Source organism: Paenibacillus sp. LX16, from assembly GCF_036252815.1.
GTDB lineage: Bacteria > Bacillota > Bacilli > Paenibacillales > Paenibacillaceae > Paenibacillus > Paenibacillus polymyxa_B.
The window spans coordinates 1,892,677-1,950,347 of the sequence record NZ_CP141152.1; the positions used below are offsets into that span (position 1 = coordinate 1,892,677).

Below are 57,671 nucleotides of genomic sequence, written 5' to 3' on the forward strand. Positions count from 1 at the left end.
TTATAATCATTTTGTTTGCAAGAATGATTAGCGATTAGCGTATGGAATAAGGAGGTTATTTATTTTGGGAAAAGCATTGATTATTGGCGCCGGTGGCGTGGCCAGCGTTGTGGTGCATAAATGTTGCCAAAACCCAGATGTATTTGAAGAAATTTGTATCGCAAGCAGAACTGTTGAGAAATGCGATGCGCTTAAAGAGAAGCTGGGTGGAGGTCGTACGAAGATCCAAACGGCTCAGCTTGATGCTGACAACACCGACATGGTCATTGACTTGATTCGAAGCTTTCAACCGGATGTAGTTATCAATGTGGCTCTCCCTTATCAGGATTTGACGATAATGGATGCTTGCCTTGAGACAGGTGTTCATTACGTTGATACGGCGAACTATGAACCGCCGGATACGCCGAAGTTTGAATACAGCTGGCAATGGGCCTACAAAGAAAGATTCGAAAAAGCAGGAATTACAGCTCTGCTGGGCAGCGGTTTTGATCCAGGCGTAACTGGAGTATTTACGGCTTATGCTCAAAAGCACTACTTTGATGAAATTCATACGATTGATATTGTGGATGCGAATGCAGGGGACCACGGATATCCTTTTGCAACTAACTTTAATCCGGAAATCAATATTCGTGAAATTACGGCGAAGGGCCGTTACTTTGAAAACGGAGAATGGATTGAAACTGAGCCACTTTCTGAGAAAAAGGTATACGACCTTCCTGAAATTGGACCGAAAAATATATATCTTTTGTACCATGAAGAACTGGAATCTCTTGCAGTGAATATTAAAGGCGTGAAAAAAATCCGCTTCTGGATGACGTTCTCGGACAATTATCTGAATCATTTGAATGTACTTCAAAACGTAGGCATGACTTCGATCGAGCCTATTGATTACGAAGGACAACAAATCATTCCACTGCAATTCCTGAAAGCTATTTTGCCAGACCCGGCTTCTCTGGGACCAAGAACAAAAGGCAAAACGAACATTGGTTGCATCATCCAAGGTGTGAAAGATGGAAAACCAAAAACGTATTATGTTTACAATGTTTGTGATCATGAGGAATGTTATGCAGAGGTTGGCTCCCAAGCCATTTCTTACACAACTGGTGTTCCTGCCATGATCGGTGCAATGCTTATCATCAAAGGTATCTGGAAAAAACCAGGCGTTTACAACGTTGAGGAATTTGATCCAGATCCATTTATGGAAGCACTAAATAAACACGGATTGCCATGGCAAGAGAACTTTACGCCAACGTTGCTTGATTGAGGTCTGCGATGAATATTGATATTACAGGACTTCCATCACCTTGTTATCTTGTTGACGAAAGACTTCTTGTCAAAAACCTTGAGGTCTTAAATTCCGTTCAAGAGCGGACAGGCTGCAGTATCTTGCTCGCTCTTAAGGGATTTTCGATGTTTTCGACCTTTCCTCTGGTTGGCAAATATTTAAAAGGCGTAACCTCCAGTTCGTTGTTCGAGGCCAGACTCGGTCGCGAAAAAATGGACAAGGAAGTTCACGTATACGCACCTGCTTATGTAGACAGTGAATTTGATGAGCTATTGGAATATGTTGACCATATTGTTTTCAACTCCTTTGATCAACTGAAACGCTACAAAAGCAGAGTGCAAAGCGTAACTTCCAAAAAAATCGACATCGGCATTCGGGTTAATCCGGAATATTCGGAAATCGAAACGCCGTTGTATGATCCTTGCTACAACAACTCCAGAATGGGTGTGACTCTGGCTAACTTTAGACCTGAGGATCTGGATGGCGTGGACGGTATTCATTTTCATACGATGTGTGAACAGAATTCAGATACGCTAGAGCGCACCATTAAAGTCGTGGATGAGAAATTCGGGCCATACATTAAGAACATGAAATGGCTTAATTTCGGCGGCGGTCACCATATTACCAGAGAAGACTATGATCTGGACACGCTGGTACGCTGTATTCAATATTTCCAGGATAAATATGGTGTGCAGGTTTATCTGGAGCCAGGCGAAGCAATTGCTTTGAATACTGGATATCTAGTGGCTACCGTATTGGATACGATGAAAAACGGAATGGATATTGCCATTCTGGATACTTCGGCTGAATGTCATATGCCTGACGTGCTGGCTATGCCATATCGCCCTAATATCATTGATGCAGGCAAACCTGGTGAGTATGCACATACTTACAGACTTGGTGGACTTACGTGCTTGGCTGGAGATGTAATTGGAGACTATTCCTTTAAAGAGCCATTGAAGCCGGGAGACAAGCTTGTATTCTGCGACATGGCCCATTACACGATGGTTAAAAATCATATGTTTAACGGAGTCAACCTGCCAGCCATCGCTAGCTACAACGACGAAGAAGGCATCAAGGTAATCCGTCAGTTCTCCTACGAGGACTTTAGCTCACGTTTGTCGTAAGACTTACACAGGGGTAAAAGAACTAAGTGCACCGAATAGAATGACTGAACTACAAAAGCCTCACCCCTTGAGAAAGGGGTGAGGCTTTTTGGCATAGTTATGTTTTATTAATTTTTTAAACTACTAAGTAAGTTACATAATTTTAAATAGCTTCAGAAGAAACTTTATAAAAGAATGTATTTCCTGTGTAAGGTTGAAGTCCTGGCGCATCGACGACTAGGTAGTATTCCTTACCTTTTTCAAGTTCTACATCTAAAAAATAGTTACCGTCTCTTGAACGTTTAATTTTATTACCAGTACTATCGTAAACAGTCATTTCCAACCAGGAATCAGAATATCTGTCTCCCTGAATTGTAAAATGAACTTTTTGAGCTTCAAAAGCCTTAAATTTAAATACGTCAATGGCTTCCCAGACTCCGGGTACCCCTTCTTTACCAAGGGTTCCAATGACAGCATCACCAATAAAATAATAGTTAGCTTGCTCAAACCAATCATTTGGCTCCTGTTCATTATATTCAAGTGTAGAGGCAAGTGTTGATTCCTTTGCTACGGGTACAGAATTTGCTTCTTCGGCTAAAGCAACACTGGCAGTAGTACTCAGCATAAGTGTAAGACCTAATGAAGCTAATAACGTTTTTTTCATGGATAAGAGTCCTCTCTTTTTTGGATTTATACTCATTAGTATAAACGAGCCATAAGCACGAAGAAGGTATAAACGTAATCCGTCGTTCTCCTACGAGGATATAGCTACGTTTGTCGTAAGACAAGTAGAGTTCAAAAAATATAAAAGAAGTGATCCCTGTAAAAAGGATCGCGTTTTTTATATGCTCAAGATTGGCTGTTTGATTTATTTAATCGAGGAAGTAACTCTATAGTCGAACAATTGACCAACATCAGCGTCGGTTGCTTCTACTAACAAGTAGTAAGTCTCTCCAGCTTTAAGATTTAAACCTAAACGGTATTGACGTTCTTCTGCACTTCTTTTGACGCTTCCTTTACTGTCAGCCACACTAAGCCTCATCCATGCTTTGGGATATATTTCTCCTTGAATATTAAATTCGTAGAATCCAGACTGAGAAGCTGTAAACTTATAATAATCGACAAAGTCATAATAGCCTGCATATCCTCCAGGAATTTTTCTTCCTAAGCTCCCATAGATATCGATTCCATCCCCTACTGTTATTTCACTGGTAATTTCATCAAACCAGTTATTAGGCTCTGTGTCGGCGTACCATGAATTAGAAGGCTGGATAGATTCCTTTTGTAATGCGGGCGCTGCTTCTTGAGCAGATGCAACGGCGGTGGATGTGCTTAATAGAAGTGCAAGACCTAGTGTGGAAAAAATCGCTTTTTTCATATTTATGAATTCTTCCCTTCTTTTTATTTTGGGATTTATATGAATATGTATAACCAATCCCATCCAATATTATATATTATATTCCAGTATATTGGAATATAATATAGGATAATAATCAAAAAAATATATTTTTTTGTTACAATTATGTGTTTTTACAAATATATTCACTAAACTTCGACATAGGAATCGACCAACTTACTGTATACTATAAAATCCCATCTTAATATGCTTTAGTGAAAAGGGGCATTTTATTTTGGGAGTAACAGGTGTTATGTTATACTCCATAATTGGAGGTGAAAAATATATATATGTTCGACCCGACGGTTTTTGATAATTTAAAAGTGGCCATGGAAAATACAGTATACGATCTGGATAATCTGGATTCACGTATTGACATTACGCAGCGAATCGACAGATTGGAAATGTCCGTGATGTCACGTGAATTTGCTGTCCAATTCAGACTGAGAGAACACCCGGGTGTGACAGCAGAGATTCAACTAAAGGCGGATTTAAACAACTTGGCTGCGGAAATTTTGGAAATCAAAGATCAAACTCCGGGATGTGTCTTGTTGTTGAGTTTTTACATGGAAATTCATGAGGTTGAGTCACAATGCAGCCGGATTGAAAATATACTGACCGAAATTTGGAAGCCCGATCTTCGACCGGTACAAACACTTAGTCAGATTTACGGAGAGAAGATGTCTACATACCAAAACAGGATTGAACTCCGATTTTCCAGACAAATTAACGAAGATCAGATGGAAGACATTCCAGAGCTGTTGGAACACATATTGCTGACGCTTATGGAATTAAACAAGGTATAAAGGGTTAGGGACTAATGTAAATGACATTAGTAGACCAACAAGTTAATGTTAGAGGAGTTGAAAGTATAATGAATGAACTTGAATTCTCTCAAGTGTATGCGATTATGGAAGCTTCTTTTCCTGAAACGGAATGCAGGACATTCGAGTCACAGAGGACTCTGCTTCATCATCCGTGTTATCGTTTACTTACCAAAATGGACGAACAAGGGCAAACAATTGCTTTTTTGGCGGGATGGGAGTTTACAGATTTTCGGTTTGTAGAGCATATTGCCGTAGATTCGGCTATACGAGGTGGCGGGTTAGGTAAAGAGCTTATGAGCAAGTTTATTTCACAGTCCGTTAAACCGGTAGTACTGGAGGTTGAGCCACCAGTGGATGAATGGACTCGGAGAAGAATTGGTTTTTATGAACGTTTGGGGTTTCATCTGAACCATTTTGACTATGTACAGCCCCCATTAAGAGAAGGACAGGCTGATCTGCAGCTTCAAATTATGAGCTATCCAGGTACGCTGGCTGAACAGGATTTTGCTCCGTTTAAAGAGATCTTATATACCGAGGTCTATGGGTTAAATAAGAAGACTGTATAGCTAAAGGTGCTTCATTATCGTTCATGTTTTGTCCATGCCATTACAAATTCTTTCTCGTCAGTTTCGCTATCAACAGATTCCGCTTGAATGGTAAATCCATTTTTAGTATAGAAGTTGAATGCTTTCGTGTTCGACTGGTATACCTTTAATTGAATCTCATTATGTTGCTTTTTGATCCAATCTAGTAGTAACTTGCCATAGCCTTTTCTTTGAGAATCAACACGTATAAACAAAGCCGCCAAGTATCCATCCAACATGGAAACGAAGCCGCCGATGCTATGATCATCTTGTATGATAACGTAGTTTTGAGCGAGGGGAAGGTACCTGTTCTCCATCTCAGTAGCTTGTGATGCCCAATACTGCGGAGCAATAAAATGGTGGGCTTCTACGGAAGCATCCAGCCAGATGGCTGCCAGTTCCTTGAACTCTTCTACATTCGCGGGTCTAATCGACATCTTAACGCCTCTTTTCACAGTATGTAATCATATTCCGATAGTCAAGTATGAGAAAGATGTTGTTGAAATAAAAAAGACCGTCCGAGGACGGTCTTTCTACCCGTGGCGCTTAATTAAAGCCTTGATCCGTATCCCACGCCTCCGTCAACTCTGTAAATTAGAGAATAACGGACCGGGTAAGGGATACGCTCAACATGTGATTATTGATGTTGACGCACCTCCTTTCCTGATGGACCCATTTTACCATATCTGGTTTGTGATATCCAGTGATTTTCTTATATTTACGGTAATGATTCATAGGAAATATATTATAAAAATAGCTTGATTTTATGTTCTATGGGAGATATAATCTTAATTACCGTGATTGAAAATATCGGTGTGAGTACATAATATGCGGTCGTGGCGGAATTGGCAGACGCGCACGGTTCAGGTCCGTGTGGGCTAACCCCCCGTGGAGGTTCGAGTCCTCTCGACCGCATCATTGCCTAACATTTACAGGTTCTTGGATTGGCGGATGCCACCAAGAGCCTGTTTTTATATGGTTAAGATGCGAGTACTATTATTGCTATTCTATTTATACTGAAATATATATTTAATATAGTCCTTTGCACTCTGATTAATGTCTTCGTCGCTTGCTTGAAACGAGGCTCCGAAGACAGCGAAATAGGGTAATGTTATGGCGCCAACGTGCACTGCGCTTGCTTTAAAAGGTGCTATAACTTCATCTACAGTAAAAGAAACGGAACCAGTAGGTAAGTAATTTTCTTTTTTGTCGCCGATGGACATGGCTATCCCTAGCTTCTTTCCTTTTAGCTTATCACCTTGCGAACCATAAGCCCATCCATGAGTAAAAACATCATCCAACCACTTTTTTAATAAAGGTGGGTAACTATACCAATATAAAGGGAATTGAAATATGATATTACTATGTGCTTCAAGTAACTTTTGCTCTTTCAAAACATCAATGCTCCAGTTTGGATACTCTTTATAAATTTCGTGAATTGTAATTTCATTGGTATATTGAAGTAATTCTCGTTTCCATCTGTTATTTACTCTAGAATCTTCGATATTGGGATGAGCTAAAATCACAAGAGTTTTCATCATAAATCACCTTTCTTACGTAACATATTTGCCTTTGTAGATGCTCTATTATTATTCTGTATGCTTCAAAAAAAGTAAATACACACAATAAAGTAAGATAGTTACTTGAAAGTGTGCATTGGACTTAGAGTGAAGATATGCAATTATAGATTTAATTAGATAAACTTGTTATTTTAGCGTTGAAGAGGTGGTACTATGAAACAATATAATTTAGGCATAGAAGCAACACTTGAGATCATCGGAGGTAAATGGAAATCATTAATCATATGTTTATTAATGTCTGGTAGAAAAAGGACAAGTGAATTACAGCATAGTATTCCGGGCATTTCTCAAAAGGTTCTTATACAGCAACTTCGCGAACTTGAAAAGGATGGTATCATAGGTAGACATGTGTATAATCAAATGCCTCCAAAAGTGGAGTATTATATAACGGAATATGGAATTACAGCAAATGAAATTATTGACTTAATGTGTTCTTGGGGGAGAGCTAATATCAAAATAAGACAACAGCAGGGTGAAGATGTGATGTTGTTAGAAAATGATTCAAAATGAATGTGGAGTAAAAAAGCGTTGTAGACTATGATGTTTACGGTAGTTTTCTTCGGCTGTCTTCAAGTGCTATGTTATATGTTGAGCCGCAAGCTGATTTGCTATATAGTTATGACTGGACAACCATTCCATCCATATTAAATGAATGCCAAAGTAGGGGGACCCTTGCAATGATTATTAAACCGAAAATTCGTGGTTTCATATGTACGACTGCACATCCTGCAGGATGCGCGGCTCATGTTAACCGTCAGATCAACTACATCAAAGACAGCACATCAATACAAGGAGCTAAAAAGGTACTTGTGATCGGAGCATCTACTGGATATGGGCTGGCTTCTCGTATTGCTGCAAGCTTCGGTCTGGGAGCGGACACCATAGGGGTATCCTATGAACGTCCCGCATCAGAGGGGCGCACGGCTTCAGCAGGCTGGTACAATACGGTAGCCTTTGAAAAAGCGGCCAGAGCAGCTGGCTACATAGCAGAAAGCATTAATGGAGATGCTTTTTCTCATGAAATTAAGCAGGAGACGTTGAAGCTGGTAAAGGAAAAGCTGGGCAAGGTAGACCTGATTGTGTATAGTGTCGCTTCACCGCGACGGACACATCCCGATACGGGTGAAACCTTTAATTCCGTTCTCAAGCCTATCGGACAGTCTTTTTCTAATAAAACAGTGAATACCAATACAGGTGTCGTATCAGAAATTACGCTAGAACCGGCTACGCAGGAGGAAATTGAGAACACCATCACGGTAATGGGTGGCGAAGATTGGTCCTTGTGGCTAAAAGCGTTGGAAGAAGCTGGTCTGCTGGCTGAAGGGGTAACCACACTGGCTTACTCTTATATTGGTCCCGAAATTACGGAGGCTATCTATCGTAAAGGAACCATTGGTCAAGCTAAAAATGATTTGGAAGCTACAGCACATACTCTAACAAAGCAACTGGAACGTTATCATGGAAAAGCCTACGTTTCTGTGAATAAAGCTTTGGTTACACAATCCAGTTCGGCTATTCCAGTCGTACCATTGTATATTTCTTTGCTGTTTAAGGTCATGAAGGAAAAGGGACTGCACGAGGGATGTATTGAGCAGGCACAACGTCTGTTCGAGACGCTATACAGTGGGTCCACTGTGGAAACGGATGAAGAAGGACGCATCCGTCTGGATAACTGGGAAATGAGAGACGATGTGCAGCAGGCTGTCAAAGCGGCTTGGTCCGAAATCACTACAGAAAACGTATCTGAATTGGGCGATCTCGAACAATACCGTCTGGATTTCCTCCAATTATTTGGATTCGGGTTTGATGAAATTGATTATGAATTAGACGTTAATCCATAGGTTGATACAATTTCGTAAGTAAATATTTGTAAAACAAAAACGGGTACTCTCAAGCGATGCAATTGCTTAAGAGACCCGTTTTTTATGTATATTGGCAAAAAAACAAGTTGCACTCGTTTTCACTAACAGCATTTATCGAGAATTAGACGTGGAAAGCGACTTACGGTGCAGCAAGCGAAAAACGGCAATGGTAATGATAATCCCCACAACGCCAAAGACTGCAACAGAAGTCAGAGCTCGATAGGCTTGCCAGCCGAACAAAAATGCAATACCACTGCCAAACGTTGTACCTGCCAGTAACCCAAGTGCGCAGGCAATATCCGTTCCAAATTTCATAAACATGTTCCTTTCGAATGTATAAATTAAAAAGCAACTTGTACTTTTTCGCTGGACTTGGACATACACTTGTGCGTACAATTAAATAGTAATCGTTTTCAAACGGAATCTATTAATCATTATGGATCATTCTTGTGCAAATTATTCCTTTTTCAGGAGGCTGATGAAATGAATATGAATGAGCAGATCAAGCTGTGGAACGAAGAGGCGCAGGCTAGTAACGCTGATCATCCTCACCGAAAGGTTGAATTGTTTATTGAGGTACGGGATGGAGCACTGGAGTCTGTTGTTCCTTATCTGAACCAACAGGATTATCGTCATGTAACTCTGGTAGAAGATGAGCATACTTCGGCGGCGGCTGGAAAAAAAGTAGCTGAGCTGATTCGTGAGGCAGGTTTGACAGTTGATGTAGTCCGCTTACCTCCGAATGCTGTAGGGGATGTCATTGCTGATGAAACCTACATTATGAAAGTGCTGCTGGGTGTGGCGGATAATAGTCAGGCTGTACTTGCTGTAGGCTCCGGCACGATACATGATCTGGTTCGCTTCGTATGTTATAAAATGAATCGTCCGTTCTTGTCAGTACCGACGGCTGCTTCGGTGGATGGTTTTACCTCCGCAGGCGCACCACTAATTGTGGACGGCAGCAAGCAGACATTCCAAGCAGTTCCGCCAGAGGCGATCTTTGCTGATTTGTCCGTGCTGGCAAATGCGCCACAGACGATGACTGCGGCCGGTTTTGGCGATATGCTCGGTAAGTTCACCTCACTAGCGGACTGGCATGTTTCCAGAGATTTGGGAAACGAGCCGTATTCACCTGTGGCTAATCGCATTACCGAGGAGGCTCTGCATGCCTGTGTAGAACATGTCGATGAGATTGCGGCAGGTAGCAAGGCTGGGGTCGAGGTATTAATGAATGCGCTGATTGCATCCGGTATTTCGATGCTGATGATAGATCATTCTCGTCCAGCGTCAGGGGGAGAGCACCATATTTCCCACCGAATTGAAATGGATTTTATTGCAGAGGGACGCAAGCAAGTTTTGCATGGTGCCAAAGTAGGCGTAGCATCCGCATTGCTGTCTGACCTGTACAGAGATTTAGCAGCCAGTCAGGATGTAGAGGCCTTTAAGGTGTATCGGGATTTGCCTACGTCGGAGCAGATGCGTGCATGGCTGGCTCAGGTCGGAGGCCCATCTACCATTGCCGAGCTGGGGGTTACGGAGGAACAGCTTGCTCGTGCATTGCGCACGGCTCATACCTTGCGTGATCGCTATACAGGACTTAAGTATATGAATGAACATCAATTACTTCGTTCGTAATGTGCAACATCTATACAAATTGTCCTTAGATATTCGGCCAGTTATGTGTGGCAAGGAGGGGATAAGTGAATGGGTTTACACTTCCGGCAGCAATACGACGATATCCTGTTCCTGTAACATTTGTATGTACAAATGAACGGTATGCTATAATCGTGGAATATGAACAGGTACACGATATTGCAAGTACGGAGGAAATTATGGCGCCCAAATATATACAAGTTAAACAGGAAATTTTGTCCTGGATTCATTCATCCAAACTGGAACCGCAAAGCCAGCTTCCATCTGAGCATGAAATGTCTGAACAATTTGCCGTTAGTCGGCAAACGGTGCGTCAGGCGCTAGGTGAGCTGGTGCAGGAAGGCTGGCTGTTGCGGATGCAGGGCAAGGGAACCTTTGTCGCGACACGGGACAGCAAGCAGCCCGAAGATCCAAAGACGATTGGAGTCGTTACAACCTATATATCGGATTATATTTTCCCATCCATTGTACAGGGGATTGAATCCAAATTGAGTCGCCAGGGCTACAAGATGCTGCTTTCAAGCACAGGTAATGACCCTGAGCAAGAAAGTCAGTGCCTGGAAATGCTGTTGAGTCAACCGCTGAGCGGAATTATTATCGAACCGACCAAAAGTGGAGAGCGTAACCCCAATCTGAACTATTATTTAACCGTGGAAAATCGCCAAATCCCTTATTTGATGATCAATGCGCGTTATGAGGAAATGGATGCGCCATGTCTGCGAGTAGATGATGAAAAGGGTGGTTTTTTGGCGGCAGAGCATCTGATTAAGCTGGGACACCGACGCTTGGCCGGATTTTTCAAAACCGATGATATGCAGGGGATTCTTCGTATGAAGGGATTTGTGGCCGCTCACCGCAAATATGGAGTGACATTACACCCGAACGCAGTAACGACTTACCGGACAGAAGAAAAAAATGAGATTCCGCTACAACGTGCGTCTAGGCTGCTGGCGATGGAGTCGGGAGAGCGTCCTACTGGATGGGTGACCTATAATGATGAGTTGGCTATTCGACTCCTAGATATTGTACGTTCGGCGGGCCTGAACATTCCCAATGATCTATCGCTGGTTGGGTTTGATGATTCATTTTTGGCGACAGCAACGGAAATCAAGCTAACGACAATTCGGCATCCAAAGGAAGAATTGGGGTTACGTGCTGCCGATACCATACTGTCAATGATTGAAGAGAAGGGCTACCATGAAGAAGATCGGCAGTTAATTCTACCGCCTGAGCTCATAGTTCGTGAATCTACGGGGCCTGTCCAGGTCATGCCTGGAGAACACTAGGCTGGGAGATGAGTAGCTTTTATTACTTAACATGTAAGGACAGATTAGTAAGTATACAGCTTTAACGCTTAATATTTGATGGCATGTTTTTCGTCATACCGAACAGTCTGTTTTCTGGATTGCAGAAATAGGCTGTTTTTTCTATATTTTTTCTGAAAATGAGTACATAAATCTATCGAAAAAATACATAAAAAAGACTAGCTAAGTTGTACGTACAAGCATATAATGAAAGCGGAACCAAAGATAAAAGGTCGTTAAGACCTTCCTGTAATTTTCCATTTGAGGTTGGTTTCAGTCACCTCCTCCATGCAGATTTCAGAAATGATAGTAAAAGGTGTGCCTTATACATATTAGAACAATTGAAATAGGAAGTATGGTAGGCCAATTTGGCTCTTCCAAGGCGTGGCCTATGAAGAACTGAAAGCGGAGTAACTGGTTGTACTGACTCAACAAGGCGATATTGTCGAGGATGATCCACGGTCTTCGTCAGATATGCCTACACAACTGGTATAGTGCTTTCCTTTCCTTCGGAATCCAGAATTCACCTCAGTGAATCAGTCGTTACTGGGTAAGCATTTTCTGCGCAAGCACGGGCGAACGCTTATTATGGTCAAACGAAAAAGGAGAAGGCACACAAATGAGTAAGTATACAATTGGTGTCGATTATGGAACGGAGTCCGGCCGTGCGGTCATTGTTGACCTGTCTGACGGAGCTGAAATTGCTACACATGTAACACCTTACCGTCATGGAGTTATGGACGAAGTGCTACCTGGTAGCGGACGCAAATTGGAAATGGATTGGGCGCTGGAACATCCGGCTGATTATATTGAAGTGCTGACTACCTCCGTACCTGCTGTTATGGAAGAGACAGGGATTTCTCCAGACGATATCATCGGGATCGGAATTGATTTTACAGCATGTACGATGCTGCCGATTGACGCGCAAGGTCACCCGTTGTGCTTTGACGAGAACCTGAAAGATAACCCGCATAGTTGGGTGAAACTGTGGAAGCATCATGCAGCACAGGATGAAGCGGACCGTTTAAATGCCATTGCCTCGCATCGAGGAGAGGCGTTTCTGCCCCGCTATGGAGGGAAAATTTCTTCCGAATGGATGATCGCAAAAATTTGGCAGATTCTGAACGAAGCACCGGACATTTATGATCAAACAGACCGTTTTGTAGAAGCGACCGACTGGGTAATTTCCCAGCTCAGCGGGGAACTGAAACGTAATCAGTGTACAGCTGGCTACAAGTCTATTTACCATCATCGCGATGGTTATCCGGATCGTGAATTTTTCAAAGCACTCGATCCGCGTCTAGAAAATTTGACGGATACGAAGCTGCGCGGTGAGATTTATGAACTGGGTGCCCGTGCGGGTGGATTAACAGAGGATATGGCTGCAAAACTCAGACTGAATCCGGGAACGGCAGTAGCGGTAGGCAATGTGGATGCTCATGCGGCTGTTCCGGCAGTAGGCGTCGTCACACCAGGCAAGCTGGTGATGGCGATGGGAACTTCCATTTGCCATATGCTCCTCGGTGAGGAAGAAAAAGAAGTAGAGGGTATGTGTGGCGTTGTAGAGAACGGAATTATTCCGGGCTATTACGGGTATGAGGCTGGACAATCGGCGGTAGGAGACATTTTCGCCTGGTTTGTGGATCATGCTGTTCCCGGCGAAGTGAAGGAGCAGGCAGCTACGGAAGGTGTGAACGTCCATGTATGGCTGGAGCGTAAAGCGGCTGAATATAAGCCGGGGGAAACCGGGTTGCTGGCGCTGGATTGGTGGAACGGTAACCGTTCTCTGTTGGTTGACACCAACCTGACGGGGCTGATTGTCGGGTATACGTTGCTGACGAAGCCAGAGGAAGTGTATCGTACATTGCTGGAAGCAACTGCGTTCGGAACGCGTAAAATTGTCGATGCGTTCCATCATAACGGCGTGCCAGTAGACGTATTGTATGCGTGCGGTGGATTGCCGCAGAAAAATCGTCTTTTGATGCAAATTTATGCAGATGTAACCGGACGTGAGATTAAGGTGGCGGCTTCTACTCAAACTCCTGCGCTGGGTGCGGCCATGTTCGCAGCAGTGGCTGCGGGAGCTGAAGCTGGAGGGTACAATGATATCGTCGAAGCAGCGCTTCATATGGCTCGTGTACGGGACGAGAGCTTCAAGCCGATCCCTGAGAACGCGGCCGTGTATGATAAGCTGTACGAGGAATACAGCCGTCTTCACGACTACTTTGGACGTGGAGGCAACCCGGTGATGAAAAAGCTAAAGTCCATCAAGGAAGAAGCCAAACGTTCAACTGAAACGGCAAGCATTCATTCTTAAGAAACTGACAAAATATAAGCAAGAAGTATTTAAAACTCTGTTATCTAAAAAGCACAGTACACCGAGGAATCGGCAGACTGTGCTTTTTTTGCATTTTATATTCTGTGAATTACATGATGTGAAAGTCTCAGTGAATGAAAGATGGTAATGCGTTCCTTTCAAAGACTTTCATGAAAATTACAATCGTTTCGTTTTTACGGACATTTTTACTTTTTCAGCATGGCATCAGCAAACAAAATGGATTTTGGAATACGGAAAAACTGTTCCGCCTGATCCTGGAAGGTTTGCGAAGGAACGGTACCCTGATGCAACCATTTCCGAAATGTACCGGGGTGAACGCCAATCCAATGACTCACATCGGTCACTGAAATATCATGTACCATGCATAGACCCGCCAAGATCCGATTTTTAACCGGAGAACGAGTCACAGTCCGTTTCATAAAACGGGACGGCGATGGCTGACAGATGAGTGGTGAACGCCGGACAACCTCTTCATTAAATAGAATATGGTGCGGATAACCAAGTGTATTACACGTCTTTTCCAGATTAGTGTTGCCGGGAATGCGACCTTCATATACCCACGCACTGACACTACGGGAGGAAATGGAAAGCTCCTCGGCAAGTTGGGACAGTTTAATGTCATTAGCCATCAAAACGGCAAGCAAAACGCGATTGCGCACTTGACAGCGTGTTGGTTTACGAAAACGTTTGACACGCACGCCTTTTCCCAAATATTTGCGATTGATCAGAGACCACGCCTGAATGGAATGTTTATCTTGTTGTTTAGGCATATACCCTCCGATTTTTTTAACCACATACTACTATACCCGAAGGGGGGTTTGCAAGTGACTCCTCTCCTGATTTTCTTTTAATCCCATGGGCTTAACCGGTTTATGGAAAATAAGGTCCATTTGGCCTATGAAAATGGAAGTTTAAGGTGCCGATATATTAAATTGTGACATTTTTATGGAAATGGAGGTAATATGTTCTTCTCTTATGATTGTAAGGATGTACAGAGAGAAAAGTGGGTTTTTGCAGCCCAACATGCAATTTTTTTGACGAGAGAAAGGGAGGTTATACAGCTAGATGATTTGTAAAAAGGTAATGGTATGGTTTCTGACGGCACTTTTGGCAACGAACACTTTGCTGTGCTTGCCTAGTGTGGCAGGAGCGGAAAAACAAGATTTAAGGGACGGAGTACAACAAGATCATGCAGGTTTGGTACAGGAGGAACAGCTTTCTGATGGAACGGTTTCTTTCAATCCGCCCACTTCTGCGACAAACAGCGTTTATGACGCACTTATGATGAGTTTAGCAGCGGTGGATAACACGACGCTCGTCATTGATCCTGGGGAGACCTATGAATTCGAGAATATGGATACTGCTGGAAGAGCAATAACGAGTAATGCATCAACAAAAAATGATATTTCTTATGACCTGGTCACTTATAAAGCAGATGGATCTATAAATGTAGCCTATCTGGATCACACTTCTACTTCAACTGTGGTTCCGGGAGGAGGTTCTTCTTTTATAACGGCTACAGGAGCAGGGCCCCTGGTCGTATCGGTTAAGCCTCAATTTACTTACAGTACCTCCGAGAATCCTGCATTGGAGCGCATTACTGTCTTTAAGGACGAGAGTTATCGCATTGTAAATGAGGGGGCGGGCAGCCGTACTATTTTGCATAATGCTTCGAGCACGGACAATCGCCGTTTTGACTATGCAAAATATAAGGAAGATGGAACTTTAGTTGCATCGGATCTTAATAGTATTGCTCACCCTACTTTTGCGGATGACGAAGAGATGATTATTACAGGCTCAACTGCAAACGCGGTTAGCTTCGGATTTCCATATGGAAAATACAGTATAGAAAACACCGGGGAGCCGGCTTATGCGCGGGTTACCTTAAATCAAGGGGAGAGCTACCAGTTTATCAATGTGGGAACCAGATTGGACACGATTGAGAGCGATGGGACAACCAAGGATAAGCTTGACTTCGTTGTTTACCTGGCAAATGGAACAGAGTCTTCACGCGGTAGTGGCACCTCGGGGAAGCCGCAGATTGGTGTGGACAGATACGCGGTAATTACTCAGGTCACTGCCAATCCGGTTACATACGGCGCTCCTTATCGTAACTTTATTGCCCGTCCTGTGGGTGGATATGCGATCAGTCGCGTCGAGTTTGAGGCAGGCAAAAGCTACATTTTCCATAATAACGGCACGCTTATGAATCCGATCTACAATAACTCCAGAAAGGCTGGGAATTTGTTCGATTATGTTATCTATAAGTCGGATGGAACGGTATACACTTACGGTTTTAACAGTCAAGCAGGTCCTATGATCCCGGCTTCGGGATATGCCATTGTGACTGTGATTGGCCCGAGTCCCATTATCTTTGACTATACGGACGATTTTTCCTGGGAACCGAGCAGTGACCCTGCATTTTTACGCGTAACACTGTCGAAAGGTGAAAGTTACACGTATACGAATATCAGTAATCGTTTAAGGAATCTGCACAGCACCGCCAAAACCGTTAAAGGTAAATTTGATGCGGTCCTGTATAAAGCGGATGGTACAGAGCAATCCAGACGCAGTGATACAAGTACAGCCCCTCAGGTTGGTGCTGGAAAGAAAGCTCTTATTACGGTAACAAGTGATACGCCGATTACATTTGGGGGTATCTATCGGAGCTTCCATGGTCAAGGAGCTGATGATGACCCACTTCATCAAACGACTTTGGAGCCGGGAGATTCGTATATTTTCCGCAATCATGATAGCAAATCGAATTCATTACGGCATGACAAAAGTAGTGGAAATGCACGCTTTGATTCGGCAAGCTATCAAGGGCTTCGTTTACTTACATCAGATCATTTCAACAATACAGTAGATCCGGAGATTGTTGCGGGCGGTGAAGCCATCGTCACCAATGTATCCGATCGGTCAATCACCTTTAGTTACAGCAGTAAGGTAGAAGCTATGCTTAACGCACAGGCTGCCTTCCATCGAATTACACTAAAACGCGGTGAAAGTCGGAAATTTATAAATGTAAGCACTTTGGACAAGGCCTTGGATGTAATTTCAGTCAGCGGTATGAAGTGGAATTACACGAATTACAAGGCAGACGGGACAGTCTACAGTGAGGCCAGTGATACGACTCAATTGCCGTTGGTACAGGCTGGAGGTTATGCCATTGTAACGACGGTTTCGGATGTGCCAGTGACTTATGGAGCTGTATTAGGAATATTCGACGTTGAGGATGCTCAGATACCGACAGGCAATCAAGTCACTGTCAAGCAGGGAGAAAGCTATGTATTCCATAATACTGGTTCACAGGCTTCCTCATTAACCACAGATGCTTCAAACGAAAGCCGCCTCTATGACTATGCCATATATGAAGAAGGTAGCGGTGTAAATTCCAAGGTGGATAGAGCAGGTATGGATGCTTCTCTACCTGAAATCTCACTTGGAGCCGGAGATACGCTTGTTGTGACTGTCACTTCGCCGCTAGCCGTGACCTTTCATTTCAAGAATGAAATTAAAGCGGAGCCAAGCACAGAACCGGCGTTGTTAAAAACATCTTTGTCTGGCGGAAAACAGGAGATATGGATCAACCGCGGAAGTCAGGAGGCCCCTGTCGTGACGAATGCGAAGGCGGCTGGTGGAACGTATCAATATACCGTTGCGGATCAGGCTGGAAAAGTGATTCGTGAACATAAAGAGGCTACAGATACTCAACAGCAAGTGCCAGCTAACGCAAATATTCATCTTGCCGTAGCTGCAGCTGTTCCTGCTGTTAACTTTGGAGCGCCTTATCGTGTGTTTGCTGTAAAAAATAACGATGACAGTAAGCTGGACGAGCTCATTGAACTTATAGATAAGGAAGCTGACTTTACGGCAGGTCAGCAAGGGAAATATCGTTTTACACCCAAAGAAGACGGAATTTACCGTTTTGCGGTGAAGGAGAAATCCAGCTTTGCTGCGCAGCAGCCCATTGTAGCCTTGTTTACAGACCCTGATTTTAGTAGCCAGCTTGTCTCCTCAACAGAGCAAGCACAAATATATGGTTGGGATTACACGGTCTTAGAGTATGAGATGAAGGCAGGTCAAACGGTTTATGTGAAGCTGTCAGAAATTAATAGCGGTGCATTACAAACCGTAATTAAGGCAGCCCATATGGCGCTTGGCAAGGATACTTCATATGAATACGGCAAAGGAAACCGACTGAATAAAGTTATTTTATTCACTGGTGATCAAATTCAATTGGATTATGATTTAAACGGAAACGTCATTAAACGGACGAAAAAGGTATTTCCTTTTACAGATTAAAAGAATGTCTTGGCTTCGAAAAAACATAACAGATCATTAGATGTATAGGCATTATTAATAGGGGTGAGCGAGTGTTTAAACGTTATATTTGTAGTCTACTATGTGTGCTGATGTTGCTGGGTCCATGGAGCACATGGGCATATGGAGAAGAAGGGCACCGAGAGGCAGCAGCTTCTCAGTCTTCTTCCTCCTCCACTCCACAGATTATTACCAGAGCATGGCTTGCACAGCAAACAGGTAAAGACCAAGCCTGGGTCAATGCACAGTTATCCAAAGGCTATACTTTATATGATATTTATAAAGCATGGCAAAAAGATGGTGGAGAAAATTCATTACCGGAACAAAGTCCAAGCTTGTGGGTACAGCAGAGTGGACTGACATTGAGCACAAATGCAAAGGTGGAACCGTCCGATGAGTCGACTGCACTGAAGGAAGGTGAAAAGCCCGCTCAGGCCGCCCAGAGTGAAGAAGCAACTCAACAGCCACTAGATAAGGATGCGGGTAAAGCGTCGGCTCCAGACACGGCTGAGATGAATATACCATCTATACCCCGAGTAAATGATTCCGTATATGCGCCGATTCCAAGAGAAAACAGTCTGATCGGGCAGGATTTACTTAAACAAAGTCTGTTGCAGGTATCTGCTACAACAGATGTGTATGCTCCTTTTGATCAGGCGGCGCTTGCACAAAGCAGGCTAAGTGATGATACATCGCGTTATGGGCTGGATTACGGTGACAACAGTGCGTCCACCGCTTCAGGACAGCTCGTTGTTCAAAATACGGATTTGGTACTGCCGGGGTCATTGCCTTTTGCACTGACTCGTGTGTATAACAGTTCATTGGCAAATAACCAGATTGGTGTGCAGCAAAATGAAGGGTTGTATACAAACACAAGTACCATCCGCGAGGAAGAAGCAGCTTCCGGTCTGGGGAAAGGCTGGAAATGGGATCTTCCTCATATGCAGAAACAGGATGGTAAGCAGTATTTGTATATTCCGGAAACAGGCTCATATGAGGTAAAAGATGATTTTCAGCTTGAAGGATATGCCTACAAAGATCTGAAGATCAGTGCAGATCAAAGCGCAAACGTGCAGGGAGTAAGCAGTGCGTACAAAATAGCAGTGCTAAATGGAAATAACTATTATCTAGATCAGGACGGTTATTTGATTTTAATCCAGGATGCGTATAAGAATCGGGTGGAATTTGATTATACAAGTTCTGGTGGAGCAAAGCTCATTCGTTCGATTCGAAATAATGATGGCAAAGAGCTTGACTTCACTTACAATGCTGGACAGCTTGTTGTTAAAGAACAGGGCACAGACCATCAGTACACCTATCGTCAAAGTGGCGAGGGAAGCAGCAAGGTGCTGTCAGAAGTGTTGGATTCTCTTTCCAGAAGCACAAGCTATGCGTATACATTCATGGACGCTCCTTTTAATGTGGTTGTAGATGGTGAAGGAAAGACTGGAGCCCTACAGCAAAATGCATCCGCGTTGCTTACACGAATTGTACGACCTACTTCATCGATCACAGACATTCGTTATGAAGCATTTAACAAGCAGATAGGCGTGTACGGTACACAAGGCGTGTTCAAGGTGGTTTCACGCGCTGATATGTACAGTACAACCGCAGGCAATCGTTTTTTAAGCAAAATTGATTTCACCTATTCCGGAGAAGATCTAGCCAACTATGGGAAAAACGCTGAATGGACGGTAGTTGCCAAAGGGACACGTACAGCGGAAACCTTCCATTTCGGTAAAGTCTTTAGAGGAGATAACGCACCGGACAAGCTTGTTCTAAACAGCTATGATCAAGAGGGAGATTCTACCGGCTATCATATAGATTACATGTATAATGATGCCATGGACTGGAATTTGCCTGTGCAAATGCTAGAGTCCTATACGGAGGGAGGTTCTTCATCAGAACCTGTAACGACCTCCTATGACTACAATGAATATGGTCTTCCACTAAAAGTATCCCAAAGTACCGGATTGGAGACTGTTCATACGTATAAAACCTCTAGTGAGCCTTTTTTCTGGGTTCAACCTACCCAGACGGTTACTAAAATAAGTGAAGGAAAAACTGGAACGACAGTTCGAACTTATAAAGCAGAGGGTACATTGTATGAACTGAAAAACTATGAAGGTACAGAGCAAGGGAAGCTTTTATCACATACCTATACTTTTTACAATGCAAAAGGGAATGTAAGTGGTCAGAAAGTTCTTATTGATGACAGAAACTATACGGATGTTTCTATTGATTATAAGTCTCCCTATGGTTCTCAGCTCCCAACAAGACAGCTTTTGCCTAAAGGTGTTGAGTATACGTATGATTACTATCCGACTGGAGAAATCAAGTCCCAAACCGATGCCAAGCGCAAAACAGAGTCCTACGTATATGACGCTTTGGGACGTGTAACGAAGGTTACTTATCCGAATGGAACTCAGACGGTTGTGGTGTATAAGGATGATACGAACGATGTCACCGTCACCGGACCAGATGGAGTAAGTGCTGAAAGAATGTATAATCCATTCGGACAGATGCTCCAGCAGCAGGTGGGTGATGCGATTTACGGATATGGTTATGATGATCATGGAGATATGGTAGAAAGCACGGATGCTGAACAAGCAACCACTCGCTATGCCTATGATGCCTTTGGACGACCTGTGAAGACGACCTATGCGGATGGAACCACAGATACCGTGACTTATAACGCAGTGGATCGTACTGTTACTCAGACGGATGCGTCCGGTTATGGTGTGCGTGAAGTATCGGATGCTTTAGGTCGTGTGACTTCCACACAAGAAGCTAAAAATGGATCATTTCAGCCGCTGGAGTTGTTAGCTTATAATTATGCGGGTATGGTCACTAGCCGGACAGACGGTAATGGTCAACGCACGCTCTATGATTACGATGCTCTAGGACAAATGACTTCGGTCACAGATCCATCCGGACAGCAGGTTAGCTACATGTATGATCTGGCTGGAAATTTGAAGACCGTTCAGTATCCTGATGGGCAAAAGAATGTGTATTCCTATGACGAGCTGGGCAGACGTACTTTACTTGAGAAATCAAGCGGAGGAACCACGTTAAATATTTACGATACGGATGGAAACATCACCCGTATGCTGACGGGGAAATCGGACGCAATCACCTTTCAATATAACGCTGACGGATTGGTTACCGAAGCGGCGGGTCCCGATTTTAAAACCAATTATACCTACGATAACGCAGGACGAAGAAAAAGCATGACAGATGGGCAGGGAACGACCTCCTATGCCTATGATTTAACAGATGGATCGTTGACCGGGCTGAAGTACCCGGACGGCACGCAAATAAACTATGAGTATAACAAGCAGTCTCGTACAGGGTATGTGCTGACAGATGCAACTGGCACGTCTATGCACGTTCAATCCAAGCTGGATAGCTTGGGCCGAGTTACTCAAATGGACGTTAGCAGTGGAGCCGGTACAGCAAACCTACAGAGCCTGGCAGGAGCTACGGCTGCTGCGGGTGGATCATTAGATCGCATGACGTTTGAGTATGCACCGAATGGTTTGCTGAAAAGTCAGGCTTCAAGCAGAGGGCTGAGTACGCGATTCAGCTATAACGGACTGGATTTGTCCGGGGTTACAGTGGAGCAAGGCGGTACAGCGCTACACCAATTTGGTTATGAACGGGATGGGAATAAAAACATCGTCGGACGTACACAAAACGGAACAACGGACCAATTTGGATATGATCCGTCAAACCGTATTGCCAGCGAAGCCGCAGGTGAGAAGAATAAGACCTATGGCTACGATCCGAATGGAAACCGAAGCGCCGAAGGCAGTGGCAAAGTGTTCGGCATGAGAAACGCTGAATATACGTATGATTCTGTCAGCCGTCTGACAAAGGTGAGCGGTGAAGGCAAAGAGGTCGGGTATAGCTATAACGGAGACGGTCTACTGTACGAGCGTACAGAGGGCGGCAAAACGACTCGGTATTACTATGACGAAGAAGCGAAGCTAATTGCGGAAGCTGAGGTCCAAGGTGGAACAGCGAAAATCACCTACGCTTATGTGTATGACTTGTCCGGTCAACTGTGGGCCAGACAAGACAAAGCAAGCGGACAGTTGCAATATTATCAGCTGAACGGTCACGGCGATGTGGTGGGCCTAAGTGATAGTTCGGGCAAGGAACTGAATAGCTACAGCTACGATATCTGGGGCGGTCCAGAGAAGGTCAAAGAAACCGTTCCGAACGTGCTGCGTTATGCTGGCGAGTATTGGGATGACACGACCGGGCTTCAGTACCTGCGGGCTCGCTGGTATGATCCGGGCACAGCACGTTTTATGGGCGAGGATACGTATCAGGGAGAGATCAGCAATCCGCAGAGCTTGAACTGGTATGCGTATGCAGCCAATAATCCGCTATTCTATGTGGACCCGAGTGGACATCTGTATTCAGTACCGGACATAGAAAATTTGTTGGGATATTCTAAGCAGTTTACTCCAAATGATGCGGCCTATTGGTTAGCGCGTGAAAAATTGGGAACGATCTTTGGACCTATATATGGAGAAGCGAATAACAATCGCTATAAGTATCTATTTGGAATGATGACCCGGACTGGATCATATGGGAATACATCAGGTAATGCAAGTTGGGCTCAAAGCCAGCTTCTTGCAGATTATACCAAATGGCGAAGGGACGTAGGAATATCCAATGGACTAGCCGCTCTGAGTCCGGGATCTAAAGGCGTGGCAGGGAAACTTAGCAAAACCATTGGGGCTGCTAAAGGTGCTAAAGGAGGTCTTGTCAAACCGGAAGCAGCCGTAAATGGGAGTAAAAAACACGGTGTGAATTGGAAAGAAGGTCCGGCTCGAGCCAAAAACGAAGGGAAACCTCAAGGTCAGTGGAATAAGGCTGATTTAGATTATGCTACAGAGAAGGCGAACACATTAAAACCTGGTGAAAATGGATATTTTGATTTGCCATCAGGTTCAAAATCCATTATACACTTGCCTGATGGAACAACAGTTCCAGCTACAAAAATGTGGGTTCGAAATAATGGCACGGGAACTTGGCATGGGTATCCTATGCCCTAAAAAATAAGAGGAGGTCAAGAATTGTGGATTTTTGGATTCAAGCAAGTTGTCCTAGATGGACAGGTTTCTTTGATGGAGAAGACCAAAATTTATCAAATGCAATTGAAACAATATTTCCAATGATGACTGAAAAGGCTGTCATGGTTTGGAAATCCATATATATACCGCTATGTTATAAATATGACATTAGTTATATGATAGATGATATTCTTTATATTCTTGAAAAATTAAGAAGTAATTCATCTGGTGAGATATCTTTGCATTGGGCATCTGATACATTTGCTAATGTATGGAATATAAGTTGGTCGGATGAGCAAATGGAAATAAACTCTCAATGGGGTTCTGTTTTGGGACATACTGAACAATTATTGACCACTAAAGGAGCTATTACTCTATCTAAAAAGTCTTTTAGATCAGAATGGAAAAGAGTTCTTTTCAATATTATATCGGGGCTAAGGGAATCAGGATATGAAGAGGGTAGCCTTTCGGGCATGTCGCGTTTAATTGCAGAGTATAACGCAATTGATGGTGAAGGAGTTCTCTACAATTGAAGAAGCAATGAGGAATGCTTTTGATAAGTATAGTTAAGATTATCCGAATGGATTTAAAAGCTATTTTGGCGATTTCCATAAACAAGATTAATTGGAATTATACTGGTTGTTATTTATTTTGGATGCAAAAATCGACGATATTTATATTACACTTGAAAAATGTATCAACAGGAGTAGAAATGGACATTCCCATCGTTATAAGAACAGAAAGAGATATCTACTCTACTGGAGGTAGCGAGGACTGGGCTTGGGGGATTTTAAAACCGATAAAAGTACCGAATCAATACGAGTTGTCTACATTGGATGAACATAACAACGGTAGGTATATGGATCTGATAGTTTTTTAATTGATGTAAAATCTAGAAAAGTTGGAAATGCACAAGTATTGAAGTAGAATTTGAATTATTTAACCACAATACGAGATAGTTTCGTATTGTGGTCTTTTTTCATTATTAGTTCTGAATTATTAATAAATCGCTAAATATTCTCAATACAAATGAAAGTATCAACTGCTTGTTACCCAGGGTTCGTTACTGAACCTACAGGACAAAGAATAAGATCTACGTCTACGATCAAAAAACGGCAACCTAAGTGTCGGGTCCGGTTAATTGTGGGCAAGAAAAGGCAAGCGGGCAATTGCAATATTATCATCTCAACGGTCGCGGTGGTGTGGTAGGCCTAGGTGATAGTTTGGGTAAGGAACTGAATAGCCACAGCTACGATATCTTGGGGAGGTACAAGAGACGGCCAAAGAGAACGATCCGAACGTGCTACATTATGCTGGCGCAATATTAGCGATCCGCAGAACTTGAACTAGTATGCGTATGTGAATAGCAACCCTTCGAGGTTTATTGATCTTAGTGGACATATCCTGCTGCGATGGGATATGCACTGGTTAACAAAGGCACTAGCGTATGAGAGGGGAGAGTGGGAATGATATCCAACAACCAGTAGGTTACTCAGATGTCATGATGATTCTGCAATGCAGTTGCAAATAATAAAAATACCATTACATTTAATCCTGCAGTACCTTCACTAGGTAAATATGGTTTAAGTGATAGGAACTATACTGCAAGAGCAACGAATTATGTAGTTACGGACGAAATTTTGAACAAGACTTTGGGTGAAGTAGGCACTGGAAAAACGGTTTACTTACCTACGCAGTATAAAATTAAGTGGTGGCACTCTAAAGCATATAAGGCTTGGCAAATGGTCAGAAACCATAAAATGGGCTCAGTAATAGAGGCTTTGCAGGAGAAGAGGTATAAATGAAAGTGAAGAAAACATTGTTATTACTAAGCATTCCGTTGTTGTTGGCATTTGCAATCATAGTGTTCATTGCTTTACCTTGGCTTCTAATATTCATAGGGAATCAATTAGAACCTAATCCTTCACACCCTGAAATCACATATGGGAAATTTCCATTTCGTTTGGAATATGAAATTAACGGGCAACGAAAGGTTATTCAAGATACTTTAATATGCGAATATGATGGCATTGGTTCAAATGAAGCTCGCGGCAAATATCGTAAGTGGAAGGAAAGATTAGCCGGTGGAGATAGATTACTACCGGTGCTAGAAGTCAATAGCAGAATAGAAATATCCTATTATCCAGGGATTGCAGAGTACTATATGGGTGATTTGGATAGCACCGACGAGTATCAGCAAACCGTTGCTGACTCTATATTTATTGAACAAGAAGGCATTATCATTAAAAAAGATGGAAGGGTTTTTGAAAATGATGGAAGGACTATTAACACTCAATTTTCCAATTCAAATGAATTACTTGATAAGTACCATATTAAACTGATAAGCTGGGACTCTACCCCACCAATCAAGGATAATTTTCCTGAAACCAAATAATAAAGAAGATGAAAAATTCCTTTTTTCGAGAAGGGGCTTTATTAAACCACAAACGAGACTAATTCTCGCTTGTTCAGCAATAACCAGTTTTCAACGCGTGTATATTATGTTATTATCAAAGCTGCAAAGGACGACTATACGAGTAACTTAAAACTAAATTATAAAGCACTTGAAATTCCTTATGGTGATTTCAGGTGCTTTTTTACGCCCCCGTATAATTCTATAAGTCTAGTAACATAACTATGACATTTGGCGAGATATAACTTCTTCACTGGAGAAGGTATCCAATCCATTTCATTACTCGGGTGAGCTATGGGACAGTACCACAGAACTTCAATATTTGCGAGCCATGTACTAAAATCACTAAATTTATTATTTTTTTTGAAACATTACTGGTAAAATCTATTCGATTAATCCGGTGATATTAATACAAGACTCAAACCAACTCTCGTAAAGACTAATGGATATTGTTTTACTATATGGTTTTATATTGTAATTTTATTCTTTTTATAAATAGTTTTTGGATAAGTTGGTGGCATAGTAGTTGCTTTATATTGTTAATAGCAGAATTGAATTGCACAGTTTGATTTTATTCAGGGAGAAAGACTGGAGTGAAGAAGATGAAAATGCCTATTTGGTTTAAAATCATATGGATAGTTCCTATTCTTATAAATATAGCTGCGTTAATATGGTTTATTGTAGGATCAACTGGCGGCTTTCAACGTGGTCATGACATAGTAGCAAGCGCTGTATTGAGCGTGTTTGGAATTCCTTCTATTATCATATTGTTAATATCAATGACCCACATACAACAAGGGTGGGCTCCGTTTAATGGAGTAAAATATCTAGTATCAACGATATTGATGGCATCTTTATTATTTTGTTCTTATTATTTGGTTGACGGGACTCCTACACGAGGATGGTTACATGATGATGTTAGAAGTGATCCTGTGCGATTAACATCAGATCATAAATATGAGTATCGTATTGATCTAATTAATCCTTTTCAAAGAAATAGTCGGGAGCAATTACACTTGAAAAATGTATCAACAGGAGTAGAAGTGGACATTCCTATCGTTATAAGATCAGAAAGGGATATCTACTCTACTGGAGGTAGCGAGGGCTGGGATTGGGGTATTTTAAAACCGACAAAAGTACCGAATCAATATGAGTTGTCTACATTGGATGAAAATAACAACGGTAGATATGGTATGGATCCTAGAGTTTTTTTAATTGATGTAGAGGCTGGAAATGCACAAGTATTGAAGTAGAATTTTGAATTATTTAACCACATAGGGAGTCTTTATAAACCTAAATTTGGAAGTAGTGACCAAAATGCGGTTACAATTATTTCATGAGGATTACAACAACCAATCCATAAAGAGTATGAGGATGCCATTTGAGTAAATATATTTGTGCAGTCTGTGGTTATAATGGATTGAATTATCCTCAATGGGATAAACATGGTTTTCCAACTCACGAAATATGTAATTGTTGTGGATTTGAGTCTGGATTTGATGATGATGCAAAGGACATTCCAGAGTCAATCGAAGAATATAGGATTAGGTGGCTAAGTGAGGGGGCTAACTGGTTTAGCTCATCAAAGACCAAACCTTTGAATTGGAACTTGGCGATACAGCTAAAAAGAATCAATGTGGATATTTCTAAATAGTATAATTTGACTTAGAACCCACTGTAGTTTACGGCCTTGAGAGGAGTAAATCCCCTCAAGGTCTTTCTTTTACCGCCACCCGGTGCCAAATGAATGGGGCGGCTAAGTCCAAACGAACTTAACCCTCTTTGCTCCCGTATAATATTCCTCTAGTATGCCTGTACACAATACCAAATAGTTTCGTGTTGTGGTCTTTGTTATTAAAACTTCTTGACTGATCATAAATCTATGATCCTAATCAATATGTTCCAATGCATTTTTAATTCATTGACCCGAAGACAGGTAGAACCACATTGGATTACTATTATTTCGAATGAATAGGATGATGAATTTGAAAATAAATTTTAAACAGCCTTATGGTGTGATTAAGCATAATATGTCAACAGAGAACATTGCTGACTTGATAAGCTTATTTATTGAACAGGATTCAATTATATTATTTTCCTTTTACGAAAGGAATATGGATTTATTTGATGTAAATACACAGGAATTCATCTTAGAGAGGTGTGTTTTTGTGAATTCTGAGTGGGTATTGCCATGGGGGGAATCTATACCTCATTGGGATGAACCGAATCAGACACCGCCGAAAATAATGTGGTTTTCGGCGATGAAAAAAGAAGAAATTATTAAAGCAATTGAAATTGATAATTTATTTAGATGTATTGTCATTAAGAAGGGTTCAGATTTTAAACAACATTTCAATGTTTTATTCCATCAGGAATATTATTCGTCTATTGATGAGGAAGACTACGAATATTATTTAGGATTTACAAATAAGGATTTGTTTCTTGCTAATTATCTGGATGAAGTTAAAAAGAGGTTCGAGGTATCATTAATAGAATAGGCAAACGGAAAGATCTTGGGGGCGGCAATCCTCAAGGTCGTTCTTTTATATCAACACCTAGTATCAAATAAATGGATTAAATAATACTCCTTTTTGACACTCCATTTTCTATTAGAAACCCAGAATATTCAGTCAGATACCACTGTATCTATCTCCAAGTACCTTACCTTCATTTTCTTCAGGTAGTCTCTAGTTCTATCAAAATTTATTCACAACTTTGTAACCTTCTCTGGCAGGGGGGTTGCGAGATTGTTTTCAAATTGTTTTACTATATTTACCTACTATAGTCTGGTAATCTATTAATATATATAGGGGGAACGAAAAGACGTCCGGTTCAGTCGGTTCATAAATGCGTTTATGTTCTATATGTTGAGTGAATGTCTATATTGCCATGTCTATATCGTCATGTCTGTATAACTTCATAGACAAGCTAGAGATAGCTCCCGCACATTATAAAATACAGCACAGGATGGTGTAATGAATGAAGCTTTTAAAAGTAAAATGGATGGCTGTATGCTTGATGGCAATCTGTTGTTTGGGGTTGCTAGGTATACATACGAATACAGCGAGTGCACAAGCGAAGGCTCCTTTACTTGGGGTCAATGATGTTTTGCTAGATTCGAATACGATTAAGCCTGTAATGGAAAATGATAAGTTGTATGTTCCTATCGTGACATTAGGGCAAAAGATGGGCATTTCTACTTCTGCCAATGGAAATACATTGGTGCTGACTGGACATAATCGCAGCTTTACGCTGGATTTGAACCAGGGGGATGTGTTCGAGCGTGGAGGACGTACGATGGTGCCTATCCGCACTTTGACAGATGCGTTCGGCTTCACTATTACGCTTCCAACAAGTAATCTATATCGAATTCAGAACGCAAATGCTAGCTTGTCTGATACACAATTTTTAAATACATTCGCGACACAAATTAAACAGTACGCAGCTGTCAAACCGGGCAAAGCCAGCAATTCAGGCAACAAGGGAACTGCCTCATCATCCAGCCGTACGATTTATTTGAGCTTCGATGATGGCCCAACGGCGCACACTTCGCAACTGTTGGATATTTTGGATAAATATAATGCGAAGGCTACTTTCTTCATGCTGGGACCTGAAATTCGTCAACATAGCGCAGTGATGAAAAAAATGGTAGAGGCAGGTCATGGTTTGGGCTTGCATGGGATGACGCATCAGGTGAAGAAAATCTATGCATCCCCGGCAGCAGCACTGGCAGAGATGAATCAGGATAACGAAATTTTATTTAAGGCTACAGGAAAACGCACTTCTTTGATTCGTACACCTTATGGCAGCAAACCATATTTGAAGAAAGCATACCGCGATCAACTGACGGGCGCAGGCTATCATATTTGGGACTGGAACATCGATTCCAATGATTGGCGTTATACCAAAAATCCAGAGCATTTTGTACAGACTGTCCTAAGTGATATTAAAAGATTGAAAAAGCAAGGCAGAACACCAGTCGTTCTTATGCATGATAAGCCATCTACGATCAAGGTTCTTCCACAAATCATGGCCGCTTTGCAGAAAGAAGGCTATTCGTTCGAGCCGTTGAATGATAACATGACTCCGCTTAATTTTTGGAATGATCATCGTTAATTGAATAGCATGAAAGAAAAGACACCTTTTCAACCATTTATATAGTGGTTGAAAAGGTGTCTTTTTGTTGTATTTGCTCAGAATTGTGAAGTTTGCAGCTTGTTTTATATGAATCTATGAATTCATGTCTATGCTCAGGTCATACGACTTTACGGGTTACCACGTCACTGCATATATTACAGTAACCGCCCCGAGAGGAGGAGAGGTATGAATATAAATCCGAGTATGTTTAGTATGATTTGTGCTACCGCAGGAGCCCTTATTACGTTTGCCTTTGGCGGCTGGAATCAGCTAATGGTGCTATTCACGGTTGCAATGGCTGTTGATTATGTGACTGGAGTCGCCGCAGCAATTAAGACTGGGCAAGGTTTAAGCAGTAAAGCCGGTTTTTGGGGGCTGGCGAGAAAGGCTTTAATGCTAATGGTGATTTCTTTGGCACATCACGTGGATCTCCTGATGGGTACCGAAATCATGAAAGGGGCGGCGACGTATTTTTATTTATCCAATGAATTAATCTCTATTACGGAAAACTGTTCACGAATGGGTCTGCCGCTCCCACCGAAGCTCAAGAATTTTTTTGCCCTATTAAAGGACAAGGAGTCTGATGGTAAAAATGGCGGAAAAGATCGCTAGAATTACAAAGTTTCTTTCCGTATGTGGGGCGTTATGATAAAATTTTCAAGAGAACATTTTAAGATAAGGAGCCTATACGCATGATTAAACATATTGTTTTGTTCAAATTGAAAGACCGTTCCCCTGAAAGCATTGAGCATACAGCATCCATTTTGCGCAGCATGAACGGCAAAATCAAAGAGCTGCTGTCACTCGAAGTAGGTACGGATGTGATTCGTTCGGAACGTTCTTATGATATTTCCCTTACCGCTGTTGTCGAAACACTGGAGGATTTGCAAACGTATCAGGTACACCCTGTGCACCAGGAAATTATTGTACACATGAATGAAGTGAAGGATGTATCTATCGCAGTTGATTATGAAATCTAAAGCGATTACTGGAGGTGCAGGACCTTGTATTATGTCAACCGGGAACAAATTGAGCTTCGACTAGGGGCTGTTCCCGACATTGTCGCCGGACTTCGCCAGACTTCTGCTGCTTGGAACGGTGATCTGTTGCAGGGGCTAGTGCAGGAGCGCTGTCTTCATCTGGCAATTGAGACGGTAACGGATGTAGGAAGCTACATCATCGACGGATTTATTATGCGTGACGCTAGTAGCTATGAGGATATTATCGGCATCATTCATGAGGAAGGTGTACTGGATGATTCCGTATTTCATTCGCTAGTAGAGCTGGTAGGCTTACGTAAACCCCTAGTACAGGAGTACTTCCATTGGGACCGGACAAGCCTTCACCCGCTTACACCAAAGCTGCCTGGGTTGCTGGAGCTTTTTGCATCTAACGTGCATGATTATTTAAATAAGGAATTGGGTCCCCAGCCCGAGGGAGTGTAAAGGCAAAAGTGACGGATAAGTATATCGTACCCGAAATGCCCACTAGGCGCATGATCATGACATTATTGAAAACCCAGGGACCTGTGGGCGTCGGAAGCTTGGCAGCTCAATTGGGCATTACCGAAATGGGAGTGCGCAGGCATCTCAAATTGATGGAGCAGGATGGTCTGATCGTGGCTACGATCGTGAGACAGGCGATGGGACGCCCGACGTTTTTATACAGCCTGAGCGAGCAGGGAAGCGAGCAGTTCCCTCGTAATTATGATCATCTGTTACTGGAACTGTTAGAGGAACTGGATGAAGAGCAGGGAATGGAAGCTGTTTACTCGCTGTTTGATGGTAGAAAACGTAAAATGATGAAGCGTTACGCCCCTCATATAGAGGGGGAGACTACACTGGCTTCACGTGTGGAAAAGCTTTCGGGCATCCAGAATGCTTCCGGATATATGGCAGAGTGGCGCGAGGAAGAGGATGGTAGCTACTCTATTGTGGAATACAATTGTCCTATCTCTCAAATTGCAGGCCGTTATCGCAAGGCTTGTGAATGCGAGCAGCAAATGTTTGAGGAGCTACTTGATGCCGAGGTTGTTCGTGAGGATTGTTTGGCGGATGGGGGCCGTTGCTGCCTGTATCGTATCAGCTCTAAAAAAAAGTAAAACTTTTCAGGCTTGTTTTCTGTATCATGACAAGCTCCCCATGCTTATAATGCACTAACAGATGGGCATTCGCCCGGGCACAAGGGAGAGATGATGATGAAGGAGAACTGCAAAAGTTTTATCCGAGGCGCGTTGGCAGGCAGCATTGTTGGTTCGGTTGCTGCTTTATTATTTGCCCCTAAGTCAGGTCGTGAGCTGCGTCAGAATATTACAGATCAGGCGCGCAACGTAAGTGATAAGGGACAGGAGCTAGCGGGGAAAATTTCAGACACCTCAATTGAGTATACTGACAAAATTAAGGAGACAGCCTCAGCCGTCATTCATGAAATTGGGCAATGGCGTAAAAAGAGTGAAATGATTCCTGAGGTTAGTATTTCATCAGCGACTGCTCAAGAAGATACGGAAAAAGATGCGCTGTAACGGTCTGTAAAACGTAGGTGAAACACTGAATACGGTTTGAATTCGTGGCTTCTCCCGTTGGGATGGAGCCTTTTTATTGATCACTTCCTCGTTTTAGGGTAATCTTTTGGGGTACCTTTTACACTGATACGACATAAGGTATGTAGCAACGGATAGCTTTCCGAGATGAAACAACTCATATTTGAACAAAAAAGGAAGCGGTGTGTACGTGCAGCAAGCGATTGCAATATTGGATTCCGGTGTAGGAGGTTTGACGGTTGTTAAAGAAGTCATGCGTCAGCTTCCACGGGAAAAAATCATTTATTTTGGAGACACTGCGCGCACTCCGTATGGCCCCCGACCATCGGAAGAGGTTAAAAAATTTACAGAGCAAATGGTTGACTTTCTGATTCAATTTGATCCGAAAGTCATTATTATTGCTTGTAACACGGCTACTGCCGCGGCATTGGACTATATAAGCCAAAAGGTATCCATTCCGGTGATCGGAGTCATTCACCCCGGGGCTCGTGCTGCGATTAGTGCGACTGCTACCGGGCATGTCGGGGTGATTGGGACTGTCGGTACGATTCGAAGCGGAGCGTATACAGCTGCGCTCAAGCAATTGTCTCCTTACGTAGACGTGGTGAGCCATGCTTGTCCTGCGCTTGTTCCATTGGTGGAACAAGGATTATTCCGCTCCAAGACGACATCGCAGGTTGTGGAGGAGACATTGAGACCTATTCAAACGTATCCGATTGATTGTCTGATTCTTGGTTGTACGCATTATCCTTTTTTGAAGGAAACGATTCAAGAAGTCATGGGGCCTGCAGTAAAGCTCATTAGCTCGGCAGATGAAACGGCGCGTGAGACGAGTACCATTTTGTATAACAAAGGCAAGTTGGAAGCTGGGGATGAAACGCCGGTACATCAGCTTTTTTGTTCCGGTGATCCTGAATTGTTCCAGCGCATTGCCGCACAGTGGCTCGGGGAGCAAATTCGCCAAACGCCTGTCGTCTGGCAAGTCACCAATTTGGATTAACGAGACAGCCGACTTTTTGTCATTGGACAAAAGAAGTCGGCTGTTTTGCTTTTCGCTACATCAAGACACGCCGCGTTTGCATAACATGCAGTAAGGCAGATGGAAGGGGCGTAGAAGATGAGGGAATATATCGTTCAAAAAGGAGATACATTGCACCGGGTCGCCTCGGCTTTTAAACTATCGGCGGATACTTTGATCGTAGATAATCCGTGGGCCGCCACGCAACCCTATCTGATTAGTGGTCAAGTGTTATATATTCGTCCGTCTACGGATCGTAAATACGTTATTCAGCCTGGTGAGTATGCAAGACAGATTGCCAAGCAGTTTGGTGTGGAGCTTGATGAGTTACGGCTAGCCAACCCCGGACTTGCGGAGCATGATTTTATGGAAGGAAAAACTATTGTTATTCCTGAAGACCATCAGGATCAGATTGTACGATTACGTGGAGAGTATGGATATGAAGATTTAAAGGAAGACCTAGCGGCCTTGGCCCGCAGATATCCGTTTATTGAAGTTGGCAGCATTGGCACCAGTGTCATGGGGAAGGATATTCCTTATGTACGTATTGGGCAGGGAACGCGTAAAATTCATGCCAATGCTTCTGTTCATGCTAATGAATGGCTGACGACGCCTTGTTTGCTGCGTTTTATAGAGCAATATGCACAAGGGATCGATGGGACTGGAGAACATATAGGGACCTCTCAATGGGTGTATGGAGGTTCTCCGCAGGATTTGCTGGAGCATACATCCCTATGGGTGGTTCCGATGGTCAACCCGGATGGAGTAGAGCTGGTGCAACAAGGTGTACTCCCCACTCATCCGTTGTATCATGACCTCGAAAAGTGGAATGAAGGACGTGCTGATTATCGCGGTTGGAAGGCCAATATTCGTGGTGTTGACCTCAACGATCAATTTCCGGCATATTGGGAAGAAGAGGTACGCAGACGCGGTAAAATAGGTCCGTCTCGACGAGACTATGCAGGACCTGCACCTTTGTCTGAACCAGAGTCCAAAGCGCTTGCCGATCTGACGGAGCGCGAACAGTTCGACATGGTGTTATCCATACACAGTCAGGGACAGGAGATCTATTGGAATTACCGGGATCTAGAGCCTAAGGAGAGCCGAGATTGGGCCTTACGGCTAGCTGCCGCAACAGGGTACCGGGCGGTAAAACTGGGTGGTAGCGATGCAGGGTACAAGGATTGGTTTATACAGCGGTTTGGTAAACCAGGGTTTACCGTTGAAGTCGGTCTAGGTGTAAATCCGCTGCCCATGCGTGATTACGATGATATTGCAGCAGAAGTGGGCATGTTAATGGCAACAGTGCTGTCAGGGTAAAAAATTCGGCCTACTGAAACGTATCGAACCATTTGCGCGTATTAGGAGGAACACGTTTTTTATAAGTGTTCCTCTTTACATGTCCCTTCAATGGGGTATATATACTTAGGAGCATTGGAAATGGAGTGAACAACCTATGAAGTGGAAAAGATTACTATCTCTCCGTCAATGGTCACATGTATTTCGTCGTATGCCCCGATTTATTACTTCATCAAGGATTCCGCTGGGGGAAAAATTACTCTTTGCGGTGCCTGTGTTGCTCTATTGGGTATTACCTGATGTCATGCCATTTATGCCCATCGACGATATTGGTGTGACGCTATTGCTTATGAATTGGTTTGTCACCCGTGCCGAACGAAAATATCCAGATGTGCTTGAAAAACAGCATGTACGTGTTCGGTAGATAAGCTTATGAATTTCGTGATTGCGATTTTTCACGATTTTCTTTACAATAGGAATATTGCCTTTTGCTATGCTGAACATAATTGTGATTTATCCAATAAACCACATTTCATTTAATGAATATGAAGGAGATGAAGTTTGATGAACTGCAAAATTACTCGTAACGCAGCTAAAGTATTGAAACTTGAACTGGATAAGGAAGAGAACCAAGGGAAGAGCCTGCGCGTTGTTATTACTCATGCTCATGGAGATCATGCTCATTACGGGCTGGATTTGGACACGCCTAAAGAAACAGATACTGTCGTATCTACAGATAAAGGCATCGACGTAATTTTGGAAAACGGCCAGCCGCTGCTGGATGGTGTAAAAATTGATTACTTGTACTTCCCCGAAGAAGGATTTGTCATTACTAACCCTTCCCAAGGTAATCACGGCGACCACTAAGCCGGAGCTCGGAGGGATGACAGATGGCCAATGATATTCGCGTATGTGATGAATGCAATCATATCCGCTTGAAAACGATCTTGCCCAAGTTGCAAAAGATGGCACCAGATGCCGAGATCAAAATCGGCTGCAAATCGTATTGCGGTCCTTGTGGGAAAAGAGCGTTTGTATATGTGAACGGACGTTATGTGAGTGCGGCCACAGAGGATGAAGTATTGGAGAAGGCTGCGCGCTTTATCAAATAGTTCCAGTACGCAGCATTCGCAATTTTTGAATAGTTCCCCTTCTTCTGATCCATGCTAATGGATGTAGACCACTGCCCAGAAGGAGGAGTGACACATGGCCCAATATGATTCTAATCTCGACAATCACAGTGTTGAGGCTCAAACACAAAACTCGGTGGACAGGCTTCACAATGCCGTCTCTCAGGCATTGTCACATCCGGCTGAGCAACTGATTGAGCAGGCGGAGCAATCTCGCACTCATGCTGAACATGCCATACAGCAGGCAAAGGATAGCCTTGGTGACGACTCAGTAGAAGTTGCGGAGGACATGCTTGGTGAAGAGGTACAACGGCTTGAACAGGCTAAAAAAACGTTGCGTTCCTAGCGCAGTCGAGTGACAATCCATATAAAAAAGCACGATCCACAGCACCTACAAGCTGATGGATCGTGCTTTTTTGTTATATACAGGGCAGTTATGCGATCAACATCCTTCAAGGAGTCCGGGGAGGATGCTATGTTAGCAACCTCCCACAGAAAGTCTATTAGATACAGAAGGAGTTACTTCTTTATTTGTGGTTCCCATTCGCGAATAAGATCGTAAGTGATAACCTGATCGGATATGTTCAATCGATTGAGAGCTTCGGTATAGCCCGGTCCGCAGGCGTTTACAACTGTAGGCTGGCCTGTATTTAGGTTGTAACAGGTCCCTTTGGAGAATGTACCGTCCTCAGATGGAATGTAGTACACTTTTCCATCTGTGAAAGCACCAGTACGCAGCACAACCATACGAGGCTTCCCGCTAAACAGATCGTTTCCCATAAAATGATATGGTTTTGTAGAAATCCCAAGTAGGTGCATTACGGAAGGCGTCAGATCCAACTGACCTGCCGGTTCCGTATACGTGCCCGCCTGGCTTCCATCGGGAAGATGCACAAGCAATGGTACCTGATTCATGATTTTCTGCATGTCGAGATCCGTAAGTGGCTTGTCTAAAAACTTCTCATACAGTGCTTTGTCTTTAATAGAATTGTCATGATCCCCATAAAACATCAGGATCGTATCATCCCACAATCCGTCTTTCTTCATTTGATCTACCAATTCACCCAGTGCTTCATCTACATAATGGACAGATTTCAGATAGTCTCCAAACATGGTACCTTCAAACTCACCAACGTCTAAATCTACCGCGTCAGGTGACAGGTTGTACGGATGATGGCTCGAGATACCGACCATATAGGCGTAGAACGGCTGCTTAACTTCGGTGGTGAGATCATTGAGCGTTTGACGGAAAAAGGATTTATCTCCCAGGGACCAACCCAGTGGCTCATCTATTTTAAAATCTTTTTTACTGTAGAACTTGTCATAGTTCATTGCCTTATACATGGTGTAACGGTTCCAGAAGCTGCTGTCGTACACGTGAAACGCATTAGGACTATACCCAGTATCCTTCAAAATGGAAGGTAACGTATCGAATTTATGGTCCGCATAACGGATAAATACTGAGCCTGTAGGGAGCGGATGCAGCGAAGCATGTGTAGAGAAGTCCGCGTCCGAAGTACGGCCTTGCGCAGTCTGGTGAAAATAATTGTTGAAATACATGCTTTCCTTCGTCAGTTTGTCAAAGTTAGGCGTAATCGCTTGACCGTTGATCTGTTTGCCGATAAAAAAGTTCATGAACGCTTCAGCTTGAATGACCATCACGTTTTTGTCCTTATACTTGCCAGATAGATCATTTTTAACCTGAAGCAACTTTTGGTGCTGATTAAACCATTCCTTATCCTTATCGGATTCTGCTTGAGCCAATGTAGGCTGGGGACCAAGGTGATCCTGACCATAGCGGTAGATGTCATATCCATGAAATCCGATCAATCCGGTTACGTTGTACAAGGCCATCGACCACCAGTTGCCGACAAATATGCCAGTTGCCCACGTGGAGGTATAATATTTGATCGGCCCAAATGTTAATACATAGCCAATCAAGAAGGCCAATGCTCCTTTGGAGAAGCGAAGCAGAAATCTCTTTGTGAACGAGTTTCGGGATGCTTCTAAATAAGTATCATTCGTTGTAAGTCGACGTCGTAAGGAAGCCACAAATATGACATACGGAATGAATAGAATCCAGTCTGCAAAAAAGAAAAGGTCCCACCAGTACATAAGGGATGCGATACTTCCGCCTAGAGAATCAACTTGTCCGGCTTGAAGTAAGACGGGAATCGTAATGAAATCCTGGAAATAACGATAATAAACCATGTCGGAATAAATGAGCGCGGTGAGCAACATATCGAGCACCACAAGAGCAATCAAACGTCCGCGACGTGGCAACCATAAGGTCCAGAAGCTCACAAGTAAAAGCGAACCAATAGCGATGACATAATCCAGCGGATTCATGTCAATATTTTGGGCATGCAGGTTATAGTGAATCAGTACGAGCTTGCCGATCATAAGTACAAAAAACAGACCTAATCCAAAATATCGAGACAGCAGCATTCTGCTGAACGTGTTACCAGTGCGACTTGCACTGGACGTGCGAATAACCAACACTTTACCCCCTCTGGCAGAAATGTTCGGTTAGTATAAACTACATATTAACGTAATGTTAAAACCGAAATGCCTTTAATTATTATAGCGCTCATCTCGCGCATTTCAATGATTAAGTAAAGAAAATACAGCACAAATCAGGCCAGAACAACGAACAGAGGGTTCGTTTTCTGGCCTAGGCTTCATCATATTTAAGGCTGCAACGGCGAAGTATCTTTGCGGCGCGGAGGCAGAGGGCCTAGATACTGATAGTATTGGCATTCGATCCGGCCGTTAAACAACTTCCGGCGTTTGTCTGCTTTACGGCCCCAATAATGCTCAAATTGCTTGGTGGAGCTGATGGCAAAGAAGGACCAAGTCTTCATTTCGGCTGCCGTGCGTGCGAGTGAACGGATCAGCTTTTCCACCTCGGATTGCTCGCTCAGTCTCTCGCCATAAGGTGGGTTTGTAATCATCACACCATACTGTCCTTCGAGTCTGACTTTGGTTACAGGCATCACCTTAAGAGGGATGTCTTTAGCAAAACCTGCTGCTTTTACAGCTGCCTCAGCAACTTGTATGGCATTTGGGTCGATATCGCTACCTGCAATCTCAAAAGGAATGTCGTCGCGGGTCAAATCCATCGCCTCGTCGCGAGCCTGATCCCATAATTCTCTGCCAATGACAGGCCAGTCTTCTGAGTTAAAGGTACGTCTCAGGCCTGGCGCAATGTTCCAGGCTTGCATAGCAGCTTCGACCAACAAAGTACCGGAACCGCAGCATGGGTCATAGAATGGTCGGTCAGGGCTCCAGCGACTAAGCTGAATAAGAGCAGAAGCCATCGTTTCTTTGAGAGGCGCCTCTGTAACGAGCTTACGGTAGCCGCGTTTGTGCAGTCCTGGACCGGTCGTATCAAGTGTCAGCAACGCACGATCATTCAATAGAATGACCTCAATGACGTAACGAGGGCCATCTTCAGCAAACCAATCTGTGTGGTAGGTTTCCTTGAGCTTCTCTACAATCGCCTTCTTGACGATTCCCTGACTGGCTGGTACGCTACTAAGCTGTGATTTATGCGAACGTCCCTCTACGGGAAATTCACCATCTACAGGAATCCAATCCTGCCAAGGCAATGCTTTGGTACCCTCGAACAGCTCGTCGAAGGTAGTTGCAGCAAATTCACCCATTTTTATAAGCACGCGGTCTGATGTGCGAAGCCACAGGTTACACCGGCATATATCCATATAATCTCCGGTAAAAACGACGCGGCCATTTTCAACGGTCAGATCTTCGTACCCGAGTTCTCTGAGTTCCCGGGCCACGACGGCTTCAAGTCCCATTGGCGCAGTTGCAATTAGTTGCAGTTGAGTCATTAAACGTATTCACTCCGTCCCCATAATCATGTAAGCTTGGTTCAATCCCTATAGTATAGGTCATTGTACTCGAAGAGACAAATTATTAAGGTGAAAAATTTACGAAGGACACTACGTCCAACCTGCGTTATGATTAAGCAAGAAGGAGAGATGAACCGTGGAAATTACACCAAATATGACGCCTGAACAATATGTAGACCAGCTGGTACAAGAGGATGAAGCACTGCGAAGTATCAGGGAGGCTATCGTTAAAGAAGGTATGCCGGAAGTATCCGTCGCCCATCCTTATGGAAAACTGTTGACCTTTCTAATTGAAGTATCTGGCGCACAGCATGTACTGGAAATCGGCGCATTAGGCGGCTACAGTGGATTATGTCTGGCCCGTGGGCTGAGAGAAAAGGGTCGCATTGTGTCACTGGAGCTGAAAGAAGCGTACGCAGCGCTGGCACATCGACATATGGAAAACAACGGCTACGGTGACCGTGTCGAATACCGTATCGGACCCGCAGCGGACAGCTTGAAGGAACTTCAGGAAGAGGGAAGAACTTTCGATTTTTTCTTCATAGATGCAGATAAGGAAAATTACCCGGTGTATCTGGAGTATGCGATTGCTCTGGCGAATCCGGGTGCCATTATTGCGGGAGACAACTGTTTCCTTCGCGGACGGACGCTGAATACGGATAAGAACGGCCCTGCCGTCCAAGCCGTGAGACGGTTTAACGAAACGATAGCAACAGATCCGCGGCTGGTCAGCACGCTATTGCCAGCTTACGATGGATTGGCGCTAGCTCGAGTTAAATAGCGTTCATTCCCCATGTATAGCCACATATAAAGCAAGAACCTCCTTGTCCACGGTAGCGTGGACAAGGAGGTTCTTGTCTTTAAGGCAGGCTTGTCTTACCCCAAGGTTATCTTACCTGAAATCAGGCGTAGCCTTACGATCAAAGAGCTTCATGCGTACCCAAAATATGTTGACGATTAACAGGACACCTGACATGATAAACAGTCCTTCGATGCCGATAAACCCGGATAGTACCCCGCCAATGACAGCACCCAGCATATTGCCGAGCGCCAGCGAACTGGTATTGAAGCCGAAAGAACGGCTTTCCATTCCTTCCGGTGTATACGTGCGAATCAGCGCATTTACGCTTGGTAGCAGACCGCCCATAAATACACCCATGAAAAAACGAATAATGACAAGTTGCCATACTTCATTGACAAAAGCTTGCGGAATGAGCATAACCGCCGTTCCGAGCAGTGCAATGGTCAAGATCTTGTGCGCTCCTATCTTGTCACTCAATCTTCCAAGGAGCGGTGCAGCAACCATATTGGATACACCTGTAATAGCCGTAACGAACCCGGCAATCAGCGCAATTCCTTCTGCCGATCCATACAGCTTTTGCACATACAACGGCAGTAGAGATACCGTACTGATCATGGCAAACTGGAGCAGAAACGTTACGGTGAACAAAGCCGGAAGCTGGGGCGTATGGCTTAACTCCTTTAATCCGGCAAGAACCGAAATTTGCGGTATGCGTGCAGCTTCCGTTTTGCTGAAATTTTCTTTAACCAGAAACATTGCGATAAGCGAGGCTATAAAAATTAGAGTGCCTGTAATATAAAAGATCGGTCTGAATCCGACCCAGTCAGCCAAAAATCCGCCTAGCAGAGGGCCGAGAATCGTGCCAGCCATCTGACCGGATTGCATAATTCCCATAGCGAATCCGGTTCGCTCTTTGGGAGTGGTACCCGACACTAGGGAAATCGATGCCGGATTGAAACCCGAAATCGTACCGTTCAGCAGGCGAAGCGCCAGCAGTTGCCACGGGTGGGTGACCAAACCCATACATCCGATGACTAAAGCCATACCAAAGCCTGAGCGAAGCAGCATGACTTTACGTCCATATCGGTCAGCCAACTTGCCCCACAGAGGCTGGAACATAAATGAGGTCAAAAAGTTAGCGGCAAAAATAACTCCGGCCCATAGACCAATATCGTGCTCTCCCTTCACATGAAGGTCCTGAGCCAGATACAGGGCGAGGAACGGAGTAATCATCGTAATACCCGCATTGACCAGAAACTGACCGAACCAAAGCACAATGAGATTGATTTTCCATGTCTCCCACGTTTTCAATGTGCTTTCACTTCCTTTCTGCCCATTCTCATCCTGTTGTAAGTCCTACTTATCAAAGCAGAACTTCTCCCGAGCTTTAAAAAAGCCATTTCTCTAGTATAGCACACTTCATTGAAACTTTATCCAAATGTCATGGGTTTGTCATGGTTTGTTCGAGAGCTGCGGTTGTTACGACTCTTGAAAAAGGGCATAATAAAATATAGTATTTATGATTCGAACTGGAGGCTGAAGTCATGACCTACAATGATACTTTTATCCGCGCTTGCCGCAAGCAAGCGGTGGATCATATTCCCGTATGGTACATGCGGCAGGCCGGAAGGTATGACCCTGAGTATCGCAAAATTAAAGAAAAATACACGTTACTTGAAATATGCCGCCAGCCCGAGCTGGCCGCAGAAGTGACTTTAATGCCCGTGCGCAAGCTTGGGGTAGACGCTGCAATTTTATATTCTGATATTATGAATCCGGTAGCCTCGCTAGGGGTTGATTTTGATATTGTCAAAAATATTGGTCCGGTTATTGATAATCCGATCCGGTCAGCTTCAGACGTAGACAAGTTGCGTCCGATTGATGTGGAACGCGATTTGGGTCATATTTTGGAAACGATTCGTATTTTGGACCGTGAACTGAACGTGCCATTGATTACGTTCGCTGGAGCGCCTTTTACCATTGCAAGCTATTTAATAGAAGGAAGGCCCTCCAAAGGATATATTCGCACCAAAGCGATGATGTATGGAGAGCCTGAGTTGTGGCATCGCCTGATGGATAAGCTAGGGAACATGGTTATTACATACGTGCGAGCCCATATCGCTAATGGCGGTAAGGCTTTTCAATTGTTTGATAGCTGGGTAGGTGCGCTCTCGCCTTATGATTTTCAAACTTTTGTGCTGCCGACTATCACACATATTTTCCATGAATTATCTGATCTGGATGTACCTAAAATTTATTTCCCGGGCGTAAGCTCTGGTGAATTGCTTCCACACTTGAATGGGTTAAAAGCCGATGTGATTGGACTGGACTGGCGGGTAAGTATACCTGAAGGACGTCGTCGCTTGGGCAACGGTTTTGGTGTACAGGGAAATCTTGATCCTTATGTGCTTACTGCACCAATCGATGTTATCAAGCAGTATGCAAAAAAAATTATAGATGAAGGAATACTGGAGCCAGGATATATTTTTAATCTGGGTCACGGTTTATTTCCTGAAGCCTCGCTAGATAAGCTAAGAGAGCTTACCGAATATGTACATGAGTATTCCCGCTCCGTTTTATCACAGAATTAATACATTAGAAATGTTAAGAGGTGATCTGCTAATGAAAACAAAAGTGGGTGTACTGGTTATGTCCTACGGGACGCCGGAGAGTCTGGATCAGGTGGAAGCCTATTATACACATATTCGTCGCGGTAATGCTCCCTCGCCGGAGCAGTTAAAGGAATTAAAGGATCGTTATGAAGCTATTGTGGGCGGTGTGTTTCCGCTGCGTCAGAATACGGATCGGCAGGTTCAAAACCTGCAGGAAACCTTAAATCGGGAAAATCGTAACCCGGACATTGAATTTGTCTGTTATCAGGGACTCAAACATGCCAAACCGTTTATTGAGGACGGTGTGGAAGCCATGGTGCAAGATGGCATTCGTGCAGCGGTGGGTGTCGTGCTGGCTCCACATTATTCCGTTATGAGTGTAGGAACTTATATTAAGCGCGCACAGGCTAAGGCACAGGAACTGGATCTGGCCATATCATTTGTGGAGAGCTATTATCTTCATCCTAAGCTGATTAAGACGCTGACTGAGCGTGTGAATACCAAACTGGAGCTTTTTGAAGAAGCTGGAGCCAAGCGGGATGAGGTTCGTGTTCTGTTTAGTGCGCACAGCTTGCCTGAACGGATTTTAGCTATGGGTGATCCTTATGTGGAGCAATTAATGGCTACTTCGCAGGCTGTAGCGGACAAGGCGGGAATTACCAACTGGCAGTTTACGTGGCAAAGCGCGGGTCGTACAGCAGAGCCATGGCTGGGGCCAGACATTTTGGATACCATGCACAGTCTTAAAGAGGAGCAAGTGGAGTATGTGCTGGCTGCGCCAGTTGGCTTTGTTTCTGATCACTTAGAGGTGTTATACGATCTGGATATTGAAGCACAGGCGTTGGCGAAGGAATTGGATATGCGTTTTCAGCGTATTGATTCACTCAACAGTGATCCACTGTATATGGAGACGCTTAGTGATGTCATCATAGATCAATGGAAAAAGGGATGAGGACATAATGGAGCAAAGGTTACGTAATATTGTGATTGTAGGCGGAGGCTTGACCGGGCTTAGCACTGCTTTTTATACACGAAAAATGTACAAAGAAGCTGGCTACACACCTCGAATTACGCTGGTGGAGAAAGCATCCGTGCTGGGCGGAAAAATTGAAACACTGCATAAAAATGGTTTTGTCATTGAAAAGGGGCCAGATTCCTTTCTGGCCCGTAAAACGGCCATGATAGACCTGGCAAAAGAGCTGGAGCTGGATCATGAGCTGGTAAGCACGAACCCTGAGGCTAAAAAGACATACATTTTGCATGAAGGACAGCTTCATCCGATGCCTCCAGGGCTGGTATTGGGGATTCCAACGGAGCTGAAACCCTTTTTGCGCAGCGGCTTGATCTCTTTAGGCGGGAAAATGCGGGCTATGATGGATTTTGTCATTCCGCCTCGCCGTGTACCGGGAGATGAGGCGTTGGGTGATTTTATTGAACGCCGACTGGGCAAAGAAGTGCTAGAGAATGTAACCGAGCCACTGTTGGCGGGGATTTATGCTGCCAACATGAAGACGCTAAGTTTGCAAGCGACCTTCCCACAATTTGCTGAGGTAGAGCAGCAATACGGAAGCCTCATTCACGGGATGATGACAGGTCGAAAACCAGCTGAAACACATACGGGTACGAAAAAAAGCGCCTTTTTGACCTTCCGTCAAGGCTTGCAAAGTTTGGTGCATGCGTTACTGAATGATTTGTATGACTGTGATTTACGCACCGGAATTGCTGTTACAGAATTCACAAAGACAACGGAAAGTGAAGGCAGCCCATATCGCGTTATGCTGGACAATGGAGAGAAGCTGGAGGCGGATGATATTTTTGTAACGACTCCCAATTTTGCTGCTGCGCCGCTATTGCGAGATCATGTCAATGTGGCTGCACTGGAAGCCGTTAATTACGTCTCCGTAGCAAACGTGGTTATGGCCTTCGATAAAACAGATATTGAGAACGTCTTTGACGGTTCTGGTTTTCTGGTCCCTCGCAAAGAAGGACGCAGCGTGACCGCTTGTACATGGACGTCTGCCAAGTGGCTTCATACTAGCCCGGACGATAAGGTGCTGTTGCGCTGTTATGTAGGGCGAGCAGGAGCTGAAGACACTGTAGAGTTACCGGATGATGAGCTGATTGCACTGGTACGTAAGGATTTGAAAGAGATGATGGGAGTTACAGCAACTCCGCTGTTCACGGAAATTACACGTCTTCGCAATTCCATGCCTCAATATCCGGTAGGGCACCCGCAGGCTATAGCTGATTTGCGGGAAGAGTTACGCACTGCCATGCCAGGAGTGTATGTTTTGGGCGCTGGCTATGATGCGATTGGTTTACCGGATTGCATCCGTCAGGCTAAGGAATGGGCCTCTAATGCCGTCCAAACGACACAGCAGGAAGCGGTTAAGGTACAGGTGTAAATGTTCGATGATGAACCCTTCGCGATCCAGGCGAGGGGTTCTATTTATATTGAAATTTGATATATAATGGAGAAGGTGTAAAATTCGCCAGCTAATAAAGAAGTTATGCAAATTGCAATAGCATAGAAGGAGTGAAGAATGTACCCTCCCAGATCACAGCGAAATGAAGGTCGCAAGAAAGCAAGAAAACCAAAAATAGGCAAGGCTTGGATCATTACGAATCTGGTCCTGCTGCTTATGATCGTAGGTCTTTTCGGTTATTATTACATATTTGAACACGACAACAGTGGCTCTCTTGCGGAAAATGCCGGGTATTCGCAAACGGAGAAGAAAATCCAAACGGAATCTGCTAGTGAAGAGCGGTCTACTCCCTCGGTCAGTGAAAATGTTACAGCCTTGTCAAATAAACAGCTGGACGAAGGCTCCAATGCAGAAAAGCAATTTTCTGACGATGAAACAAAGCAATCTGCTGCTTCAGACACAAGCCATCGTCCCGCGACAACGTCTGACACAAATGCTCCCGAAGGCAGCTCTTCAGGAGCAAAATTATCCTCGGGGAAAGACGGGCAGGCAGGTAACGATACGTCCAAGGATGTATACGACGGTACTCCATCCGCCGATAAGGAAGGAACGGAGGATGTGAAAAAATCAAAAACAGACGGTGCAGATTCTCCGACAGTCACGCTTCACTTTGTAGGGGATGTGCAATTTTCCGGTAAAGTTGAGCAGCGATTGGAACAGAATGGGTTTGATTTTCCGTATCAATATCTTGGAAACTTGTTTCATAAAGACGATCTGACGATGGCCAATCTGGAAACGCCCGTGACAACGAATGGTGTGGGTGCGTTAAATAAAACGTATGTGTATAAATCTTCGCCCAAGGCGTTAACTGCGTTGGCTGCGGCAGGGATAGATGCTGTCAATTTGGCCAACAATCACATTTTGGATCAGGGCACAGGCGGATTACTGGATACACTGAAATATCTGGATGAAAAAGGTATTGCCCATGCTGGAGCCGGGCGTAATGCAAAAGAAGCGTATGCGCCGCATTATTTTGAACGTAAAGGGATTAAAATTGCGTTGTTGGGGACTACACGTGTCATGCCTGAAGCCAACTGGAATGCGGGCGCCAAACTGCCCGGTGTAGCAGGAGCCTATGATTCGACCGCTATCGTAAAGTCCATCCGTGAGGCACGAATGCAGGCCGATCTGGTGATTGTCATTGCCCATTGGGGGAAGGAGCGCGCTACTGCACTTGAGCCCCATCAAACCGAGTTATCGCACGCTTTTATTGATGCTGGAGCTGATCTTGTCATTGGCGGTCATCCACATGTGCTTCAAGGGATGGAGCAATATAAAGGTAAATGGATCGCATACAGCACAGGCAATTTTATTTTTTCTAAATCAACGGTGCCAGCCACTTGGGATACAGCGATATTTCAGGCAACCTGTACCCGAAAAGGGGCTTGCGAAATGAAGTTGACCCCTTATCGGGCGGAGCTGGGTCAACCGATCCCATTGAAGGATACGGAGGCCAGCAAAATTTTGCAGAGAGTGGCGGCACTGTCACCGGGAAATGTCTCGATAGGGACGGATGGTACAGTAAGCACTCAATAGAAGTTTGAAAAGAAATTTTTTATATGGAATTTGACGGAACGATCGTATGAGGGACTCCTTTGTGGATGGAGGTCATAACAAGATGAATCATTTGTGCGTGGCTCACCGCGGTTTTTCGGGCATTGCTCCCGAGAACACGATGGCAGCCTTTAAGCTTGCGTTGGAGCAGCCGTTTGTACACTGGGTTGAGCTGGATGTACAGCTGTCAAAGGACGGTGTTCCGGTGGTAATTCATGATTTTACACTGGAGCGAACGACGAATGGTACAGGGCGAGTAAAGGATTCGGACTGGAAAGCATTGCAACAACTTGATGCTGGTAGCTGGAAAAGTGCAGAATACCGTGGAGAAAAGATCCCCTCCCTCGCACAGGTACTGGATTTATGTCGTGGCCGCGTATCGCTCAATATTGAGCTTAAAACCGCTGGTGACATGTATCCAGGATTGGAGAAAGCCGTACTCCGTGAAATTGTGATGAGAGGGATGGAGGGAGAGGTGGTATTAACCTCTTTTGAGCGTGCTGCATTACGCCGGGCTAAGGAGTTGTCTCCTGAAATCCGTACCGGATTGATTATCGATGCGCGTCCAGATGATTTGGCAACGCAACTGGAGCAGCTACAATGTACTTTTTTATCCATAGGCTATCCGCGTTTGGATCCAAACCTGATGAAAGATCTCACCGGACGCGGTATTGCTGTCATGGCGTGGACGGTGGATGACCGCCGTATAATGCGGAGATTGTCCTCATTGCATCCTGAATTGATGATTTGCACCAATTGGCCGGATCGCTGGGAACAGGTTTTTTTGCTTTCCAAGCATCGGATGTGGCACTATATACGTAAACTTATTCGTTAATCAATCGAACTACATACGCGGGAAGGGTGACGGATCGTGATGAACGTGGATATTCGTAATGTTTACTGTGTCGGACGCAATTATAAGCTGCATGCGGAGGAGCTGGGTAATGAGGTTCCCGCAGAGCCGATGATTTTTTTGAAGCCGTCTCATGCAGTCGTGCCGCTGGATGGCGCCACGCTGGAGCTTCCTCAGGGGCAAGGAGATATTCATTTTGAGACTGAGCTGGTTGTGGCTGTAGGACGTAAATACGAACCAGGCATGTCCGCAGATACATGTCTGAACGCATTTGCATTCGGGATTGATTTTACCCTGCGTGATGTACAGAGTGTTCTAAAGAAAAAAGGCCACCCATGGACCGCCGCCAAAGGCTTTAAATCGTCTGCACCTGTGACACCATTCCTGCCTTTAGAAAAATTGGACATGCTGGAGCAGCAGGATTTTTCCTTGCTCAAAAATGGACAGGAAGTGCAGCGTGGACGTGTCAAAAATATGATTTTTTCTATTCAGCATATCGTTGAATATATAGCAACTCATTATGGACTGGGCGAGGGAGATATTATTTTCACAGGTACTCCAGCAGGAGTAGGGCCTACAGCAAGTGGGGATCGCTTTGAGCTTTTCTGGGGGAGTGAGCGTCAGGGAGACTTCACCATCGCGTAAATCTGTGAACGGCATCCATACAAGAGGATTAAAAAAGGGAATGTTCTGAAGGCCGTGTCCTGTGCCAAAGCATGGGACACGGCTTTTATATAAGCGCAGAGCGTTGTACAATAATGTACAGAACGAAATAAGAAAAACGGAGATTCATTTCAAAAGCGGGGGTATATCATGGACTGGATCATCGGATTGCTTTGTGCTGCTGTGGTGGCGGGAGCTGCATTTTATAAAAAATCCTTAACCTTATCTGGCTTTGCCGCGGCTGTACTGATGGGGACCGTGTATTATGGGGCGGGTAACCTGTTCTGGTTCGGCACATTGCTCTTGTTCTTTATCACGTCAACCCTCCTGTCGAGGTTCAAAAAGGAGCGCAAGGCTGAACTGGAAAAATCGTATGCCAAAACTGGCAACCGGGATGCAGGCCAAGTATGGGCCAATGGGGGATTAGGTATGCTGTTATGCCTGGGTTATGCGATATGGCCCCATGTTACGTGGCAGCTGGCTTTTGTCGGTGTCATGGCTACGGTCACTTCCGATACGTGGGCAACGGAATTTGGCAGCCTGAGTCGTAGGCCACCCCGTTCGGTGCTGAACGGGAAGGTGCTGGCACCCGGAACCTCAGGAGGAGTATCTGTGTTGGGAACGGCTGCAGCCTTGGCTGGGGGTGTACTGATCGGCATAGGTGCATGGGGCTTTGGACACGCCATAGGAACCCCGAGCTTGCCGTTATGGCTGTGGGCACTGGTTGGAGGTATATCCGGCAGCGCCGGGGCCTTTGCTGATTCCTATCTTGGTGCTACGGTGCAAATGATGCGTTCCTGCACGGTTTGCGGACGGGAAGTAGAAGTAGACTCACATTGTGGACAAACGACGGTCTATGTACGAGGCTGGCGTTGGATGAGTAATGATCGAGTGAATAGCATTAGTTCTATTTTCGGGGGATTGGTCGCTCTGGCAGGTATTTTTTTTATACTCTGAACACGGGGCTGGAGATCGTTACAAGGAATTAACTGTTATAAGAATTGACCGTGTTCAATCCTTGTATAAGGAGGTGCTAAGATGGGCGATATACAAGGAGATAAATATGAAGCTATTTTGGACGCCGCTTACACCATCTTTGGCACCAAAGGCTTTTATGAAAGCAAAATTTCCGAGATTGCAGAACAAGCGGGAGTTGCCAAAGGCACAGTATACTTGTACTTTAAAAGCAAAGAGCAGCTTTTTACAGCAGTCACACGTAGAGATAGCGAACAATACCTAGCCGAAATGCAAAGTGCATTAATTAATCGTACTTTGGGAGAAGGACTGCTGCGGATGGCAAATTTGCATCTGCACTACTATTTCAAGCGCAAGCAGCATACTAAATTATTTTTTATGACCCCCAACAGTGACCCCGATCTAATGGAGTTTATGCGGGAATTTATTCAGGACTATACTGATTTGGTCAAAAATAAACTGGCGTCAGAGGGCGTGCAGCAGCCTGAGTTTCATGCGAAGGCATTCATCGGTATGATGGAACGCCTAAAAATGGATATTTTATTGAATAAAGATTTCCGCGAATGTGACGTGGATCAGACGGCTGAACTAGCAGCGAACTTATTTATGCATGGCTGTAAAGCCGGAATACAAAAATTTTGACATCTTATTGCTAAGAAACCGTACTGAATTCGTTCAGGTAACGGTTTTTTTAATCATTGGCTGTGTCTGTGTTAAAATAAACAGGATGCATCACAAAATTGGGGAAGAGTAGGGAATCCGTATGAATATTATGACCGTTGAACATATAACGAAAAGCTATGGCGAGAAAATGTTGTTTGAGGATGCTTCCTTTGGTATGGATGAACGTGACAAAATAGGGGTCGTTGGTGTAAATGGTACCGGTAAATCAACGTTTTTACGGGTAATTTCCGGATTAGAGCCGCCAGATGATGGCAATATTGCAGTGAATAACGATGTGCGAATTCAATATCTAGCACAAAATCCAGAGTTTGATCCCGAAATGAAGGTACTCCAGCATATTTTTCATGGCAACCAGCCTGAAATGAAAGCGGTCCGAGAATATACGGAAACCATGGAGTTATTGGAGTTAAATCCGGGTAGCGAGGAGCTTCAAAACCGTCTATTGCGAGCAAGTCAGCAAATGGATACATTCCAGGCATGGCAGCTGGAAAGTGAGGCCAAAAATATACTTACCCGACTGGGGATCACCCAGTTTGAGTCTCGTATGGGCGTTCTATCCGGCGGGCAGCGTAAGCGGGTGGCTTTGGCGGCGGCTTTGATCCAACCCTGCGAGTTGCTCATTCTGGACGAGCCTACAAACCATATTGATAATGAGTCCGTTGAATGGTTGGAGCAGTATTTGCAAAAAAGACGTGGTGCGTTGTTAATGATCACGCATGATCGCTATTTTCTGGATAGAGTTGCAAATGTCATGCTGGAGCTGGATCATGGCCGCCTTTTCCGTTATGAGGCTAACTATACCCGTTTTCTAGAGTTGAAGGCAGAACGCGAGGAGCGGGAAGCGTCTACGGAACAAAAAAGGAAGAACCTGCTGCGTAATGAGCTGGCCTGGATTCGCCGTGGAGCAAAGGCTCGTTCCACCAAGCAGAAAGCGCGTATTGACCGATATGAGCAACTTAAGGATCAGCAACCGGAAGCTCGTTCTGGATCTGTAGATATGTCCGTCGCCTCCACACGTCTGGGTAAAAAGATATTGGAGATCGAGCATCTGTCCAAATCGGTAGATTCTCGTAAGCTGATACAGGATTTGAGCTACATTGCGGTTCCTGGTGATCGTGTTGGTATCCTAGGTCCTAACGGTAGTGGGAAATCCACTCTGCTCCAAATGATTGCCCAGCATATAGAACCGGATTCCGGCAACGTTGTGCTGGGACCGACTGTGAAGCTTGGCTATTTTACTCAGGAACATCAGGAAATGAACGAAGCATTACGTGTCATTGAATATATTAAGGAAGAAGCCGAAGTGATTCGTACAGCAGACGGTTCGACGATTACAGCTGCACAAATGCTGGAGCGATTCTTGTTCGCACCAAGTGCGCAATGGACAGTTATTTCTAGGCTGTCCGGGGGTGAAAAACGGCGTTTGTATTTGCTTCGTGTTCTGATGTCGGCACCGAATGTGTTATTGCTGGATGAACCAACAAATGATCTGGATATTCAGACCCTTTCCGTTTTGGAAGATTATCTGGATGAATTCCCGGGCGTGGTGTTTATTGTTTCTCATGATCGCTATTTCCTGGATCGAACAGTGGACAAAATACTGGCATTTGAAGGGGATGGACAGGTACGTGTACATGTAGGCGATTATAGCGAGTATGCAGAATGGATCAGTAAAAATGCTCAATCTTCTGTGAATACGTCTGTCTCGACGAGTACGGCTTCCTCGAATCGCTCTTCCGCGCCTAAGTCTGCGGGTCCTTCTGATTCAGTCAAGGAGACAAGTAAAACCAAGCTTAAATTCACCTTCAAGGAACAGCGGGAATATGAGCAAATTGATGAGCTGATTGAACAAGCCGAACAGAAGTTGGCCGACATTCAGCGACAGATGGAAGAGTCTTTCAGTGATTCAGCACGACTACAGGAGCTCATGGCTGAGCAAGCGAAGGCCGAACAGCATCTGGAGCACCAAATGGAACGCTGGACCTACCTGAATGAGCTGGCCGAGCAGATTGAACAAAGTAAATCTTAAAAATACAGAAGCAAGTCACCATTCAGAGTGGAGGCTTGCTTTTTTTTATCGAATTATTAATACATTTTTCATATTAAAAGTGCGTGAATTATATATTTCTAATATCAAATTACAGTGGGTATAATGGATTGCATATGGAGGGGAGGAATTGAAAATGGAATATCGTAAACTTGGAAAAAGTGGTTTGATGGTAAGTGAGATCGCATTCGGAAACTGGATCACCCACGGTGCTCAAGTGGATGATACCATAGCGCAAGCCTGTGTAAAGGCTGCACTAGACTCAGGGATTACCACGTTTGATACCGCTGATGTGTATTCAAATACCATGGCGGAAACGGTTTTAGGTCATTCTTTAAAAGGAATACGCCGTGAAAGTATTGAACTATGTACTAAGGTTTTTCATCCCACAGGTACCGGACAGAATGATAAAGGGCTGTCTCGCAAACATATCATGGAGGCCTGCCATGCTTCTCTTCGACGCCTGCAAACGGATTATATTGATGTATATTATGCACACCGTTTTGATCCAACCGTTTCGCTTGAAGAAACTTTTTTGGCCTTATCTGATTTGGTGCGGCAAGGGAAGGTTTTGTATGTAGGAGTAAGCGAGTGGACAGCAGAGCAGATAAAGCAAGGAGCCGCTCTGGCTAGGGAGTTAAAGGTCCCATTCGTGGCAAGTCAGCCCCAATATTCCATGCTGTGGCGTGTCATTGAAGCTGAAGTGATTCCCGCTTGTGAGCAGGAAGGGATGGGGCAGGTGGTTTGGTCACCTCTGGCACAAGGTATTCTTTCTGGTAAATATGCAGCAGACAAGCCGTTACCCGAGGGTTCACGAGCTTCTACGACAGCAGGGTCACCATTTTTCAAACGTTTGGCTGGACAATGGTTACGTAAAGAAGTCCTTTTGGCAATAAAGAAAATTCAGCCGATTGCAGAAGAATGCGGACTGACGCTACCCCAGCTTGCAGTCGCATGGGTTTTACAAAACCCGCAAGTGTCCTCAGCTATTATCGGTGCTTCCAAGCCCGAGCAGGTTAAAGAAAACGTAAAAGCTGCGGGTGTCCGTCTAGATGGGCAGGTCATGAGACAATTGGATAGCATCTTAAATAGTATTGTTGAATGTGATCCGAGAAAAACAGGTTAAGATATACGATCAAAGAGCTTTACATATCTAACTCTTCGCTACAAGCTGTTTCTTCAACCACTTCCAGAAAATGAGTCAAAATAGCTTCATGTGCACCTGTTTTCCATGCAGCATAAAGTGGGATGGACGGAGACTCTTCTTGAAAGGAACGAAATACGACATCACTGCGTTGAAACACAGAAACGTAAGAGGGGACAATGGAGATCCCTATACCAGCCGCTACCAAGTTAACGATCGTATACATTTGAACGGCTTCCTGTACGATTTGAGGCTGAAATCCGTGTTGTCCGCAAAAGTCGAGTATGAGATTATGAAAAGAAGCTCCCATATGAGGCGGAGACAGGATAAAAGATTCGTCCGCTAAAGAACGTAAAGACAAGGTTGAATGGTGGGCTAACCGATGTGTTTGAGGAAGAACGGCCATGAGTGATTCGTTGGTGTAAAGACGAGAAGTGGTATGTATAGATGGATCTGCACTGCGCAGGAAGCCCACATGAACTTTGCCATCGTGTATGGCTTTCAGTTGTTGGACAGATGTCATTTCAAATAACGTAAGCTTCACATCTGGAAAACGATCTCGGAATTTCTTCAAGGCATTAACCATCAGACTGCCAGAGGCTGAATCTACAAAAGCGATAGATAATTGTCCGAATTTCCCCTGACTTGCAAGCTGTGTAATCTTAATGGATCTTTCCAATTGTGCAACCATGTTTCTGGATTCTTCTAAAAATATCGCTCCTGCTGACGTAAGTCGAACTTGTCTTTTGGTTCGTTCCAAAAGCTTCACGCCAAGCTCTTCCTCAAGGCTTTGAATTTGTTGGCTCAAGGGAGGTTGGGTGATATTCAGTTTTTTCGCAGCACGGTTAAAATGCAGTTCTTCCGCTACTGCGATAAAGTAACGTAGTTTTTTCAGATCCATAGCTGTGATTTCCTTTCGCTAAGCCTTCACCGACCTATTCTCCAGGGGAACAGGTCGGTTTTTATCGTTCGAATTAAATCGTCACATAAGCTGCAAGCAGACGTGCAGTGTTCACCACGGCCTGCTTGTGCGTGCGCTCCATGGCATGGGAGGCGTGTACGCCAGGGCCGATCAACGCAGCACGGATATTATTACCTGCTCTTAGCGCAGCCGAGGCGTCCGAACCGTAGTGCGGATAAATATCTACCGCATACGGAATATTCAGCTCTTTGGCCAGCTCAATTAGACGGGTTGTCATAGTATAGTCGTAAGGCCCGGAGGAATCTTTGGCACAGATAGAAACATCCGTTTCCTTGCAGCTCAGATCTTCACCCATACAGCCCATATCGACAGCTATCATCTCACTGATTCCTTCAGGTATGTAAGCCGCTCCGTGCCCCACTTCCTCGTAGTTAGAAATGAGCAATTTAACGGTATGTCGAGGCTTCCAGTTTCCATGTACAGCAGATTCCAGTAAACCAAACAGTGCAGCTACACTAGCTTTATCATCCAGATGGCGTGACTTGATAAATCCACTGGGTGTTACGACTGGACGCGCATCGAACGAAATAAAATCGCCCACTGCAATACCGAGCTGAAGCACGTCTTCTTTTGACTCGACAAGCTCGTCAATCCGTACCTCCATATGGCTCTCCTTGCGCTCAAAGCTCCGTGCATCATCATAGACGTGCACGGATGGATGGCTGGACAGAATAGTGCCTGTATACGTTTGTCCGCTTCTGGTATGAATAAGGCAGTATTCGTTCTCAATGCTGTTCATCATGAAGCCGCCGACGGATGTCAGACGTAGGGTGCCTTGTGCTGTAATGGAACGCACCATTGCGCCCAATGTATCCACATGTGCGCTCAGCGCCACCGTATGGTCCGTTTCCTGACCTTCCAGAGTCAAGATGGCACCGCCTTTTGCATTCCATTCGATTTGTACCCCGAGGCTTTCTGCTTCTTTACGAATCAGCTCCATCACATGGTGTGTATACCCACTGGGACTGGGTGTGTTCAGTAGCTGATTTAAAAAGCTCATCATATAATTCTCATTTAATTGAATCGTCATTTGTTGCTCCTCCTCATTTCGACAACCGATCAGATTTAGAGGACGGTTGCTCTATATCTTGGTCGAATGTAGACCCTGTGCTGGAAGAACCAGTTGTGTCATAGGTCACATCCGCGTTTGCTTCCACCGTGGATGTGTGCTCTTCTTGTAATGTATGAAGCTGAGTAGTCAGACGTTTAATCTCTCTCTGAAGCCTATATTGGCGGAAAATACCGAAAGAACCGACAATAAGTCCACCTAGAAGAGTGCAACCAAGAATAAGCAGAATCAAAGGAATGCTAACCCTACTGAATAGAAGGTTCACTTGAACCGAATTCACATTAATAACAGCAAATACAGCTGTTAACAAAGCAATAACAAGAGCTGCGATTAAAGACCATTGTGTTTTCAAAATGCCACCTCCTCCCGTTACATTATAAAATCCCTTGCCCGCCATGGACAAGGGATTTATCCGTGCATCATTTCAATGCTGGATTTTAAGTGCGCACGGTTTACTTTCCTTCAGTTAGCTTTTCCATTTCTGTAATAACTTCTTCGAATACGCTCATTGCTTCGCGGATCGGCTGCGGAGAGGACATGTCAACGCCAGCTTTTTTCAAAATATTGATTGAATAATCACTGCCACCGCTCTTCAAGAAGCCCAAGTAACGGTCAACGGCTGGCTGGCCTTCTTCCAGAATCTGCTTCGAAAAACTGGTTGCTGCCGAGAAGCCAGTAGCATACTTGTAGACGTAAAAACTGTTATAAAAATGAGGGATTCGTGCCCATTCCATTTCAATGTCTTTGTCTACCTTCATACCGGGCCCGTGATATTTCACATTCAGATCATAGTAAATCTCTGATAAAAGCTGCGGTGTAAGGGATTCCCCCTGTTCAGCGCGTTCATGTACAATTTTCTCAAATTCCGCAAACATGGTTTGACGGAATACCGTTGTGCGGAATTGATCTGCATAGTAGGTGAGAAGGTACATTTTCTCTTTCGGATCGGTTGATTTGTTCAGCAGGTAATCCATTAGCAACGCTTCATTGGTTGTGGATGCCACTTCAGCCAGGAAAATGGTGTACTGTGCATCTCTATACTTCAATGCGTTATCTGAATAGTACGAATGCAACGCATGCCCCATTTCATGAGCAAGCGTGAACATGCTGTTCAGGTTATCTTTATGGTTCAGCAGTACATATGGGTGGGTACCATAAGCTCCCCAACTGTATGCACCAGTACGTTTGTTTTCATTTTCGTATACATCAATCCAGCGCTCATCATAGCCTTTTTGCAACGAAGCCAGATAGTCCGCGCCCAGTGGCTTAAGGCCTTCCTTTGTTTGCTTTTTGGCGTCTTCATATGTAATGTCCATCTTGTATTCGTCTACAAGCGGAGCGAACAAATCATACATATGGAGCTCATCCACACCTAACAACTTTTTACGCAGCTTCATGTAACGATGGAGCAGGGGCAAACTTTCATGAATGGTGTCAATGAGATTCGTATATACTTCCTTCGGAATATTGTCACCATATAGTGACATTTCCAGTACAGATGGGTATTTGCGAACACGAGAATAAAAAATATTTTTGTTCACATTAGCACTTAGTGTAGAAGCAATTGTATTTTTATTTTTGGCATATGTGTCATATACCGCTTTAAAAGCACGTTCGCGTACTTCGCGGTGCGGACTTTCGAGAAATTGAATGTAGCTGCCATGAGTCAGCTCAACCTCTTTGCCGTTCTCATCCTTGATTTTTGGAAACTTCAGATCAGCGTTGTTGAGCATGCCGAAAATCGTTTGCGGGGCTTGAGCCAGATTGCCAACCTGAGCGAGCAACGCTTCTTCTGTCTTGCCCAGAATATGTGCTTTTTCCCGCTTCATTTCTTGAAGTGTAAACCGGTAATCTGCAAGCTTCGGATCTTCAATGAAGGCATCGAGCTGATGATCCGGCAGTGCCAAAATTTCAGGCGTCACGAAAGAAAGAGACTCGCTAACCTCAACGCCTAATTTTTTGGCTTTTTGCGAAAGACCCTGGTATGTAGGTTCAGCTGTATCCTCATCATGATGCAGATGTGCGTACACATATACACGCTCGGTTT

The 57,671-nt window shown here is 44.2% G+C and carries 53 protein-coding genes and 1 tRNA gene (1 of these 54 running past the window's edge); 41 read left to right on the top strand and 13 right to left on the bottom strand.

Features of this window, described 5'->3' with window-relative positions; all coding sequences use genetic code 11:
- Positions 1-64 precede the first annotated feature (64 nt).
- Both T3H97_RS08685 and nspC read left to right on the top strand, forming a co-directional pair.
- Complete coding sequence (locus T3H97_RS08685; RefSeq protein ID WP_013309649.1) at positions 65-1,264, top strand: saccharopine dehydrogenase family protein; 1,200 nt, start codon at positions 65-67, stop codon at positions 1,262-1,264.
- Positions 1,265-1,272: 8 nt separating this feature from the next.
- The gene (gene nspC / locus T3H97_RS08690) at positions 1,273-2,412 is read left to right on the top strand and encodes a carboxynorspermidine decarboxylase (protein WP_328802284.1); all 1,140 of its coding nucleotides are present in this window, start codon (positions 1,273-1,275) and stop codon (positions 2,410-2,412) included.
- Between the two features lie 142 nt (positions 2,413-2,554).
- Here nspC and T3H97_RS08695 read toward each other — a convergent pair whose 3' ends face one another.
- A complete protein-coding gene (locus T3H97_RS08695; protein ID WP_328802285.1) occupies positions 2,555-3,055 on the bottom strand; it encodes a hypothetical protein in 501 nt (166 codons plus the stop codon).
- A 204-nt stretch (positions 3,056-3,259) separates the two neighbouring features.
- Positions 3,260-3,769 carry a hypothetical protein gene (locus T3H97_RS08700; protein ID WP_328802286.1) on the bottom strand — a complete coding sequence of 170 codons (510 nt, stop codon included), beginning with the start codon at positions 3,767-3,769 and terminating at the stop codon, positions 3,260-3,262.
- Positions 3,770-4,077: 308 nt separating this feature from the next.
- Between T3H97_RS08700 and T3H97_RS08705 the strand changes: the two genes are divergently transcribed.
- The gene (locus T3H97_RS08705; RefSeq protein WP_328802287.1) at positions 4,078-4,593 is read left to right on the top strand and encodes a hypothetical protein; all 516 of its coding nucleotides are present in this window, start codon (positions 4,078-4,080) and stop codon (positions 4,591-4,593) included.
- Positions 4,594-4,661: 68 nt separating this feature from the next.
- Complete coding sequence (locus T3H97_RS08710) at positions 4,662-5,180, top strand: GNAT family N-acetyltransferase (RefSeq protein ID WP_328802288.1); 519 nt, start codon at positions 4,662-4,664, stop codon at positions 5,178-5,180.
- Between the two features lie 14 nt (positions 5,181-5,194).
- Here the strand turns inward: T3H97_RS08710 and T3H97_RS08715 are convergent, their stop codons facing one another.
- Complete coding sequence (locus T3H97_RS08715) at positions 5,195-5,635, bottom strand: N-acetyltransferase (RefSeq protein WP_328802289.1); 441 nt, start codon at positions 5,633-5,635, stop codon at positions 5,195-5,197.
- A gap of 393 nt (positions 5,636-6,028) precedes the next feature.
- On the opposite strand from T3H97_RS08715, the gene T3H97_RS08720 reads away from it, so the two are divergent.
- Positions 6,029-6,113 (top strand) — tRNA-Leu (locus T3H97_RS08720).
- 92 nt (positions 6,114-6,205) lie between these two features.
- On the opposite strand, the gene T3H97_RS08725 is transcribed toward T3H97_RS08720, so the two are convergent.
- Entirely contained in the window at positions 6,206-6,736 is a 531-nt protein-coding gene (locus T3H97_RS08725; RefSeq protein ID WP_328802806.1) for an NAD(P)H-dependent oxidoreductase, read from the bottom strand.
- Positions 6,737-6,931: 195 nt separating this feature from the next.
- Between T3H97_RS08725 and T3H97_RS08730 the strand changes: the two genes are divergently transcribed.
- Entirely contained in the window at positions 6,932-7,288 is a 357-nt protein-coding gene (locus tag T3H97_RS08730; protein ID WP_328802290.1) for a winged helix-turn-helix transcriptional regulator, read from the top strand.
- A gap of 167 nt (positions 7,289-7,455) precedes the next feature.
- The gene (gene fabV, locus T3H97_RS08735; protein ID WP_328802291.1) at positions 7,456-8,619 is read left to right on the top strand and encodes an enoyl-ACP reductase FabV; all 1,164 of its coding nucleotides are present in this window, start codon (positions 7,456-7,458) and stop codon (positions 8,617-8,619) included.
- Positions 8,620-8,751: 132 nt separating this feature from the next.
- On the opposite strand, the gene T3H97_RS08740 is transcribed toward fabV, so the two are convergent.
- Entirely contained in the window at positions 8,752-8,955 is a 204-nt protein-coding gene (locus tag T3H97_RS08740) for a hypothetical protein (protein WP_103048050.1), read from the bottom strand.
- Positions 8,956-9,123: 168 nt separating this feature from the next.
- On the opposite strand from T3H97_RS08740, the gene T3H97_RS08745 reads away from it, so the two are divergent.
- The 3 genes from T3H97_RS08745 (at position 9,124) to T3H97_RS08755 (ending at position 13,914) form a co-directional block, all read left to right on the top strand.
- The gene (locus tag T3H97_RS08745) at positions 9,124-10,275 is read left to right on the top strand and encodes a sn-glycerol-1-phosphate dehydrogenase (protein ID WP_328802292.1); all 1,152 of its coding nucleotides are present in this window, start codon (positions 9,124-9,126) and stop codon (positions 10,273-10,275) included.
- 197 nt (positions 10,276-10,472) lie between these two features.
- Complete coding sequence (locus tag T3H97_RS08750; protein ID WP_328802807.1) at positions 10,473-11,579, top strand: GntR family transcriptional regulator; 1,107 nt, start codon at positions 10,473-10,475, stop codon at positions 11,577-11,579.
- 637 nt (positions 11,580-12,216) lie between these two features.
- Positions 12,217-13,914 carry a ribulokinase gene (locus tag T3H97_RS08755; protein ID WP_328802293.1) on the top strand — a complete coding sequence of 566 codons (1,698 nt, stop codon included), beginning with the start codon at positions 12,217-12,219 and terminating at the stop codon, positions 13,912-13,914.
- Positions 13,915-14,120: 206 nt separating this feature from the next.
- On the opposite strand, the gene T3H97_RS08760 is transcribed toward T3H97_RS08755, so the two are convergent.
- Complete coding sequence (locus T3H97_RS08760) at positions 14,121-14,705, bottom strand: helix-turn-helix domain-containing protein (RefSeq protein ID WP_013370447.1); 585 nt, start codon at positions 14,703-14,705, stop codon at positions 14,121-14,123.
- A 295-nt stretch (positions 14,706-15,000) separates the two neighbouring features.
- Here T3H97_RS08760 and T3H97_RS08765 point away from each other — a divergent pair, with 295 nt between their 5' ends.
- The 20 genes from T3H97_RS08765 (at position 15,001) to T3H97_RS08860 (ending at position 36,227) form a co-directional block, all read left to right on the top strand.
- Positions 15,001-18,240 (top strand): hypothetical protein, encoded by a 3,240-nt coding sequence (locus T3H97_RS08765; RefSeq protein WP_328802294.1) that lies wholly within the window; start codon positions 15,001-15,003, stop codon positions 18,238-18,240.
- Between the two features lie 71 nt (positions 18,241-18,311).
- Positions 18,312-23,327: an RHS repeat-associated core domain-containing protein gene (locus T3H97_RS08770; RefSeq protein WP_328802295.1), complete on the top strand. Its 5,016-nt coding sequence runs from the start codon at positions 18,312-18,314 to the stop codon at positions 23,325-23,327.
- Positions 23,328-23,350: 23 nt separating this feature from the next.
- Positions 23,351-23,878, top strand: coding sequence for a hypothetical protein (locus T3H97_RS08775; protein WP_025722993.1), 528 nt, complete (start codon positions 23,351-23,353; stop codon positions 23,876-23,878).
- A gap of 20 nt (positions 23,879-23,898) precedes the next feature.
- On the top strand, positions 23,899-24,225 hold the full coding sequence (locus tag T3H97_RS08780) for a hypothetical protein (protein WP_155252423.1): 327 nt from the start codon (positions 23,899-23,901) through the stop codon (positions 24,223-24,225).
- Between the two features lie 921 nt (positions 24,226-25,146).
- Positions 25,147-25,740, top strand: a complete 594-nt coding sequence (locus tag T3H97_RS08785; protein WP_025722991.1) for a hypothetical protein — start codon at positions 25,147-25,149, stop codon at positions 25,738-25,740.
- A gap of 611 nt (positions 25,741-26,351) precedes the next feature.
- Positions 26,352-27,011 carry a hypothetical protein gene (locus T3H97_RS08790; protein WP_328802296.1) on the top strand — a complete coding sequence of 220 codons (660 nt, stop codon included), beginning with the start codon at positions 26,352-26,354 and terminating at the stop codon, positions 27,009-27,011.
- A 128-nt stretch (positions 27,012-27,139) separates the two neighbouring features.
- Positions 27,140-27,412, top strand: a complete 273-nt coding sequence (locus tag T3H97_RS08795) for a hypothetical protein (protein WP_328802297.1) — start codon at positions 27,140-27,142, stop codon at positions 27,410-27,412.
- A gap of 325 nt (positions 27,413-27,737) precedes the next feature.
- Entirely contained in the window at positions 27,738-28,256 is a 519-nt protein-coding gene (locus T3H97_RS08800; RefSeq protein WP_328802808.1) for a hypothetical protein, read from the top strand.
- A 481-nt stretch (positions 28,257-28,737) separates the two neighbouring features.
- Positions 28,738-29,874 carry a polysaccharide deacetylase family protein gene (locus T3H97_RS08805; RefSeq protein ID WP_328802298.1) on the top strand — a complete coding sequence of 379 codons (1,137 nt, stop codon included), beginning with the start codon at positions 28,738-28,740 and terminating at the stop codon, positions 29,872-29,874.
- A 207-nt stretch (positions 29,875-30,081) separates the two neighbouring features.
- Positions 30,082-30,507 (top strand): phage holin family protein, encoded by a 426-nt coding sequence (locus T3H97_RS08810; protein WP_013309678.1) that lies wholly within the window; start codon positions 30,082-30,084, stop codon positions 30,505-30,507.
- Between the two features lie 80 nt (positions 30,508-30,587).
- Positions 30,588-30,875: a Dabb family protein gene (locus tag T3H97_RS08815; RefSeq protein WP_013309679.1), complete on the top strand. Its 288-nt coding sequence runs from the start codon at positions 30,588-30,590 to the stop codon at positions 30,873-30,875.
- A 24-nt stretch (positions 30,876-30,899) separates the two neighbouring features.
- A complete protein-coding gene (locus T3H97_RS08820) occupies positions 30,900-31,340 on the top strand; it encodes a DUF86 domain-containing protein (protein ID WP_328802299.1) in 441 nt (146 codons plus the stop codon).
- 8 nt (positions 31,341-31,348) lie between these two features.
- Positions 31,349-31,996, top strand: coding sequence for a helix-turn-helix transcriptional regulator (locus tag T3H97_RS08825; protein ID WP_328802300.1), 648 nt, complete (start codon positions 31,349-31,351; stop codon positions 31,994-31,996).
- Between the two features lie 96 nt (positions 31,997-32,092).
- Positions 32,093-32,416: a YtxH domain-containing protein gene (locus T3H97_RS08830; RefSeq protein ID WP_069011067.1), complete on the top strand. Its 324-nt coding sequence runs from the start codon at positions 32,093-32,095 to the stop codon at positions 32,414-32,416.
- A gap of 208 nt (positions 32,417-32,624) precedes the next feature.
- On the top strand, positions 32,625-33,434 hold the full coding sequence (racE, locus tag T3H97_RS08835; protein WP_023987989.1) for a glutamate racemase: 810 nt from the start codon (positions 32,625-32,627) through the stop codon (positions 33,432-33,434).
- Positions 33,435-33,551: 117 nt separating this feature from the next.
- Complete coding sequence (locus T3H97_RS08840; RefSeq protein WP_328802301.1) at positions 33,552-34,772, top strand: M14 family zinc carboxypeptidase; 1,221 nt, start codon at positions 33,552-33,554, stop codon at positions 34,770-34,772.
- A 136-nt stretch (positions 34,773-34,908) separates the two neighbouring features.
- Entirely contained in the window at positions 34,909-35,175 is a 267-nt protein-coding gene (locus tag T3H97_RS08845) for a hypothetical protein (RefSeq protein ID WP_023987991.1), read from the top strand.
- 140 nt (positions 35,176-35,315) lie between these two features.
- Entirely contained in the window at positions 35,316-35,618 is a 303-nt protein-coding gene (locus T3H97_RS08850) for an iron-sulfur cluster assembly accessory protein (protein ID WP_013309686.1), read from the top strand.
- Between the two features lie 23 nt (positions 35,619-35,641).
- Complete coding sequence (locus T3H97_RS08855; RefSeq protein ID WP_007429791.1) at positions 35,642-35,863, top strand: YuzB family protein; 222 nt, start codon at positions 35,642-35,644, stop codon at positions 35,861-35,863.
- A gap of 94 nt (positions 35,864-35,957) precedes the next feature.
- Positions 35,958-36,227: a hypothetical protein gene (locus tag T3H97_RS08860; RefSeq protein WP_023987992.1), complete on the top strand. Its 270-nt coding sequence runs from the start codon at positions 35,958-35,960 to the stop codon at positions 36,225-36,227.
- 173 nt (positions 36,228-36,400) lie between these two features.
- Here the strand turns inward: T3H97_RS08860 and T3H97_RS08865 are convergent, their stop codons facing one another.
- Complete coding sequence (locus T3H97_RS08865; protein WP_328802302.1) at positions 36,401-38,383, bottom strand: LTA synthase family protein; 1,983 nt, start codon at positions 38,381-38,383, stop codon at positions 36,401-36,403.
- Positions 38,384-38,571: 188 nt separating this feature from the next.
- Positions 38,572-39,732 (bottom strand): THUMP domain-containing class I SAM-dependent RNA methyltransferase, encoded by a 1,161-nt coding sequence (locus tag T3H97_RS08870; RefSeq protein ID WP_023987994.1) that lies wholly within the window; start codon positions 39,730-39,732, stop codon positions 38,572-38,574.
- A gap of 157 nt (positions 39,733-39,889) precedes the next feature.
- On the opposite strand from T3H97_RS08870, the gene T3H97_RS08875 reads away from it, so the two are divergent.
- The gene (locus T3H97_RS08875; protein ID WP_328802303.1) at positions 39,890-40,534 is read left to right on the top strand and encodes an O-methyltransferase; all 645 of its coding nucleotides are present in this window, start codon (positions 39,890-39,892) and stop codon (positions 40,532-40,534) included.
- Between the two features lie 111 nt (positions 40,535-40,645).
- On the opposite strand, the gene T3H97_RS08880 is transcribed toward T3H97_RS08875, so the two are convergent.
- Complete coding sequence (locus T3H97_RS08880; protein ID WP_025722314.1) at positions 40,646-41,866, bottom strand: MFS transporter; 1,221 nt, start codon at positions 41,864-41,866, stop codon at positions 40,646-40,648.
- A 233-nt stretch (positions 41,867-42,099) separates the two neighbouring features.
- On the opposite strand from T3H97_RS08880, the gene hemE reads away from it, so the two are divergent.
- The 10 genes from hemE (at position 42,100) to T3H97_RS08930 (ending at position 53,555) form a co-directional block, all read left to right on the top strand.
- A complete protein-coding gene (gene hemE / locus T3H97_RS08885) occupies positions 42,100-43,146 on the top strand; it encodes a uroporphyrinogen decarboxylase (protein WP_328802304.1) in 1,047 nt (348 codons plus the stop codon).
- Positions 43,147-43,177: 31 nt separating this feature from the next.
- Positions 43,178-44,119 carry a ferrochelatase gene (gene hemH, locus T3H97_RS08890; protein ID WP_328802305.1) on the top strand — a complete coding sequence of 314 codons (942 nt, stop codon included), beginning with the start codon at positions 43,178-43,180 and terminating at the stop codon, positions 44,117-44,119.
- Between the two features lie 7 nt (positions 44,120-44,126).
- Positions 44,127-45,572, top strand: coding sequence for a protoporphyrinogen oxidase (gene hemG / locus T3H97_RS08895; RefSeq protein WP_328802306.1), 1,446 nt, complete (start codon positions 44,127-44,129; stop codon positions 45,570-45,572).
- Positions 45,573-45,710: 138 nt separating this feature from the next.
- On the top strand, positions 45,711-47,189 hold the full coding sequence (locus tag T3H97_RS08900) for a CapA family protein (protein ID WP_328802307.1): 1,479 nt from the start codon (positions 45,711-45,713) through the stop codon (positions 47,187-47,189).
- 82 nt (positions 47,190-47,271) lie between these two features.
- Positions 47,272-48,042 (top strand): glycerophosphodiester phosphodiesterase, encoded by a 771-nt coding sequence (locus tag T3H97_RS08905; RefSeq protein ID WP_328802308.1) that lies wholly within the window; start codon positions 47,272-47,274, stop codon positions 48,040-48,042.
- Positions 48,043-48,081: 39 nt separating this feature from the next.
- Positions 48,082-48,705, top strand: coding sequence for a fumarylacetoacetate hydrolase family protein (locus T3H97_RS08910; protein WP_328802809.1), 624 nt, complete (start codon positions 48,082-48,084; stop codon positions 48,703-48,705).
- Between the two features lie 168 nt (positions 48,706-48,873).
- Positions 48,874-49,680, top strand: coding sequence for a DUF92 domain-containing protein (locus T3H97_RS08915; protein ID WP_023988003.1), 807 nt, complete (start codon positions 48,874-48,876; stop codon positions 49,678-49,680).
- Positions 49,681-49,761: 81 nt separating this feature from the next.
- The gene (locus T3H97_RS08920) at positions 49,762-50,340 is read left to right on the top strand and encodes a TetR/AcrR family transcriptional regulator (RefSeq protein ID WP_328802309.1); all 579 of its coding nucleotides are present in this window, start codon (positions 49,762-49,764) and stop codon (positions 50,338-50,340) included.
- A 121-nt stretch (positions 50,341-50,461) separates the two neighbouring features.
- On the top strand, positions 50,462-52,411 hold the full coding sequence (locus tag T3H97_RS08925; protein ID WP_328802310.1) for an ABC-F family ATP-binding cassette domain-containing protein: 1,950 nt from the start codon (positions 50,462-50,464) through the stop codon (positions 52,409-52,411).
- Positions 52,412-52,565: 154 nt separating this feature from the next.
- On the top strand, positions 52,566-53,555 hold the full coding sequence (locus T3H97_RS08930) for an aldo/keto reductase family protein (RefSeq protein ID WP_134902884.1): 990 nt from the start codon (positions 52,566-52,568) through the stop codon (positions 53,553-53,555).
- A 19-nt stretch (positions 53,556-53,574) separates the two neighbouring features.
- Here the strand turns inward: T3H97_RS08930 and T3H97_RS08935 are convergent, their stop codons facing one another.
- From T3H97_RS08935 to pepF, 4 genes are all read right to left on the bottom strand, one after another.
- The gene (locus T3H97_RS08935; protein ID WP_328802311.1) at positions 53,575-54,474 is read right to left on the bottom strand and encodes a LysR substrate-binding domain-containing protein; all 900 of its coding nucleotides are present in this window, start codon (positions 54,472-54,474) and stop codon (positions 53,575-53,577) included.
- Between the two features lie 73 nt (positions 54,475-54,547).
- A complete protein-coding gene (locus tag T3H97_RS08940) occupies positions 54,548-55,585 on the bottom strand; it encodes a M42 family metallopeptidase (RefSeq protein WP_328802312.1) in 1,038 nt (345 codons plus the stop codon).
- 13 nt (positions 55,586-55,598) lie between these two features.
- Entirely contained in the window at positions 55,599-56,021 is a 423-nt protein-coding gene (locus T3H97_RS08945; RefSeq protein ID WP_190299032.1) for a LapA family protein, read from the bottom strand.
- A 55-nt stretch (positions 56,022-56,076) separates the two neighbouring features.
- Positions 56,077-57,671: the 3' portion of an oligoendopeptidase F gene (gene pepF / locus T3H97_RS08950; protein WP_328802313.1), read on the bottom strand. 202 nt of this gene lie beyond the right edge of the window; only the last 1,595 of its 1,797 coding nucleotides appear in the window; its start codon lies beyond the right edge, outside the window — the gene reads right to left on this strand; it ends in the stop codon at positions 56,077-56,079.

Coding starts and splice junctions, on each gene's coding strand:
- T3H97_RS08750 (WP_328802807.1), top strand. CDS start 10,473: ATGGCGCCCAAATATATACAAGTTAAACAGGAAATTTTGTCCTGGATT.
- nspC (WP_328802284.1), top strand. CDS start 1,273: ATGAATATTGATATTACAGGACTTCCATCACCTTGTTATCTTGTTGAC.
- T3H97_RS08840 (WP_328802301.1), top strand. CDS start 33,552: ATGAGGGAATATATCGTTCAAAAAGGAGATACATTGCACCGGGTCGCC.
- T3H97_RS08760 (WP_013370447.1), bottom strand. CDS start 14,705: ATGCCTAAACAACAAGATAAACATTCCATTCAGGCGTGGTCTCTGATC.
- T3H97_RS08850 (WP_013309686.1), top strand. CDS start 35,316: ATGAACTGCAAAATTACTCGTAACGCAGCTAAAGTATTGAAACTTGAA.
- T3H97_RS08855 (WP_007429791.1), top strand. CDS start 35,642: ATGGCCAATGATATTCGCGTATGTGATGAATGCAATCATATCCGCTTG.
- T3H97_RS08930 (WP_134902884.1), top strand. CDS start 52,566: ATGGAATATCGTAAACTTGGAAAAAGTGGTTTGATGGTAAGTGAGATC.
- T3H97_RS08710 (WP_328802288.1), top strand. CDS start 4,662: ATGAATGAACTTGAATTCTCTCAAGTGTATGCGATTATGGAAGCTTCT.
- T3H97_RS08830 (WP_069011067.1), top strand. CDS start 32,093: ATGAAGGAGAACTGCAAAAGTTTTATCCGAGGCGCGTTGGCAGGCAGC.
- T3H97_RS08785 (WP_025722991.1), top strand. CDS start 25,147: ATGAAAGTGAAGAAAACATTGTTATTACTAAGCATTCCGTTGTTGTTG.
- T3H97_RS08765 (WP_328802294.1), top strand. CDS start 15,001: ATGATTTGTAAAAAGGTAATGGTATGGTTTCTGACGGCACTTTTGGCA.
- T3H97_RS08725 (WP_328802806.1), bottom strand. CDS start 6,736: ATGAAAACTCTTGTGATTTTAGCTCATCCCAATATCGAAGATTCTAGA.
- T3H97_RS08695 (WP_328802285.1), bottom strand. CDS start 3,055: ATGAAAAAAACGTTATTAGCTTCATTAGGTCTTACACTTATGCTGAGT.
- T3H97_RS08905 (WP_328802308.1), top strand. CDS start 47,272: ATGAATCATTTGTGCGTGGCTCACCGCGGTTTTTCGGGCATTGCTCCC.
- T3H97_RS08700 (WP_328802286.1), bottom strand. CDS start 3,769: ATGAAAAAAGCGATTTTTTCCACACTAGGTCTTGCACTTCTATTAAGC.
- T3H97_RS08920 (WP_328802309.1), top strand. CDS start 49,762: ATGGGCGATATACAAGGAGATAAATATGAAGCTATTTTGGACGCCGCT.
- T3H97_RS08815 (WP_013309679.1), top strand. CDS start 30,588: ATGATTAAACATATTGTTTTGTTCAAATTGAAAGACCGTTCCCCTGAA.
- T3H97_RS08900 (WP_328802307.1), top strand. CDS start 45,711: ATGTACCCTCCCAGATCACAGCGAAATGAAGGTCGCAAGAAAGCAAGA.
- T3H97_RS08805 (WP_328802298.1), top strand. CDS start 28,738: ATGAAGCTTTTAAAAGTAAAATGGATGGCTGTATGCTTGATGGCAATC.
- T3H97_RS08870 (WP_023987994.1), bottom strand. CDS start 39,732: ATGACTCAACTGCAACTAATTGCAACTGCGCCAATGGGACTTGAAGCC.
- T3H97_RS08910 (WP_328802809.1), top strand. CDS start 48,082: ATGAACGTGGATATTCGTAATGTTTACTGTGTCGGACGCAATTATAAG.
- T3H97_RS08745 (WP_328802292.1), top strand. CDS start 9,124: ATGAATATGAATGAGCAGATCAAGCTGTGGAACGAAGAGGCGCAGGCT.
- T3H97_RS08945 (WP_190299032.1), bottom strand. CDS start 56,021: ATGGCGGGCAAGGGATTTTATAATGTAACGGGAGGAGGTGGCATTTTG.
- T3H97_RS08730 (WP_328802290.1), top strand. CDS start 6,932: ATGAAACAATATAATTTAGGCATAGAAGCAACACTTGAGATCATCGGA.
- T3H97_RS08810 (WP_013309678.1), top strand. CDS start 30,082: ATGAATATAAATCCGAGTATGTTTAGTATGATTTGTGCTACCGCAGGA.
- T3H97_RS08705 (WP_328802287.1), top strand. CDS start 4,078: ATGTTCGACCCGACGGTTTTTGATAATTTAAAAGTGGCCATGGAAAAT.
- T3H97_RS08935 (WP_328802311.1), bottom strand. CDS start 54,474: ATGGATCTGAAAAAACTACGTTACTTTATCGCAGTAGCGGAAGAACTG.
- hemH (WP_328802305.1), top strand. CDS start 43,178: ATGAAAACAAAAGTGGGTGTACTGGTTATGTCCTACGGGACGCCGGAG.
- T3H97_RS08740 (WP_103048050.1), bottom strand. CDS start 8,955: ATGAAATTTGGAACGGATATTGCCTGCGCACTTGGGTTACTGGCAGGT.
- hemG (WP_328802306.1), top strand. CDS start 44,127: ATGGAGCAAAGGTTACGTAATATTGTGATTGTAGGCGGAGGCTTGACC.
- fabV (WP_328802291.1), top strand. CDS start 7,456: ATGATTATTAAACCGAAAATTCGTGGTTTCATATGTACGACTGCACAT.
- T3H97_RS08925 (WP_328802310.1), top strand. CDS start 50,462: ATGAATATTATGACCGTTGAACATATAACGAAAAGCTATGGCGAGAAA.
- T3H97_RS08715 (WP_328802289.1), bottom strand. CDS start 5,635: ATGTCGATTAGACCCGCGAATGTAGAAGAGTTCAAGGAACTGGCAGCC.
- T3H97_RS08915 (WP_023988003.1), top strand. CDS start 48,874: ATGGACTGGATCATCGGATTGCTTTGTGCTGCTGTGGTGGCGGGAGCT.
- T3H97_RS08860 (WP_023987992.1), top strand. CDS start 35,958: ATGGCCCAATATGATTCTAATCTCGACAATCACAGTGTTGAGGCTCAA.
- T3H97_RS08940 (WP_328802312.1), bottom strand. CDS start 55,585: ATGACGATTCAATTAAATGAGAATTATATGATGAGCTTTTTAAATCAG.
- T3H97_RS08755 (WP_328802293.1), top strand. CDS start 12,217: ATGAGTAAGTATACAATTGGTGTCGATTATGGAACGGAGTCCGGCCGT.
- T3H97_RS08845 (WP_023987991.1), top strand. CDS start 34,909: ATGAAGTGGAAAAGATTACTATCTCTCCGTCAATGGTCACATGTATTT.
- T3H97_RS08800 (WP_328802808.1), top strand. CDS start 27,738: ATGAATTTGAAAATAAATTTTAAACAGCCTTATGGTGTGATTAAGCAT.
- hemE (WP_328802304.1), top strand. CDS start 42,100: ATGACCTACAATGATACTTTTATCCGCGCTTGCCGCAAGCAAGCGGTG.